Origin of the sequence: Amycolatopsis sp. NBRC 101858, assembly GCF_030269325.1 — a bacterium.
Lineage (GTDB): Bacteria > Actinomycetota > Actinomycetes > Mycobacteriales > Pseudonocardiaceae > Amycolatopsis > Amycolatopsis ponsaeliensis.
In genome coordinates, this window is the sequence record NZ_BSTD01000007.1 from 513,370 (window position 1) to 569,525 (window position 56,156).

A 56,156-nucleotide genomic window follows, 5' to 3' on the forward strand; every position below is an offset into this window, starting at 1 on the left:
TCCCAGCCCAGCACGCGGTGCAGCGCGAGCCAGGTCCACACCTGGGACGCCGCACCGCTGAACGCCCCCGCGGACGGCGTCTCGGTCAGCTCCTCGACGCTCATCAGCACCTTCAGCGCGCCGTCGAAGCACTCCTGCACGCCGTCGACCTCGTCGGCGCGTCCCGCGCGCACCTCGGCCAGGTACTCGGCCAGGGTGAGCACCACGCCGCCCTGGCCGGTGTACAGGTCGGCGGGCAGGACGCGGATCGACCAGCCCGCCGGGGTGAACACCGGACTGACCCAGCTGACCGTGCCGTCCGAGCCGCGCACCGCGCCGTCGCACAGCTGCCGGACCAGCCGCGCGGCCAGCGCCCGGCGCCGGGGCTCGCGGTCCCGGCAATGCGGTTCGTGGGCGGGGTACTGGCGGCGCGAGGGCAGCGTGCGCTCGTTGAGGTAGGCCCCGACGAGCGCGTCCTGGATGATCGCCTCCTCGAACGGCAGGTCCGCCCCTCGCCAGTCGGCCACCGACGCCTCGATCGCCGCGCGGTCCACCTCGAAGCTGAACAACGGGACGTCCCCGGCCAGCAGGTCGGCGATCTCCGCGTCGATCGCCGGGAGCTCCTGCGGCGCGCCGTGCAGGACTTTCGCGTTGCGGAGCAGGATGTCGCGCCCGCGCTCGATCGCGGCCGTTTCGTCGTGCAGGGACGCCGGGTGCCACAGCATCCGGCCGATGTCGACGTAGGCCTGCGTCGGGCGCAGGATCCGGCGGGCTTCGACGCCCTCGAAGTGCCGGAGCAGGTGGTGCCCACCGGGACCGGCGTCGAGGCGGTGCAGGTGCGCGGTCATCTCGCGGAAGCCTTCGAGCACGCGGTCCCAGTGGGCGTGCAGCACCGCGGTCGGGCTGGGGTGGTTGCCCGCGGCCGGCATCTCGACCAGGTCGACCTCCAAGCGCGCGGCGGCCGTGCCCGCACCGGCGATGACCGGTGACGGGATGCGCGGCTGCTGCCCGGGCAGCGCGCCGATCCCGGAGATGTCCACCCCGCCGAGCGCGTAACCCTTGCCGCGCACCGGGAGGAGCCCGGTGCGCAGGACCGTCCGGCGGATCGCGGCGGTCGCGACGTCGACGGCGTCGCCCTGACCGCTGGGCGGGAACTCCGCGGGGGCGTCGAACAGGGTCTCGGCGTCCACGATGACCGGCACCGGGCCCGCCGCGATCATGTTCTCCGCGTGCATGTCGGTGCCGCCGCACAGCCGCAGGACCGCCAGCCAGTGCCCGAGGTTGCGGTAGAAGACGCCCAGCTCGCGTTCGTCCGCGCAGTAGCGGGGTTCGACGAACTCCGCCCACCCGTAGCCGTCGCGCACGAGTACCGGCGGCACCCGGATCCGCTCGGCGGCCGGCGGGGCGCCGGGGAACGTCTCGTAGACGTCCTCGAGCAAGGCCGCGAGCGCGGCGTCGATCGCCGAGTTCCGCGGTTTGTACATGATGGTTCCGTCGCCGACGTCGACCCGGCTGACCGTCAGGCCGCCCCGGTGCGTGTCACCGCGGCCGAAGGTGACCGCCCGCAGTTCCCCGCGCAACGGCGCACCGAACAGCGGGCGGTCCGCCGCCAGCCGCGCGGCGAACCCGGCGACGGCGGCCACGGACAGCCGGGCCACCGACTCGACCCGCCGCGGGAGGACCGGGTAGCGCCCTTCGATGCTCGCCAGGTAGTCCTCGCGCGTCGCGTCCTCGACGTACTCCGCCCAGAGCCCGGTGCCGTCGCCGCCCGCGGTCAGCTGCCGGGCGTGCAGTTCGATCAAGAACACGCGCGAGAGCTTCGCGTGCAACGACTGGACCAGCGCGTCGCTCCCGGCGGCCAGCACCACGGCGCGCTCGTCCGGGGTCAGGCCGGGGATGGCGTCGAGCGCACCCGCCAGCGCGGTCCGCCACGGCCGCGCGAGCCGGTCCACCGGCCCGCCGAACGGGAGGGTTTCACTGTCTGCTGAATCGAGCACCACTGACCTCCGGCTGATCCGACCCGGGCGCGCGCCCGCGCTCCCCCGGCAAGGGAGTCGCGGGCGCGTGCTGGTGAACGACTTTCGTCAGCAGCACCAGCTGCCGTGCGAACCACTCGGGCTTGAACAGAACGCGTACAGCATGTCGGTCGGGTCGACCAGCGAAGCCTCGGCGGCGTTTCCGCCGACGTACAGCGGGCCGGCGGGGTTCGCCAGTCCGTGGGCCGATTCCGAACCCGACAGCCAGCCTTCCAGGACGGCCGTGGAATCAACTGTCTGCATGAAGAACCTCCAGGTAGACGAAGGATCGGGAACATACCCGGCGGAGTGTAACCAGCAAAACTTCGCTGCTTCGACGGCCATTCGGCGGACACCGAAGATCCATTTCCGTCCGCTTTTTCCAGAAACGCGCACAAACCAACAAAAGAAGGTCGTTGACCACACCGAACGGGTGACGACAAAAGTACCGTGCTCCCCGGAAAGATTGTTTCGGGCGGCGCCGGGCCGCCATTTCCGGTCCGGCCGGGGGCGTTCGGCGTGTTACGAGGGCCCCGGCGCAAGCGTTACCCCCGGCCGGTCTGGTAACACGCCGATGTTCCGGATGAAACCATCCGGACATCGTCCGCCGGTGCACTGATCGGCATGAACCTCCAGCTCGACGGCCTGCACCGGCCGGTGATCGTGGTCGGCGGCGGCCAGGCGGGACTGTCGATGTCCCACTGCCTGACCACCGCCGGGGTCGGGCACCTCGTGCTCGAACGCGAGCGCGCGGGGCACGAATGGCGGACCCGCCGCTGGGACAGCTTCTGCCTGGTCACGCCCAACTGGCAGTGCCGGCTGCCCGGTTTCCCCTACGCGGGTGATGATCCGGACGGGTTCATGGTCCGGGACGAGATCGTCGCCTACCTCGAGTCGTACGTGAAGGACTTCGACGTCCCGCTGCACGAGGGGGTCGAGGCGACGCGGCTGCGGCAGCTGCCCGGCGGCGGGTTCCGGCTCACGACGTCGGCCGGCGAGCTGACCGCCGACCACGTCGTGCTGGCCACCGGCCCGTACCAGGTGCCGTTGAAGCCGCGGCTGGCCGAGCGGCTGCCGGAGAGCGTCGTCCAGCTGCACTCGGCCGAATACCGCAACCCGGACCAGCTGCCGCACGGGGACGTCCTGGTCGTCGGCACCGGGCAGTCCGGCTGCCAGATCGCCGAGGACCTGCACCTGGCCGGGCGCCGGGTGCACCTCGCCGTCGGCTCGGCGCCACGCGTGGCGCGGCGCTACCGCGGCCGGGACGTCGTCGCCTGGCTCGACGAAATGGGTTACTACGCCCGGGGAATCGACGAGTTCGCCGACGCGGACGCCGTCCGGTTCCGGGCCAACCACTACGTCACCGGCCGCGACGGTGGCCACGACATCGACCTGCGCGCCTTCGCCGCGCAGGGCATGCAGCTCTACGGCAGGCTCACCAGTGTCCGAAATGGACAGCTGGCGTTCGCCGGCGACCTGCGCCGCAACCTCGACGCGGCGGACGCGGTGTCCGAGGGCATCAAGGACTCGATCGACGGGTTCATCGCCCACCGCGGGATCACCGCACCGCAGGAGGACCGGTACCAGCCCGTCTGGGAGCCATCGGACGGCCACCGCACCCTCGACGCGGAAGCGCTTTCCGCGGTCGTCTGGAGCACCGGCTTCGGCCGTGACCACCGCTGGATCGACGTCCCGGTCTTCGACGGCAAGGGCTACCCGACGCACCACCGCGGCGTCACCAGCTGCCCCGGCCTGTACTTCCTCGGCCTGCCCTGGCAGCACACCTGGGGTTCCGGGCGGTTCTGCGGCGTCGCCGCGGACGCCGAGTACCTGGCCCGGCGGATCACCGGCGGCGGCCGGGGTGACGTCCGCTGGCTCTCCGGCACGCCCGTGAGCACCTACCCGGCCGACGACGACTGGGTCGCGCCGAGGACGGTCGCATGAAGTGGGCGAACGACGCCCACCGGCACCTGGGCGTACTACCCGCGTACCCGTTCTACGGCGGCCCGCCGGTCGCCCCGGCGATCGGCAGCCGCGCGACGATCGGTGAACTACTGTCCGATTTGGACCGTGAGGGCACCGAACGCGCGCTGGTCATCCCGAACTACGGCGTCCCGGACCCGGCGATTGCTTTCTCCTTCAACGAACTCTGCGTCGAGGCGGCGGGCAAGGACGATCGGATCAGCGCCGCGTTGTGGGTGTCGCCGCGAGCCGAAGACGCCGACCGGACCGACGACGCGCTGAAGCTCGCGGGTGAGGATGGCGTCCGCGCGTTGAAGCTCAGCTTTCTGCTGGGCGGCAAGGCATCCGACCCTGCGTGCAAGCCACAGCTTGACAAGATCTTCGCCACGGCAAAGGAACACGACCTCGTCGTGCACGTCCACACCTCGCCGGGCGCGGCGTCGGACATCGACGAGGTCGGCAAGCTCGTCGACGCCTACGCCGGCGACGTCAAGCTGCACCTCGTCCACTTCGGCGGCGGCATGAGCGGGCACATCAAGCTCGTCGGCGGCCGCTTCTTCGACTGGATCGCCGCCGGGAAACAGGTCTACACGGACCTGTCCTGGGCGATCGGTTTCACGCCCCGCTGGCTCGTCGACGAGATCTCGCGCCGTGGTATCGGCCACGACCGCGTGCTGTTCGCCTCCGACGAGCCGTGGGGCGATCACGAGGGCGAACTCGCCAAGCTGGCCGCCGCGGCCGGCGACGGCGAGCTCGCCGACCTGGTTTTCCGCGGCACGTTCGACGTGCTGTACGGACCGAAGAAAGGGAAATAGACCGATGGCAGAGCTGACCGACACCGAAAAGACCAGCCTCGACGAGATCCCGCACCCGTCGCTGCCGCAGGGCTCCAACCTGTACGGCGGGACCAAGGTCTTCCCGGACTACCAGGCCGAACCCGGCCAGAGCTACTTCACGCTCGTGCACGGCATCGCGCACGAGTCGTCGGTGAGCTTCGTGGCGATCCTGCAGGCGACCCGCGCGCTGCGGAAGGGCTTCGAAGCCGCGATCTACTTCTACGGCCCGGGTTCGCTGAACTGCCTGGCCACGCGCGGCTTCCCGACCACCGGCAACGCCGCGTTCCCGGGTGAGCTGAACATCAACGACCAGCTCAAGACGTTCATCAGCGAGGGCGGCAAGGCCTACTGCTGCCGCTTCGGCCTGTCGCTGCACGGCGCGCGTGAAGAGGACCTCATCGAGGGCGTCATCCCGACGCACCCCCTCGACGTGCAGGACGCGCTGATCCACTACGCGCGCAAGGGCGCGATCATCAACTCCACCTACATGTTCTAGGGAGCGGTCTGTGCGCGTTGGCATCGAAGAGGACTTGGAAACCCGCGCCGACATCGCCGTCCGCGGAGTGCGCGTGGACGCACCTGTGCAGCGCAGCAAGGGCGCCGGGCCGAGCGACGACGGCCACCTGGTGGTCGACGGTGCCAACGCCACGCTGCCCCTGAACCCGTCGAGCCCGTACACCGTCCGCGACGGCCGGATCTTCCGCGAGACGATCGACCTGGGCCTGAGCGTCGCCCCGGTCGGCCGGCCGCGGTTCTACGATCTGTCCACAGCGGACGGTGTGCCGTACCGGAAGATCGCGCTGCTGCACGGACAGGACGTCCTCGCGACGACGGTCGTGCAGACGTGCATCCGGTACGCCGAGGACCAGCGGTGCCGGTTCTGCACCATCGAAGAGTCGCTGCGGGCGGGGTCCACAGTGGCCGCGAAGACCCCGCAGCAGCTCGCGGAAGTCGCCGAAGCCGCGGTGCGGCTCGACGGCGTCCGGCAGATGGTGATGACGACCGGCACGACGTCCGGGCCCGACCGCGGCGCCCGGCACCTCGTGCGCTGCGTCCGCGCGGTGCTCGACGCCGTTCCGGGCCTGCCGATCCAGGTGCAGATCGAGCCGCCGGGCGACCTCGGTGTGCTGCAGGACCTGCGCGACGCCGGGGCGACGTCGATCGGCATCCACGTCGAGTCCCTGGACGACGAAGTCCGGCGGCGCTGGATGCCCGGGAAGTCGACCGTGCCGATGGCCGAGTACGAGGCCGCGTGGGCGGAGGCGGTCCGCGTGTTCGGCCGCAACCGCGTCTCGACGTACCTGCTGATCGGCCTCGGCGAGGACCCGGACTCCCTGGTGGACGGTGCCGGACGGCTGATCGACATGGGTGTCTACCCGTTCGCCGTGCCGATGCGGCCGATGGTCGGCACGCTGGCCCGGCAGGACGGCGCCAGCGCGCCTTCGCCCGCGCTGGTCGCCGACGTCACCGGCCGGATCGCCGCGCTGCTGCGGGCCGCCGGGATGACCGGCGCCGAGCAGGGCGCGGGCTGTGCCGCGTGCGGTGCCTGCGGGCTGCTCAGCGCGGCGGGTGGCTGAGATGGACCACGACATCCTCGCGTTGCTGGGTGACGTCCGCAGTGTCGCGGCGCGCCCGGCGTTCACCATCGGCGAAGCCGGCCACAGTGGACTGACGGCGTACCGCGCCCTGCGTCACGAAGCCTTCGTTGCCCGGCAAGGACTTTTCGCCGGACACGACCTCGACGACCACGACACCGACCCGCGCACCCTGGTCCTGGTGGCCCGGGACGCGTCGGGTGAGGTGCTCGGCGGTGTCCGCCTCGGCCCGGCGACCGACGGCCCGGACCTCGGGTGGTGGAAAGGCGGCCGGCTGGTCGTCGCGCCCGGGTCGCCGTCCGGAATCGGTTCGGCCCTGGTGCGCGCGGCGTGCGCACGAGCCGAGTCCGAAGGCGCGCTTCGGTTCGAGGCAACCGTCCAGGCGCGTACTCAAAAGCTGTTCACCCGGCTCGGCTGGCAACCGGTGCGGCCGGTGACCGTCGCCGGGCACGACCACGTGCTGATGCGCTGGCCGATCGGCCGGATCGCGGCGCTGGCCCGGTCGACGAAGGCCGCGCTCGGCCCGCTGCTGCACGGAATGACCGGGGTACCGGGCTTCGTCGGCGACGACGGCGTCCCGCTGCCCGGCACCGACGTCGTGGCGGCCTGCGACGCGATCATCCCGTCCATGGTCGAGCGCGACCCGGAATGGGCCGGCTGGTGCTCGGTGCTGGTCAACCTCAACGACCTGGCCGCGATGGGCGCCACGCCGACCGGGATGCTCGACGCGCTGGGTGCGCGCGACGCGTCCTTCGCCGCCCGGGTCCTCAGTGGACTGCGCAAGGCGAGCCAGGCGTACGGCGTCCCGGTGCTCGGCGGCCACACCCAGTTCGGCGTCCCGGCTTCGCTGTCGGTGACGGCGCTGGGCCGCACCACCGATCCGGTGCCCGGTGGCGGCGGCAAGCCGGGCGAGCGCGTCTGGCTGACGGCGGATGTGAGCGGCGGCTGGCGGCCGGGCTACACCGGACGTCAGTGGGACTCGACGAGCTTCCGCCGCACACCCGAGCTGCGCGCACTGCTCGGCTCGGTCGCCGCAGCGAGACCGAGCGCGGCCAAGGACGTCTCGATGGCCGGCATCGCGGGCACCCTAGGCATGCTCGCCGAGGCGTCCGGCTGCGGCGCGGTCCTGGACGTCGAAAAGGTGCCGCGGCCGCGCGGAGCGTCCACCGGGGACTGGCTGACCTGCTTCCCCGGCTTCGCGATGCTCACCACCGGCACCCCCGCGCCCGCGGGCCCGGCGGTCACCGCGGACTGCGGCGAACTGGTCGCGGGCACCGGCGTCACGCTGCGCTGGCCCGACGGCGAACGGACGCCCGCCATCGAGGGCGGCGTCACCGGATTGGGGAACTCATGACGACACTCAGGATGGCCGCGGTCGCCGCGCCGTTCGACCGCGACCTCGAAGGCGACTTCGCGCGCATCGAGAAGCTGATCGGCGAGGCGAAGGCCGAGGGCGTACGGCTGCTGGCGCTGCCGGAAGCGGCCCTCGGCGGCTACCTCGCCAACCTCGACGGCGGTGCCGAAGGGCCGCCCGCGCTGGCCGTCGACGGCCCGGAGGTGCAGCGGCTGGCGGCGCTGGCCGGCGACCTCGTCGTCACGGCGGGGTACTGCGAGCTCGCCGGCGGCCGCCGCTACAACTCCGCGGTCTGCGTCACCGGCGACGGCGTCCTCGGCAACCACCGCAAGGTGCACCAGCCCCTGGCCGAAAACGCCAGCTACGGCGCCGGCCGCGGGTTCGCCGCCTTCGAGACGCCGGTCGGGCGCCTGGGCATGATGATCTGCTACGACAAGGCTTTCCCCGAGTCCGCGCGGGCGCTCGCCCTGGACGGTGCCGAGATCGTCGTCTGCATGAGCGCCTGGCCCGGCAGCCGGACCAACGCGGCGCCCGATCTGGCGCAGGACCGCTGGAAGCGGCGGTTCGACCTGTTCGACCGGGCCCGCGCGCTGGAGAACCAGATCGTCTGGCTCTCGGCCAACCAGTCCGGCACCTTCGGCGACCTGCGGTTCGTCGCCGGGGCGAAGATCGTCGACCCGGGCGGCGAGATCGTCGCCGACACCGGCGTCGCCGAGGGGATGGCGATCGCCGAGTTCGACGTCCAGGCCGCGCTCGCGACCGCGCGCCGGTCGATGGGGCACCTGGCGGACAGACGCCCCGACGCCTACCCCGTTAGTGTCCCGTGAATGGGGCAGATCCGGCTCGCCGCCGTCGCCGCGCACTTCGGCCGCGACCTCGACTTCGACCTGCAGCGCATCGCGACGCTGATCGACCACGCGCGCTCGTCGGGCGCCGCGCTGCTGGTGCTGCCGGACGCGGCCCTCGGCGGCTACCTCGCCGACCTGCGCCATCCGGACCCGGAGGCGCTCCCGCCGGCCCTCGACCCCGACTGCGCGGAGCTGAAGACCATCCAGTCGCTGGCCGCGGAGATGGTCGTCTGCGTCGGCTACTGCGAGGCCGACGGGCCGCGGCGCTACAACTCCGCGGTGTGCGTCACGGGTGACGGTGTCCTGGGCCGGCACCGCAAGGTGCACCAGCCACCGGGGGAAAGCGTGGCGTACGAACCGGGGGCCGAGTTCGCCGCGTTCGACACGCCGGTCGGGCGGCTGGGCATGCTGATCGACTACGACAAGACGTTCCCCGAGTCGGCGCGTTCGCTGGCGGTCGACGGCGCGGACATCGTCGCCTGCCTGAGCGCGTGGCCGACCAGCATCACCAACCGCGCGCCCCGGATGGCCCAGGACCGGCAGTCACGGCTGTTCGACCTCTACGACCAGGCGCGGGCGGCGGAGAACCAGGTCGTCCTGGTGTCGTCCAACCAGACCGGCGCGATGGGCGGCATGCGGTTCCTCGGGCAGGCGAAGGTGGTCGGGCCGGGCGGCGAAATCCTCGCGCGGACCTGGTCGAAGGCCGGCATCGCGGTCGCCGAGCTGGACGTCGGGCAGGAGATCGCCAACGCCCGGCGCGTGCTGCACCACCTGGGGGAACGGAAACCGTCGGTGTACCGGGAGGCTTGATGCGCATCGCCCTGCTGAGCTACTCGACGAAACCCCGCGGCGGGGTGGTGCACACGCTGGCGCTGGCCGAAGCGCTGGCGGCGCTGGGCGAGGACGTCACGGTGTGGACGCTCGCCCGCGGCGGCGACGCGGGGTTCTTCCGGCCGGTCGACCCGGCGGTGCGGGTGTCGATCGTGCCGTTCCCGGACGTCCCCGGCGAGAGCGTCGGCGAGCGGATCCTGCGCTCGATCGCGGTGCTGCGCGCCGCGTTCACCCCGGGCGAGTACGACGTCGTGCACGCGCAGGACTGCATCAGCGCCAACGCCGTCGACGCTTGCGTCCGGACGATCCACCACCTCGACACGTTCACGACGCCGGAGCTGGCAGCCTGTCACGAGCGGGCCATCGTCCGGCCGTACGCGCACATCTGCGTGTCCGCGGCGGTGGCGGCGGAGGTCCGGGCCGGCTGGGGCATCGAGGCGGCGGTGATCCCCAACGGCGTCGACTACGACCGCTTCGCCACCGCCCGCCCGGACGCCGGCCGGGGACGGTACGTGCTGGCCGTGGGCGGAATCGAGCCCCGCAAGGGCTCCCTGGACCTGCTGGAGGCGTACGCACTGCTGGCCGCACCGGAGGTCCGGCTGCTGATCGCCGGCGGCGAGACGCTCTTCGACTACCGCGACTACCGCGCGCGGTGGGAGAAACGCGCCGCCGAGCTGGGTGTCGAGCCGGAGGTGCTGGGCCCGGTCCCGCACGACGAACTGCCGTCCCTGATGGCGTCGGCGGCCGTGTTCGCCTTCCCGTCGACCAAGGAGGGTTTCGGCCTGGCCGCGATGGAGGCGCTGGCCGCGGGGGTGCCGGTGGTGACCCGCGACCTCCCGGTGCTGCGCGAGGTCTTCGGCGGCGTAGCCCGCTTCGCGACCGACCCACCCGGGTTCGCGCGAGCCCTGCGAGCGGCGCTGGCGGGCGGCGACCCGGAACCCGGAAGGGCCGTCGCCCGCCGCTACAGCTGGCCGGCCGCCGCCCAGGCGCACCGGGCGTTCTACCGGTCGCTGTGATCGTCTTCCGGGTCTTCCGGAGCGGGCATGTGCCGGATGCTTTCGCTGCCCTTGTGATCGTGGGCGCGGGAGTAGTGGGAATCCAGCACCCGCCCCAGCTTGTGCGCGGCCCCGGAGTAGGCGTCGTCCACAGTGGTCGCGTGGTGCGTGACGGCAACGGGCTGCTTGCCCCCGGGCCGAGCTTCGATCACGCACTTCTTGTCATCCGGCTTGCCACCGCCGTCTTCGCTGAGGTGCACCTCCACCCGGGTCAACCATCCCCCGAACCGGGAGAGGCTGCCCTCCAGGTCGGTCGTCACGAAGGTGGCCAGCCGTTCGCCACCGTGGATGTTGTGGTCGGTGTTGACCTGGATCTGCACGAGCACCCTCCAAAGCGGGACAACGATGAACCCGGTCAGTACCACGAAGGCGATCACCTCAAACCCGGCGGCGCGGTAACTGATCGGCTGCCTGGGGCGATGTACCAGGTAATGGCTGACACCGCGTGCTTCGTGCAGTTCCCCCATCCCGGCACCGAGCACCGCTTCGCCGGCGATGAGATGCCGTGGAACGTCGGCCGCCACGGACGAAAGTTCTTGGTCGCGCCCGGACGGTACGTCGCCGACGACGATCGGCCCCACGAGGGCGAGGTGGTGTTCTGGGCAGAGTGGGAGCCGCCTTCCCGGGTCGAACGCCATTGGCCGCGTGAGGGCGATCTACCACGAACGTTGCACCGGCCGTATTGGACACGGCCGAGTCGAGCACGGCCGCGGCAGAACACCGACCCATGGGTGTTCGGCGAGCGGATGGTCTACAGCAACTGCAAGCAGACCGCCGGTACACCGCGACGCCCCACCGCGATGCAATCCTTGCCGCTCGGCTCGGTGATCTGCTTCGGGTCCACCCTCCGCGGCCAATTCTGCATCGACACCGTGTTCGTCGTCGCCGACGCGCAGCCCTGGACGCCCGGCCGGACAGTAGGTCTGAACGTCGACGAGGCCTTCATCGTCTGCACCGCCCAATCCCTGACACCCACGGCCGCCGACGCCGGTCGGGCCGGTTGCAGCCCGGGCTGCCCACCCGACGCCGAGCTGCAGCTGACCCTCTATCGCGGGGCGACGATCGACAAACCGATACACGGCATGTACAGCTTTGTCCCGGCCAGGCCGGCCGACCACCCGCAACCCCGGTTCCAGCGGCCCGCCGTGCATTTGCCAGAACGGATCAATCCTGCCAGCAGGCAAAGCACCCGCGGCGCCCGCCGAGCGCTACCGATCGAGGATGTGCGCAGAGCCTGGATGTCGCTACGCGACCAAGTCCTGGCTCAAGGCCTGGTACTCGCGACTTATTTGGCCACCCCGCCGAGGGCTTCCGCGCACGAGTCGGTCACCGCCAGTCCCGATACTTCGTGCTGATTACGAGACAGCGGTTGAGCGCACGGTAAGGACCGGACCTACGCGTCGTGGAAGGGGGCAGGTTCGGCGGGGATTCGTTGGGACATCAGGCAGAACTCGTTGCCCTCCGGATCCTCCAGCACCACCCACGAGCCGCTGCCGATGATGGTCGACCGCTGAGCGCCGAGATCGAGCAGGCGGGCCAGTTCCGCGTCCTGTCCGCGGTCGGTGGGGCAAACGTCGAAATGCATGCGGTTCTTCGCCGTCTTCGGCTCGGTGACGCGGACGAACAGGATGTCCGGGCTGGTCGTCGCTCCTCGGATGGCCACACCCGTCTCGTCGCGGGCGAAGACCCGGTAGCCCAGTACTTCGCACCAGAAACCGGCGATCCGTTCGGGATCGTTGCTGTCGATGATGATGTCGCCCACGCGGCTCGCCATGGAATGGGAGCCGCTCAGCCGGCGTGCCCGGCCGCGCGGGCCACCCGCTCCAGCTTCTCGCGGTACTCCGCCCACTTGTCCGCGTCCTGGTCGGGCAGGATCGATGCGCCGGCTCCGAAGCCGATGGCGCCGTCGATGAGTTCGCGGACGATGTCGGCGTGGCCGGCGTGGCGGTTGATCTCGGCGGTCACGTGCACCAGCACCCGGTGCAGCGTCGTCTCGCGGCGCTCCGGCGGCCACCACGGGACCTCGCTGACCGCGTCCAGCGGGGTCGACTCGATGGTCTCGTCCGCGAACGCCCAGACACGCCGGTAGAGCCCGACGATGTCGTCGTGCGACTCGTCCTCGGACGCCCAGAAGTCGGCGCTGGGGTCGTCGTCCATGTTTTCGTACCACGGGAGCGACTCCGGGAACTTCCGGCCGAACGGCTCGCCGAAGTACCCGAGCTCGACACCGGCCATGTGCTTGACGAGGCCGAGCAGGTTGGTTCCGGTGGTCGTCATCGGCCGGCGCATGTCGTACTCGGAAAGGCCGTCGAGCTTCCACACCAGTGCGTCGCGCGCCGTCTGCAGGTATCGCCGCAGATCGTCCTTCGGATCGGTCATGCGAGGAAGGTACCCGGCGGGTCACCGAGCCTTGTTCGCGCAGGCGATGCAGATCCGCGTCGCCGGGAGGGCGGTGAGGCGTTCTTCGGCGATCGGGCCGCCGCAGCGTTCGCACGTTTCCCAGACGCCCGCGCGTACCCGCTCGGCGGCGCGGTCGAGGTCGGCGAGGTCGTCCTGGGCCTGCCGCAAAAGGGCCTGGACCTGCGCCCGCTCGAACGCGATCGTCGCGCCTTCCGGGTCGTGCTCGTCGTCGTTGCTGGTGAACTCCGACGCCTCGACGATCCCGTCCCGCTGCCGGGTCAGCGAGGCGGCCAGGCGAGCCGTCTCGGCCCGGGCCCGCTCGATCAGCCCGATCGCGGCACGCTCATCCACGGCGAGCGACCGGCCCGCGAACGGGCACGTCGACCACCCGGCTGCGCAGGTATTCGGCGAGTCCCTTCGCCTGCGGGTCGGGACGGGTCGCCGCGGCGACGCCTTCGCCCAGCAGGCCCACCACGACGAAGTTGAGCGCGCGCAGGTTCGGCAGCTCGAACCGGCGGACGGCCAGCGCGGCCGCTTCGGGCAGCAGCTCCCGGAAGCGGTCTTCGTCGAGATATCCGCGCAGCCACGCGTATTCGTCGTCGGTGCGGGTCCAGAAGCCGACGTTCGCGTTGCCGCCCTTGTCGCCCGAACGGGCACCCGCCACCTCGCCCAGCGGTGCCCGCCGGGTCGGGCCGAAGTCCCGTGGCGGTGCCGCGTCGGGCACCGGCGCCGGGAGGGGCGGGCCGGTGGGCGGATGCGGGACGACGACCTCCGTCCCGTCCGGCAGCGTGACCCGGTGCGTCACCTCGGCGGCCGGGACCAGGGCAGGCCAGTAGACGCCGAACGCGCTTTCGGCCGACGGCGGGGTCGTCGTGTGGAAGCCCGGGTAGCCGCCGAGCGCGAGCTCCATCGCCGTGTTCGAGAAGCGGCGGCCGACCTTGCGGGCGTCCGGGTCCTTGACCGTGATCCGCAGGTGCGCCGTGGCCTCGGCGTTCACCGGCGCGTCCGCGTGGTCGAACCGCAGCAGCGTGACGTCGGCCTCGGCGAACTGGTCCTTGCCGCCCAGCAGCGCGAACAGCTGCTCCTCGGCCCACGCGGCCTTCTCTTCGATGCGGGCGCCGGTGAGGACGAGCGTCATCGTGTTCCGGTAGCCGCCGTCGTGGTTCAGCGCCACCTTGAGGTGCTCACCCGGCGGGCTGCCGCGGGTGCCGCTGATCCGCACCCGGTCCGGTCCGGCCGCCTCGAGCCGCAGGGTGTCGAAGTGCGCGACCGCGTCCGGCCCCGCGTAGGCCGGTTCGGCGATCTCGTACAGCAGCTGCGCGGTGACCGTGCCGGGCGAGACCAGTCCCCCGGTGTCCGCGTGCTTGGTGATGACGGACGAGCCGTCGGCCGCCACCTCGGCGATCGGGAAGCCGGGGTACCGCCGGTCGGTCACCTCTTCGAAGAACGCGTAGTTGCCGCCCGTGGCCTGCGGGCCGCATTCGATGACGTGCCCGGCGGCCATCGCGCCCGCGATCGCGTCGAAGTCCGTGGGTGCCCAGCCGTGCCACCAGGCGGCCGGGCCGACGACCAGCGAGGCGTCGGTGACCCGGCCGGTGACGACGACGTCGGCGCCGGCGGACAGCGCCGCGGCGATGCCCCAGCCGCCGAGATAAGCGTTGGCGGTCAACGGTCCCACGCCGGCTTCCGCGAGCTTCCGGCCGGTGTCGAGGTGCGCAAGGTCGTGCCCGGCTGCCTGCAGCTCGGCCAGCCTGCCGACGATGTCGTCGCCGTCGACGTGGGCGATCTCCGGGTGCAGGCCGAGCCGGCCGGCGAGGGCGGCGATCTCGGCGGCCAGCCCCGGCGGGTTCAACCCGCCGGCGTTCGAGACGATCCGGATGCCGCGGTCGAGGCAGGTACCCAGGACGTGCTCGAGCTGGGTGAGGAACGTCTTCGCGTACCCGAGCGCGGGGTCCTTCCGGCGGGCCTTCCAGAGGATGAGCATGGTCAGCTCGGCGAGGTAGTCCCCGGTGAGCACGTCGATCGGGCCGCCCTCGACCATCTCTCGGGCCGCTTCGAGGCGGTCGCCGTAGAAGCCGGAGCAGTTCGCGATCCGGACCGGGCGGCTCATGCGCGTCCCCGTCCGGGCGCGCCCGCGAACGCCTGGGCGATGCCGATCCACTCCTGCGCCGCCGGCCCGAGCACCACCAGTCCGGTGTCCTCGGCACGCCGCCGTTGCGTGACCGTCAGGCAGAAGTCGAGCGCGGTGCCTTCGACGCGGTCGGCGGCGGCGCCGTCCCCCCACGTCCACCGGTCGCCCGACGGTGCGTGCAGGACGACCCGGATCGGGACGACCGGCGCCGGACGGCCGTGCAGCCCGAAGCTGAACGCCGTCGTCGAGACGCCGAGGTGGGCGATGTGCCGGAGCCGGTCGGTCGCCACCCGCGTCACGCCGAGCGTGTCGGCGATGTCCTGACCGTGCGCCCACGTCTCCATGATCCGCGCGGTCACCGACGACGCCACGCTCATGTCCGGCCCGTACCAGGGCAGCCGGGCCCGCGGGTCGCGGCCGCGGAACGCCGTTACCAACGCCGTGCGCGCGCGGGCGAACCACGCCCGGACTTCCCCGGCGGTCAATCCCGCGTGCTCGGCGGCGACGCGGTCGGGGAAGTCCATCCCGCCGGCCATCAACGCGGCCGCCGCGCGGCGGAACCCGTCCGGGTCGACCAGGGCCTGCGTCGCGGCTTCGTCGAAGAACGCCAGGTGCGTGAGCTGGTCGCGGATGTCCCAGCCCGCCGCGGGAGTCGACCGCGCGATGCCGGTGTCGTCGAGCGGCGCGATCATCCTTTCGACGTCGGCGGTCTCGGCGAGCAGGTCGTCTAGCAGCGCATCCAGGGAGACGGGCATGTCAGCGTCCTTCCCACACCGGCGCACGCTTCTCGCGGAACGCCGCCGGGCCTTCCTGGGCGTCGCGCGAGCGGTACACCGGCGCCCAGATCTCTTCGGCGCGGTCGTAGACGTCGGGACACGAGAGGTAGGCGGTGCGTTTCGCCGCGCGGACCGACAGCGGCGCGTTGCCGCCGATCCGCCGGGCGAGGTCCTGCGCGCGGGAACGCAAGTCCGCCAAGGGAACCACGTCGTTCACCAGCCCCAGTTCCCGGGCCCGCTGCGCGTCGAGGGGGTCGCCGGTCAGCAGGATCTCCAGGGCCACCCGCGGGGGCACGAGCCACGACAGCGGCGCCGCCCACGGCGCCCCGCGGCCCACCTTCACCTCGGTCACCGCGAAGTGTGCGTGCGAAGCCGCCACGACCAGGTCGCACTGCTGCGCCAGCAGGAAGCCACCCGCGTAGGCCACGCCGTTGACCGCGGCGATCGTCGGCTTCGGGACGTCGATGTTCCGGCCGAACACCGGCAGGAAGTCCGGCGGCGGGATCTCCAGCGAGGTTTCGGCCATCTCCTTGAGGTCCCCGCCGGCGCAGAACGCCTTGTCGCCGGCGCCGGTCAGCACGAGCACCGCGGCGGAGTCGTCGGCGACGAACCGGCGCGTGCCCGCCCACAGCCCGTCCCTGACCTCCTTGGACAGTGCGTTGCGTGCTTCGGGACGGTCGATCGTCAGCCAGGCGATCCCGTCGTCGACCTCGTAGGAGACGCTCATGACACGACCGCCAGCACCTGGCCGGTGTCGACCTGGTCGCCCTGGCGCACCCGCAGGTCGGACAGCACCCCGTCGGCCGGCGCGGCCACCGTGTGCTCCATCTTCATCGCCTCCAGGACGAGCAGGGGCTGGCCGGCCGTCACGGCGTCGCCTGCGGCCGCGAGCACCCGCACCACCGCACCGGGCATGGCGGCGAGCAACGACCCGGTGGCCGTGGCGGCGTCCGGGTCGGCGAACCGCGGCACCTCGGCCAGCGCGACGGACCCGTCCGGACTATCCACATAGGACACTCCGGCGTGCGTCCACACGGCGTAGGTGCGGTAGACGCCGTCGATCTCCAGCTCCACCTGCGAAGGCGACGCCGACAGCAACCGCACCGAACTCCCGAGCGGCTCGCCGTTCACGGTGACGCGCAGGCCGGAGCGCCGCAGGGAGTACGCGACCTCCCAGGTGTCCGGACCGGCCGTGTAGGCGACCCGCTGGGACGCGCCCCCGACGTTGCGCCACCCGGACGGCATCTCGGGCACGACCCGCGCGGCACGCCGGTTGCGCGCCTGAGCCGCCAAAGCCGCGGCCGCGGCCTGCCGGGCACCGCCGGCGGACGCGCCGAGCGCGGCCGGGTCGTGCCGGGTCAGGTAGCCGGTGTCGGTCCGCCCGGCCAGGAACTCCGGCTCGGCCAGGATGCCGGCCAGGAGGTTCCGGTTGGTCGTGACGCCGTGCAGCTCGGCGTGCCGCAACGCCCGCGCGAGCGTCCGGGCGGCTTCGCGGCGGGTGCGGCCGTGGGCGATCACCTTGGCCAGCATCGGGTCGTAGTGCGGGCCCACCACGGAACCGTCCTCGACACCGGAGTCGACGCGCACCCCCCGCAGCGACGGGACGTGGAAGCGGTGCAGGGTGCCGGTGGCGGGCAGGAACCCGGCCGGGACGTCCTCGGCGTAGAGCCGGACCTCGATCGCGTGCCCGTCGATCCGGGCGCCGGTGACCTCGGGCGGCAGGGCCTCCCCCTCGGCGACGCGCAGCTGCTGCTCGACCAGGTCGAGCCCGGTGACGAATTCCGTGACCGGGTGCTCCACCTGCAGCCGCGTGTTGACCTCGAGGAAGAAGAACCGGCCGTCGGAGTCCAGCACGAACTCGACCGTGCCCGCACCGGTGTAGCCGATCGCCTTCCCGGCGGCCACGGCCGCGGCGCCGAGTTCGGCCCGAAGAGCGTCGTCGACCGCCGGTGACGGGCACTCCTCGACGATCTTCTGGTACCGCCGCTGGATCGAGCACTCGCGCTCGAACAGATGCACCACCTCGCCGTGCGTGTCCCCGAGGATCTGCACTTCGATGTGCCGCGGGTCGACGACGAACCGCTCGAGGAACACCGTCCCGTCCCCGAACGCCGACGCGGCTTCGCGCCGGGCGCCGTCGACGGCTTCGGCGAGCCCGGCGGCGTCGTGCACCACGCGCATGCCCCGGCCGCCGCCGCCGAACGCGGCTTTGACCAGCACCGGGAAGCCGATCGACGCGGCCACCGCGGCGAGGTCGGTCTCGTCGGTGACGGTCGCGCCGGGCAGCACCGGGACGCCGGCCGCGTCCATCAGCGCCTTGGCCTCGATCTTCGACCCCATCGAGGCGATGGCTTCCGGGGACGGGCCGACGAACGTCAGCCCGGCTTCGGCGCAGGCGCGGGCGAACCCGGCGTTCTCCGACAGGAACCCGTACCCCGGGTGGATCGCGTCCGCCCCGGTCGCCTGAGCGGCCGCGATGACCAGGTCGGCACGCAGGTAGGTGTCGGCAGGCGCCGATCCGGGCAGCCGGACGGCTTCGTCGGCGAGCCGGGCGAAGGGCGCGCCCGCGTCCGGGTCGGAGTAGACCGCGACGGTCGAGATGCCGAGGTCGTGCGCGGTGCGCAGGACCCGGGCCGCGATCTCCCCGCGGTTGGCGACGAGCAGCTTGGTGATCATCGGCTCACATCCGGAAGACGCCGAAGCCGCGCCGGCCCTCGACGCGGTTGGAGTGGACGGCGGACAACGACATCCCCAGCACGTCCCGGGTGTCGCGCGGGTCGACGATGCCGTCGTCGTAGAGCCGGGCGGTGACGGCGAAGGCGTGCGACTCGGTGTCGATCTGGCTTTCGATCGCCGCGGTGCGCGCGCGGTCGGCGTCCTCGTCGAACGGCTTGCCCTGCGACGCGGCCGACGCCCGGCCGACGATCGACATCACCCCGGCGAGCTGAGGCGCGCCCATCACCGCGAGCTTCGCGCCCGGCCAGGCGAACATCAGCCGCGGGTCGTAGGCCCGCCCGGACATGCCGTAGTTGCCCGCGCCGAACGACGACGCCATGTTCACGGTCAGGTGGGGCACGGTGCTGTTGGTGACGGCGTTGATCATCTTGGCGCCGTCCTTGATGATGCCGCCCTGCTCGTAGCGCGTGCCGACCATGTAGCCGGTCGTGTTCTGCAGGAACACCAGCGGGACGTCGGTCTGGTTGGCGAGCAGGATGAACTCGCTCGCTTTCTTGGCTTCCTCGCTGAACAGCACGCCGCGGTGGTTGGCGAGCACCCCGACCGGATAGCCGTGGATGCTCGCCCAGCCCGTCACCAGCGAAGTGCCGTAGAGCGGCTTGTACTCGTCGAAGTCGGAGCCGTCGACGGTGCGGGCGAGGATCTCGCGCGGGTCGAAGGGCACCTTGGTGTCCGGCGGCACGATGCCGAGGATCTCCTCGGGGTCGTACTTCGGCGGCTCCGGCGTCCGGCTGGGAGCCGGGCCGAGCTTGCGCCAGTTGATCCGGGAGAGGACGCGCCGGCCGAGGCGGATCGCGTCCAGTTCGTCGACCGCGAAGTAGTCGGACAGGCCGGAGACGCGGGAATGCATGTCGGCGCCGCCGAGCGACTCGTCGTCGGCCTCCTCGCCGGTGGCCATCTTGACCAGCGGCGGGCCGCCGAGGAACACCTTGGCCTGGCGGTCGACGAGCACCGCGTAGTCGCACATGCCCGGCACGTACGCCCCGCCCGCGGTCGAGTTGCCGAACACGATGGCCAGGGTCGGGATGCCCAGCGAGGACAGCTCGGTCAGCTCGTGGAAGATCCGCCCGGCCGGCACGAACAGGTCGGCCTGCGTCGGGAGGTCCGCCCCGCCCGACTCGACGAGGTTGACCACCGGCAGCCGGTTGACGCGGGCGATCTCCAGCGCCCGCAACGTCTTCCGCAGCGAGTAGGGGTTCATCGCGCCCCCGCGCACGGTCGGGTCGTGCCCGATGACCACGCACTCCACATCGGACACCACGCCGATGCCGGTGACCACCGAGGCGCCCACGGTGAAGTCGGTGCCCCACGCCGCGAGCGCGGACAGTTCGAGGAACGGGCTGTCCGGGTCGAGCAGCAGCTCGAGGCGTTCGCGGACCGGGAGCTTCCCGCGGTCGCGATGGCGCCGGACGTACCGCTCACCGCCGCCCGCGACGGCCAGCTCGAGCTGCTCCTCCAGCTTCGCCAGTGCTTCGAGCTGAGCCTTCCGGTTGGTCGCGTAGCTTTCGGCGGAGACGTCGAGCAGCGACTTGAGGACGGTCATCGGGCTCCCCCGTAGTGCCCGGAGTGCTTCTCCCGGACCACGTTCTTCCGGATCTTCCCGGTGGACGTGCGCGGCAGCTCGTCGGTGACGATCACGGCCTTCGGGACCTTGTACCCGTCCAGGCGGTCCTTCAGCCGCAGCCGCAGGTCGTCGGCGTCGATCCGCTCCCCCGGCTTGGGCACGACGACCGCGGTGATGGCCTCGCTCCACCGCTCGTGCGGGAGGCCGACGACCACGACCTCGGCGACGTTCGGCTCGGTGTCGTAGATCGCGCGCTCCACTTCGATCGAGGCGACGTTCTCGCCGCCGGTCTTGATCACGTCCTTGAAGCGGTCGGCGAACCACAGCACGCCGTCCTCGCCGAACCGGCCGACGTCACCGGAGTGGAACCAGCCGTGCCGGAACGCCTCCGCCGTCGCCTCGGGGTTGTGCAGGTACTCCTGCATGGCCGACGGCGCCCGGTAGACGATCTCGCCCTGCTCGCCGCGCGGCAGCAGGTTCCCGTCGGGGTCCATGATCCCGACCTGGACGCCGGTGAGCGGCGTCCCGACCGCGCCGACGTGCGACAGCTGGTGCTCCGGCCGGAAGAGCGTCGTGATCGGGCTCATCTCCGTCTGGCCGAACAGCAGCGCGAAGTCGCAGCCGAAGCCGTCGAGGCACGCCTTGATCTGCGCCTCGGGCATCGGGGCCATCGCGTAGACCGCGCGCCGCAGCGACGACAGGTCGCGCCCGGCGAACGACGGGTGCTCCAGCGCCGCGCGGTACATCATCGGCAGGCCGAAGACCTGCGTGATCTGCTCGCGTTCGATCGTGTCGAGGAAGCGGTCCGGGTCGAAGCCGCGGTGCACGAAGATCGTGGCGCCGACGACGATCGCGGGCGTGCAGAAGGCGTTGAGCTGCGCGGTGTGGAACATCGGCATCATCGCGACGAACCGGTCGTCGGCGCGCCAGCCGGAGTCGAGCGCGGCCGACATGGACTCCAGGTGGATCGCCAGGTGCGTGCCGACCACGCCCTTCGGGAACGACGTCGTGCCCGAGGTGTACAAATAGGACAGTGGGGCCCGGTCTTCGACGACCACCTCCGGCGAGGTCGGGTCGTCCGCGAGCACGTCGTCGAGGGTCGTCCCGGTGGCTTCGCCGGTACCGGGCGCGACGATCACGTCGGTGACGCCGGGTGCCTCGGCCACGGCGGGAGCGATCGCGCCGAGCAGCTGGCTCTCCACGACGATGCCGCGGGCCTGCGAATGCTTCAGGACGTACGCGACTTCGTCGCCGCGCCAGCCGAGGTTGACCGGGACGCAGACGAGCCCGAGCTTCGCGCAGGCGTAGTAGACGGCGAGGAACTCGGCGCTGTTGGCCGACGCCAGCGCGAGGACGTCCCCGGTGGTGTAGCCGCGTCCTGCCAGGCCGTGCGCGAGGCGGTTGACCCACGTGTCGAACTCGCCGTAGGTCCAGCGGCGGTCGCCGTCGACCACGGCGAGGGCGTCCGGGCGGGCGAACGCGACGCGGGTCAGTGCGTCGCCGACGTTGACCCGGTGGACGAGGTTGTGGTCCGTCATCAGTCCTCCTAATAGGACCGGGGCAGCCCGAGGCTGTGCTGCGCGACGAAGTTGAGGATCATTTCGCGGTTCACCGGGGCGATCCGCAGCAACCGGGCCAGCCCCCAGTACGGCAGCAGCCCGAAGTCCGCCGAGACGCCGTTGCCTCCGTGGGTCTGGATCGCGGCGTCGACGGCGGCCAGCGCGGCCTCCGCGGCGGCGTACTTGGCCATGTTCGACGCCTCCCCCGCCGGCTGCCCCGCGTCGTGCAGGGCGGCCGCCCGGTGCGTCATCAGGGCGGCCAGCTCGGTCTCGATCTTGGCCTTGGCCAGCGGGTGCGAGACGCCCTGGTGGACGCCGATCGGCCGGTCCCACACGGTCCGCTCGCGGGCGTACTTCGCGGCGACGTCGAGGGCGTAGCGCGCGATGCCGACGCAGAGGGCGGCGCCGGTGATGCGTTCGGGGTTGAGGCCGTGGAAGACCTGCCGGAACCCGGCGCCCTCGTCGCCGACGAGCGCCGTGGCGGGCAGCCGGACGTCGTCGAAGTGCAGGGTGAACTGCTTCTCCGGGAGCATGACGTCCACCGGCAGCGGCGTGACGGTGAGGCCGGGCGCGTCCACCGGGACGAGGAACAACGAGAGCTGGGCGGTGCCGTCGGGGTCGCGGCCGGTGCGGGCGACGAGCAGCAGCGCGTCGGCGGTGTCGACGCCGGAGATGTAGTACTTCTCGCCGTCGACGATCCAGTCGTCGCCGTCGCGGCGGGCGGTGGTGCTCAGCTTGTGGGTGTTGGAGCCGGCATCGGGCTCGGTGATCGCGAAGACGACCTTCGTCCGGCCGCCCGCGATGCCGGGCAGCCATTCCTTGCGCTGCTCCGGCGTGCCGAACTCGGTGATCACCTCGGCGGAGATGGCTTCGGTGACGAGCAGCAGCAGGATCGGCGCGCCCTTCGCGGCGCTCTCCTCGATCACGATGGTCAGCTCGGCCAGCCCGCGGCCGCCCCCGCCGTACTCCTCGGGGATGTTGACGCCGATGAAGCCGGCGTCGCCGAGGGCGTGCCACAGCTCGGTGCACTCCCGGCCTTCGCGGGCGTGCTCGACGTAGTACCGGCCGCCGAACGGAGCGGCGATGGCGCCCACCGCGGCCCGGAGATCGCGGGCCTCGTCGCTCTCGAACACGTCCACGCAGACGCTCCTTAGTGATTCAAAATTCACTTATAGCGCACCGTAGCGCCCGGCTGCGATGATGACAAGATGACGACCAGCTCCCCTGCCTCCGCGGCCACCCGGCGCCGGCGCGACCCCGAGCGGCGGGAGCGGATCCTGACCGCCGCCGCCGAGCTGACCGCCCGGCGCGGGTTCCACGCGATCGGCATGGCCGACATCGGCGCGGAGGCGGGCATCGTCGGCTCCGGCGTCTACCGGCACTTCGAGAACAAGGACGCGATCCTGGTCGCGCTGCTCGACCGCGTGATGGCGCGCCTGCAGGACGGCGCCGCCGGGATCCTTGCCGCCGCGACCGACGACCACACCGCGTTGTCGGGCCTGATCAGGGACCACGTGCTGGTCGCCATCGAGGACCGCACCGTGCTCGCGGTCTACCACCGCGAGGTCCACAACCTGCCCGAGGACGACCGGCGCCGCCTGCGCCGGCTGCAGCGGCACTACCTCGAGGACTGGGTCGACGTGCTCGCCCCGCTGCGCCCCGACCTCGCCGACGGCGAGCTCCGGCTGGCCGTGCACGCCGCGATCGGCGCGGTGCAGTCCACGCTGTTCTTCCGCAGCGGGCTCGCGCCGGAGCGGCTGGCCGAGCTGCTCGGCGGGATGGCCCACGCCTGTCTCGGCGTCACGCCGACACCTTCCGCGTCAGTGAATGGCGAATAACTTTCTCTTGATTTGGTGACCTGGCTCACGGCATGCTGATCGACGTCGGCGACGGCGAAGGAGCCCGGCATGACCACCACCAGCGAGCAGATCGACGTCGAAACCCTCCGTGGCCGCCGGGCGGTGCACCGCTGGGAACGCACGTCGATCGGGGACGTCTTCGAGCGGCTCACCTGGAGCCGCCCGGACCAGGTCGCGATCAGCGCGGCCGAGGGCGCGTGCGGGGAAGCGCAGTTCGCGTCCGTGACGTACCGGGAAGCCGACCAGGCCGCCAACCGGCTCGCCCACGCCCTCGCCGCCGTCGGACTCGTGCCCGGTGACCGCGTGCTGCTGTTCTGCGAGAACACCGTCGAGGCGTTCCTCGCCAAGATCGGGATCGCCAAGGCGGGCATGGTCGCCGTCCCGCTGAACCCCGGCCTCGCGCCGGACGTCCTCGACCACCTGGTGCGCCTGACCGAACCGCGGCTGGCGATCGTCGACGCCGAACTGTGGCCCCGGCTGGCCGGCGTCGCGGGCGTGCGGGTCGGCGCGACGATCACGGTCGGCGGCGGGCCGGTCGCGGGGACGCCGTCGTTCGGCGAGTTCCTCGACGGGCGGCCGGACACCGAGCCCGACGTCGAGATCCACGGCGACGACATCTTCCAGCTGCTGTTCACCTCCGGCACCACCGCGCTGCCGAAGGGCGTGATGCTGTCGCACAGCTACGCCCACCTCGCCGGGCTGAACTTCGCGCTGTCGCTCACGCGCGGCCTGCGCCACGAGACCGACCTGCGGGTCTGCACGTTCCTGCCGATGATCTACCACGTCGGTGACGCACTGTTCACGTACTCGACGTTCCTCGCCGGCGGCACGCTCGTCCTCGGCCGCCGTCCCGTGCCGGGCCCGGTCGCGGCCACCCTCGCGGAGTCGCGGGCGACCGCCGTCTGGGCCGGGTCACCGCAGTTCGTCGCCGCGCTGGCCGACGCGGCCGACGCCGACCCGGCGCTCGACCTGACTTCGCTGACCACGCTCGTCTACGGCTGGGGCGCGCTCGCCCCGGCGCTGCTGCGGCGACTGGAAGCCCGGACCGCACCCGGGTTCGTCACGGTCGGCATCTTCGGGCAGACGGAAGCCATCGCCTGCCACCGGTTCTGGCCGAGCGCGTGGCCGGAGGTGCACGCGCGCACCGCGCCCGCGATGAACTACGTCGGCGTGCCGAGCGGGCTGCTCGCCTCCGACGTCGTGGACGAACTGGGCGAGCCGGTCCGCGGCACGCCCGGGGAAGCCGTCTACCGGTCGCCGGTGATGACCGCAGGCTACTACCGCGACCCGGAGGCGACGCGCACGGCGTTCCGCGGCGGCTGGTTCCACTCCGGCGACTCGGCCGTCGTCGACGAGGACGGGCTGCGCGTCATGGTCGACCGGTACAAGGACATCGTGAAGTCGGGCGGGGAGAACGTCTCCAGCATGCGCGTGGAGGCGGTGCTCCACCAGCACCCCGATGTCCTGCGCGCGGCGGTGATCGGGCTGCCGCACGAACACTGGGGCGAGGCGGTCACCGCCGTCGTCGTCCCCCGCCCCGGCGCCGAACCGGCCGCGGCGGAGCTGATCGCGTTCTGCCGCGAGCACCTGGCCGGCTACGAAACCCCGAAGGCGGTCGTGTTCTCCGGCGAGCTCCCCGAGACCGTCGGCGGCAAGATCCTGAAGTACAAGCTCCGCGAGCGGCACGCGGGCCTGTACGGCTAGATCCTCTTTTCGGCCCACGCCAGGAGGTCCGCGACCACCTCGGCGCGGTTCGTCTCGTTGAGGATCTCGTGCCGGGCACCCGGGTACACCCGGACGGTCAGGTCCTTGATGCCCGCGTCGCGGTACCGCTGCACGAGGACGTCGAACAACGCGAGGTTGCCGTTGACCGGGTCCTGGTCCCCCACCGCGAGGTGGAGCGGCAGCTCGGGCCGCATCCGCGCGACGGCGCCCGCATCCGCCAGGCGGCGCGCGCCCGCGAACATCGCCTTGGTGTTCACCGGGTCGAGCCCGAACCCGCACAACGGGTCCGCGACATAAGCGTCCACTTCGGACTCGTCTCGGCTGAGCCAGTCGTAGTCCGTCCGCGGCGGCTGGAAGGCCGCGTTGAACATCGACAGGTCGAGCGGCTGGTCGAGATCCAGCGCGGGCTCCAGGATGTCGAGCGCGGCGGTGCCGGTGAGGATCACCGCGTCGACGTCCGCGGAGTGGTCGAGCAGGTACTGCTGGGCGGCGAACGAGCCCATGCTGTGCGCCAGCAGGACGACCGGCAGGCCCGGGTGCTCTTCGCGGGCTCGCGCGGTCAGGACGCCGATGTCGGCCACCAGCGCCGTCCAGCCGTCCGGGCCGAGGTCGCCGGGTTCCGCCGTGACGGACGCGCCGTGCCCGCGGTGGTCCTGTCCGTAGACGGCGAACCCCCGCTCGGCGAAGGCCCGCGCGACCCGCTCGTAGCGCAGGACGTGCTCCCCCATGCCGTGGGTCAGCTGCAGGACCCCGACCGGCGCGCCGACCGGGTCCCACCGGTAAGCGGTCACGGCCGTGGGCAGGGTGAACGTCGCGTCGGGCATCGTCGCCTCCTCAGTCGCCCCCACCCTGCCGCACCGGCGGCCGGATTTCGACCCCGTTCGCGAGGTTCATCGCGGCGATCGGTCAGCACGCCACCTTGCCCAGGTCCGCCCAGCCGCCGCGGCCGTCGCGACTGAGGAACGCACCGTCGCCGGATCCGCCAGCACGTAGTCCGCGGTGCCGCCACCCGTGAAGTCCGCGAACGCGACGCGGTCGGTCGCGTCGTCGAAGTCCGCGAACCGGACCCGCGCCGGGTCAGTGGCGCAGGTCGCCTCATGCCCCGCGCCGAGCCAGCTGCCGTGGCCGTCGCCGCCGCGGTTGTGGAACGCCGCCACCGCGCCGGTGCTCGCGACCGTGAGGTGGTCGGCCCGAGGGCACCCTTCTGACCGGAAGAGGATCACGCTCCTGTCGATAGATCACCTCATTGACGTCTTGGTCGGCGGAAACTTACGATGCGTCCACAGTCGCATACACAGGGGGAACCGATGACGGTCAAGCGCGGGGTGACGGCTGCAGTGGTCCTGAGTGCCGTGGTGGTGCTCGGCGGTGGTGCGGCCGCCGCCGCGATGCCCGGCCGCACGACGGCGGCCGCCTGCGCCTACCCGGCCGACGTCCTGGACCTGCACAACTGGTACGAGGGCCTGCCGATCGGCGACGCCGAGAACCCGAAGAACGTGAAGCAGCCCGAACTGGCGACCTACCGCGCCGACCCCTGGTTCACCGCGACGCCCGACTGCTCCGGCGTGCAGTTTCGCGCCGCGGTGAACGGCGTCACCACCAGCGGATCGAGCTACCCGCGTTCGGAACTGCGGGAGACCGACGGATCGGAAAACGCCAGCTGGTCGTCCACGAGCGGCACCCACACCATGGTCGTCAAGGAAGCGATCACGCACCTGCCCGAGGGCAAGAACCAGGTGGTCGCGGGCCAGATCCACGGCTCGGACGACGACCTGACCGTGTTCCGCCTCGAGGGCAGCAAGCTCTACGTCACCAAGGGCGACGACTCCCACTACAAGCTCATCACCGGCGACTACCGGCTCGGCACGGTGTTCGAGGCGAAGTACGTCGTCTCGGGCGGGAAAGTCCAGGCCTATTACAACGGTGTCCTGCAGGCCAGCTTCAGCCAGAAGTTCAGCGGCGCCTACTTCAAGGCCGGCGCCTACACCCAGGCCAACTGCGACAAGTCGTCGCCGTGCTCGGCCGGCAACTACGGCGAAGTGGTCGTCCACGGCCTGACCGTCACCCACGCGGCGGCCGCTCGGGGAGAGGCGGCCACCGCGTGGCCGGGCAGCGCGTCCGTGCGGACCGCCGACGACGCGAACGCGTTCGGCGAGAACCTCAGCGGACTGTCGTTCGGGAGCCCGGACGTGCTCTGGGCGGTGAAGAACGGCCCCGGCACCCTCTACCGGCTCGTCCCCGACGGTCCGAAGTGGACACCGGCAGCCGACTGGGCCCTGCACTACGGCGACGGCAGCGGCGACGCCGACGCGGAGGGCGTCGTCGCCACGCCGGACGGGATCTTCGCGGCCACCGAACGCGACAACGACGACAAGGACAAGAGCAAGCAGGAGATCCTGCGCTTCGACCCGGGCGCGGGCAGCGGCGCCCTCGACGCGACCGGGCAGTGGGACCTCACCCCGGACCTGCCGAAGTCGGACCCGAACACCGGGATCGAGGCGATCTCCTGGGTCCCGGACTCCTTCCTGACCGCACACGGCTTCACCGACCAGAAGACCGGCAAGGCCTACGACCCGGCGAGCTACCCGGGACACGGCAGCGGCCTGTACTTCGCGGGCCTGGAATCCAACGGGACCGTCTACGCCTACGCACTCGACCTGAACGGCCGGGGCTACACCCGGGTCGCGTCGTTCAAGACCGGCTTCCCGGCCGTGATGGACCTGGAGTTCGAGCCGGAAACCGGGCACCTGTGGGCCGCGTGCGACGACACCTGCAAGGGCCAGACCGCGACGCTCGACATCCGGCAAGGCGCCTTCGCGGTCTCCGCCGTCTACAACCGCCCGAACGGGATGGCGAACTACAACAACGAAGGCTTCGCGATCGCGCCGCAGTGCGCCGGCGGCCGCAAAGCCGTGCTGTGGTCGGATGACGGCAACGACGACGATCACGCGCTGCGCAGCGGTGATCTCCCCTGCACAGCGCCCTAGTCGAGGTCCGCGTAGAAGGAGCGAAGGGCCGACGCGAGCCGGCCGGGGGCTTCCATCGCCACGTAGTGGCCGATCCCCTCGATGCCGACCGTGGTCACGTTCGTGGCGACCTGCCGCAACGTCGTGGGCGTCCGGTCCGAGAAGCCCGCCACCGCGAGGACGGGCATGGCGAGCTTCCGGGCCGCGAGCTCGCGGAGTTCGTCGCCCTCCGAGAGCAGCGACCGGTACAGCCCGGCGGCGCCGGCGAACGCGCCGGGCCGCGCGTAGGAGCGGGCGAGCTCGTCGACGTCGCCTTCGGTGAACGCGCCGGGGCTCGCGGTGAGGGACGGGATCGCGTAGTCGGCGAGGAACGCGCGCTCGCGTCCGGCGAGGAGCATCTCCGGGATGCCGGGGGCGGCGAGGACGCCGATGTGCCAGGCGCCGCCGTGGGTGACGTCGGCGAGCGTCTCGGCGCCGAATCCCGGGAGCGCGGTCTCGATCCCGGTGTAGCTGCGGACGAGTTCGGGGTGGGCCGCGGCGACGCGGAACGTCGTGGGGCCGCTGATGTCCTGGCCGGTGAGGTGCACGGGCCCGACGTCCAGGAAGGCGATCAGGTCGCTCAGGTCCTTCGCCGCCGTCGCGCTGTCGTGCTCCGGGCCGGCGGTGGCCGAGTCGCCGAAGCCGCGCAGGTCGACGGCGAAGACGCGATGGTGCTCGCTCAGCAGGGGAATCAGCTTGCGGAAGACCCACCAGGTCTCCGGGAAGCCGTGCACCAGCAGGACGGGCGAGCCGGTGGTGCCGGCGGCCACGTAGTGCAGTTCGGTGCCGTTGAGGCGGACGTGGTGGTGGTCGACACCGGGGATGGTGGCGGCGAGGCGAGGCACGGGGTTCCTCCGGATTGATAGACAAGTTACTTGTCGAACCCTAGATGATGGACAAGTAACTTGTCCACCTTGGCGGGCGTCGTATGATCGGCCGCATGGCGCAGTCCCGCGGCGCCGAGCTCGCGCTCCTGCTGCTCGGCGGGTTCCATTCGATGGTCGACGAAGTGAACGTGGAGCTCGCGAAGCGCGGCCACGAAGGTGTCCGCCCGGTGCACGAGTTCGCGTTGCGCGCGGTGGACGCGGGCGCGGACACCGCTTCCGAGCTCGGCCGCCGGCTGTCGGTCACCAAGCAGGCCGCCGCGCAGACGATCGCCGCGCTGGAGGAGTTCGGCTACGTCGACCGCGAGCCCGACCCGGGCGACGCCCGCCGCAAGCGCGTGCGGGTCACCCCCCGGGGCCACGAGCTGATGGCCGTCGGCGGCGCCCTGTTCGACGACGTCCGCGGCCGCTGGGCGGCCCGGATCGGGGACGAGCAGCTCAGGACCCTCGAGACGCACCTGGCGCAGCTCACCGAGCGCCGTTCGTTCACCGCCGAGGACCTGCGGGACTGATCCGCCGACCACGCGACCAGGAAGACGACCGCGATCGGCGACGAGCGGATCGCGTCGGACGGCGTACCCAGCGGGCTGGCGTTGAACCCCGCCGGCACTGCCACGTACGCGACCACCACCCCGAGCACAGGACGGCGGCCCGCCGCGCGGAAAGCCAGCGCTCCCAAGGGGATCATCACGAGGATGACCGCAAGCGGCGGGAACTTCGCGAGGTTGTCCAATGCGGACTTCGCGGCGAAGCCGATCCCGTCGAGGGAAAGCAGGTTCTTGACCTCGACGACCTCGCCGGTCTTCGGCAGAGGGACTTATTGCTCACCCAGCCGGGTGGCGTGCTGGTCCGCGGCGAAGTCCGTGCGCGGCCCGCCGGCGAACCGGGCCGGGCGGAACGCGTCGAGCAGGTCCTGGCCCCGGCCGGTCACGAGCTCGGTCGCGGCCAGGCGGCCCAGGAGCGGGCCCAAGGTGACGCCGCTGTGCGAGACGAGGCAGTAGACGCGGGGCGAGCCGAACCCGGCGATCGTGTGGCCGTCCGCGGGCAGGGACCGAAACCCGACGCGCAGGTCGATGTCCGGAGCCGGGGCGGGTTCGGGCAGCACGGCCGAGAGCCGCCGGGCGATCTCGCGCGCGATCGGCCCGTCCGGGGACGGCGGGTCGGCCGGGTCCACGCCGGCGTTCAGGTCGAGGGCCTGCACGACGGTGTGCCCGCCGGCCGCGGGGCGCAGGTTGAGCCCCGGCGAGTGGACCACGCAGCGCAGGGCGATCCCGGGCGCCCGCACGTAGCCGAGCAGCCCGACCGCGGGCGATCCCCGCTCGACGCCCGCCAGCATGGGCAGGGCGATCCCGGCGTCCGCCGCGAGCCGCTCGCTCCAGCGGCCGGTCGCCAGGACGACCCGGTCGGCCGTGCGGACCTCGCCGCCGGCCAGCGTGACGGACACCCCGCCGGGGCCGTCGTCGACGCCGGTGACCTCGCCGGTCGCGAAGGTCGCGCCGTGCCGCTCGGCATCCGCGAGCAGGTTCCCCAGCAGCCGGTCCGGCAGGACGTACCCCTCGCTCGGGAAGTGCGCGAACGACAGCGCGTCCAAGGGAATCCGGAGTGCGCCGGCGATCCGCGTCGCTTCGTCGCGCTCGACCCACCGCACCGGATACCCGAGGGCCCGCAACCGGTCGACGTTGTCCGTGAGCCAGGGCGCGCTCGCGGAGTTCGCCCAGTGCAGGGCACCGCTGGGGAAGTACGCCGCCGCACCGGGCAGCTGCCGGGCGAGGTCGGAGTGCTCGGCCATCCCCGCGACGTTCAGCCGGTGGTAGGCCGGGTCGAGCTTGCGGTTCGCGTTGGTCCACGCGAACGTCGTCGAGGTGGTCCCGGCGCCCGGGCGCCCCCGGTCCAGCAGGAGCACGTCCTGGCCGGCGACGGCGAGCGCGCGGGCGACCGCGGTCCCCAGCACCCCGGCCCCGGCGACGATGACCTTCATCCCGAACCTCCCTTTCCGAAGTGGACAGTGGTGCTCACACGGCCGAGGCGGGCAGCTCCACGAAGAACTCGGCGGTGCCCGGGCGGACGAGCGCGGTGACGACTTCGACGACGCTCCCGTCGGTGACGCGCAGCTCGCGCCGCCGCCGCATGGTCGCCGTGCCCGGTTCGCTGTCGAGCAGGGCCGCGTCGGCCTCGTCGAGGCTCACCGGGTCGAGGTAGAGCCGGATCGTGTCGACCGGCACCTCCCGGCGCCGCAGGTACGCCAGGCTGACGAGGTGTTCGAGGTCCTCGTCGAGCAGGTCGGGAGCCACCGAGAAGAGCACGACGTGCCGCTCGATCGACTGCGGCCGTTCGCGCAAGTCCAGCTTGCGGCGCACCAGTTCCACGACGGCGGCGTCGGGTGCCGCGCCGGGCAGCGCGAGCACCGCGTCGCCGGCCGTGGTGATCCGCGCGGACACGACCTCGTGGCGGCCGGGGGCCCCCTTCTCGGCGGTCCCGGGCACGACGAAGTTGAGCAGGTTGACCTGCCGCACGCCGTCCGCGACGAACGTGCCGTGCCGCCGCCGGCGAACGGCCAGGCCGGCTTTCGCCAGGTCGTTGAGCACGCGCTGCGCGGTGGCGCGGCTGACGCCGTACTGGTCGCACAGGTCTTTTTCGGTCGGCAGCCGCGCTCCGGCGGGCAGCGCCCCGGAGTGGATCCGCTCTTCGATCGCCCGCTTGATCCGCAGGTGCAACGCCTCGGGCATGATTTGACCGTACAATTGAGCAAATGTCCGGTCAAGTGCTGTTTCGCAGGCCGACCGGGGTCAGCAGTCGTCCTTCGCGGTGTCGCGGACGACGAGCAGGCTGGTGAGCCCGGTGCCGTGGACCTCGGACGGCACGTTGCCCGGCGCGTGCTCCAGCCGGTTCGCCTCGTCCGCGGTGACCTGGTACGCCTCCAGGTAGAACGGGCCGGTGTCGCCCGGCAGCCCGATGACGAGGCTCAGCGCCGACCACCGGCCGGAACCGTCGAACTCCACGACCCGCTCGAAGTACCGGTTCTTCGGGTCCTGCGCCTGCCGCACCAGGAGCACGACCCTGTCCGCACCCGGCTGCGTCCCGTCGCCGAAGTAGTTGTAGCAGTGCGGCACGGTCTTCACGGCGTCGAACTTGAACGCGACCGGTGCCTGGGTGGGCGGCGTGGGCGGCAGGACCTTCGTGGGCGTGGGCGTGCTCGGGGCCGAGGTGCTCGTGGACGTCATGGTCGCGGCACCGTTCGGCGTGCTGGTCCCGGCCGGCGGAACAGCAGACGGCGTCGATGTCGACGGCGTCGACGTGGGGGCGGCCGAGCTGGTCGTCGCGGGCGGCGCCGCGGCCTCCCGCCCGCCGATGCCGAGCAGGGCCGCCGTGGCGACCCCGGCACCGGCGGCGCAGACCATCAGGATCACGGCCAGCACCAGCGAGATCGCGCGCGCGGGCCGGCGCTGCCGCAGGAGCTTCACCAGCCGCGGCACGAGGAACCACGCGGCGACGGCCAGCACCAGCACCGCGAGGGTGAGCACCCACGTCGCCGGGCCCTGTCCGGTGAAGGGCTGGAACTGGTCCTGCAGGGCCGAAAAGAACCCGACCCCGGGCCCGAGCACGGCCACCATGGCACCGAAGGCGGTCCGTTCGAGCACGGTGCGCTTGTGGTCCTCGCCGGGCAAGGCCGGCGGCAGCTCCTCGGTCACGCAACCCCGCTTCCGACGTCGGATGATGCCCACGAGGTCGCCGGAAGCCGTTGTCCTGTAACCACGTTCGGAGGCGAACACCCGAACGGACGCAGTTGGCCAATCCCCTACGGATGCCGAAGGAGTGCGCCGGCCCTCGCCCATCCGCCCCGGTGCACGCGCGACAAAAAGGCCGCATGATGGAAACACACCGACCACGACCGTTGCGCGGTACCGTGATACGTCCCACGACAAAGGAGTCGCATGGACAAGGTGTTCAGTCGTCGCATCGCCTTGGTCACCGGGGCGGGCGTTGCCGCCGGCCTGGCTTTGCCGGGCGTCGCCCGCGCCCACGGGATGGACAGCGTGAAGTTCGCCCTCGGCGCGGAAACCCTCGACGGCGGGGAACAGGTCACCTCCCTCACCCTCGACACCGGCCGGTTCGGGCCGATCGATCCGGCGAGCCTCACCACCACCACGTTCACCGTGCACGCGAAGGCCACCAGCCCGATCGGCACCGGCGGCCAGGACGTCGGCTACGACCTCGACCGGCCCGTGACCGCCGCGCGGCTCGACCGCGGCGGGAACATCGTGCTCGAGCTGAGCCACGGCGAGGGCCAGACCGGCGGCGGCACCCTCGGCTACCTCAACAGCAAGAGCCGCAACGTCCGGCTCGACCTGGTCTACACCATCACGCAGAACACCCCCGTCCGCCAACGGCACGGACGGCCGGTCACCTTCACCCGTTTCACGCAAGGCCGGCTGGCCAACCCCGAAGTGGACGCTTTCAGTTACCACGCCTCACGTTCGGGAATGAAGTACCGGCTGTACTCCCCCGCGGCACGCCGTGGCCGGCACCCCCTGATCGTCTGGCTGCACGGCGGCGGTGAAGGCGCTTCCCTGCCCGACGGCTACTACGACAACGAGACCACCTTGCGCGCCAACCGCGGCGCACTGGGTTTCGCCACCCCGGAAGCACAAGCGATCTTCGGCGGCGCCTACGTCGTCGCCCCGCAGAGCACGTCCGCCTGGATGGACGACGGCCCCCGCTTCGCCCCGCTCATCCAGGAAATCGTCCGGGACGTCGTGCGCACGCGGCCGGTCGACCCCGCGCGCGTCCACGTCGTCGGCTGCAGCAACGGCGGCTACATGAGCCTGAAGATGACCACCGTCTACCCGCGCACGTTCGCCGCGTCGGTGCCGATCTGCGGAGTCGTCACCGCTCGTACAGAAGGCAACCCGCCGCTGATCCCCGACGCCGAACTGACCGCGATCAGCACCCCGACCTGGCTGGTCGCCTCCCGCGACGACGACACGGTGGATCCGCAGGCCAACTCCGTGCACGCGCACGAGCTCATCCCCCGCTCCGAGCTGATGCTCTACGACCACGTGGTCCGCGACGGCCACCAGTTCCCCGGCCACTGGTCCTGGATCTACGTGGCCCGCAACGACCCGAGCATCGGCGGCACCCACGTCTGGCAGTGGATGGCGCGCAAGGAGCTGCACCGCTAGTCCGCGCGGCGGGCAGGGGCCGGCACCGGCAGGAGGGCCAGCTCCTGCCAGCCGTCCCCGGGCATCGTCGTCATCAGCACCTGGGGCGTCTCGACCAACGCCGCCGGCCATTCGCGTTGGATCTTCGGGATCAGCGGGGACTTCAGGTGCTGCTCGACGCCCTCCTCGCGGTGGCCCTCCAGCAGGAAGAAGACACCCGGCTCGTCGACGCTGCGCGCCCACCAGAACCAGAGGTTGCTGTCCTCGGCCCGCGTCGCGCGGGTGAACTCGCCGACGAGATCGAGCCACCGGCCGGCCCAGTCTTCGCGCACGGTGAACCGGATGACGACGACCTGCATCAGCGGCCACTCCGTTCGCGTTGCGGCGCGGTCCACCGGTCCAGGACCGCGGCCCACTCCCCCGTCGCGACGTCGCCGGCCCAGGCGACGTAGCCGTCCGGGCGCACCAGCAGCCCCGGCCCGTCGTCCGTGCGGTGCACCACCGGCACCGGCGCGGTCACCGGCCCCGCGCCCCGGCCCGCCACGAGCACGAAACCGCCGTGGCGCAAGGATTCCGGCAACCGCCCGTCCCGCAGCGGCAGCTCGCCCACGGGCGTTCCGACCAGCCGGTGCTCGGCCGGCGCGGCCCGGTAGCGGATCCCCGTCCCGGTGAACATCCCGGCGGCCTTGCGGGAGAACCGGCCGCTGCGCAGGAGCGCGCCGATCACGTGGTTGCGCAGCATCCGCGCCGGCCACGCCCGCACCGTCATCAGCCGGATCGTGGCGCCGCTCGTGCGCAGCACCAGCCGGCCGACCGGGTGCCGTTCCGCCTGGTAGGTGTCGAGGATCGCGGGGTCGGCGCCGTCGAGGACGGCGGCCAGCTTCCAGCCGAGGTTGGCCGCGTCCTGGATGCCGGTGTTCATGCCCTGCCCGCCCGCGGGTGAATGGACGTGCGCGGCGTCGCCGGCGAAGAACACGCGACCCGAGCGGTACGCGCCGATCTGGCGCTCGTCACTGCGGAACTGGGAGATCCAGCGGGTCTCGCCCATGCCGAAGTCCGTACCCATCGTCCGCTGGAGGATGTCGCGCACCAGCGCGGGTTCCGCCCGGAAGGCCGCGTCGTCTTCGTGCCGCCGGTCCCAGGCGATGACGCGGAACCACCCGTCGCCGAACGGGGCGAGGAACGCGAAGCTGTCCTTGACCGCGTCCACGGTGATGACCGTGGCCGGCGGGTCGGCGAGCCGCACGTCCGCGAGCATGATCGACTTCAGCAGCACCTTGCCCGGGAACTCCGTGCCGGTCAGCCGCCGGACGGTGCTGTGCGCACCGTCGGCCGCGACCGCGTAGGACGCTTTCCACGCGAGCCCGCCGGCGCGGACGACGACGCCGTCGTCCCGCCGCTCGAGGTCGGTGACGGCGGCGCCGCGCACGATCCGCGCGCCCTGGTCCCGCGCGTACTTCTCCAGCAGCGCATCGACGTTGCGCTGCGGCGTCACGAGCAGGAACGGGAACCGCGACGGCAACCGGGTCAGGTCGAGCCCCGCGCTCTTCCACAAGCTCAGGCTGCCCGCGCGTGTCCCCGTGGCAACCAGGTCGTCGGCGAGGCCGCGGGTGTCCAGGACCTCCAGCGTCCGGGCGTGGGTCCCGAACGCCCGGCTGAGCGGCGACGCCTCCGCGTGCTTCTCGACGACCACGACCGACCGGCCGGCCAAGGCCAGCTCCCCGGCCAGCAGGCAGCCGGTCGGGCCGGCTCCGACCACGACGACATCCACGGTGTCCACGCGGAACCTCCTAAGTCAACAGCGGGTGACTTAGACGGTACGAGTGTCCGCGCGCCAAGTCAACCGCCGGTGACTTATCCTGGGGACGTGACCGAGACCCGCCGCCGCTCCGCCCCCGCCACCCGCGCCGCGATCCTGAAAGCGGCCCGGACCCGCTTCGGCGCCCAGGGATTCGACCGGGTGCGGCTGCGCGACGTCGCCGCGGACGTCGGCGTCGACCCGGCGATGGTCATCCGCTACTTCGGCACCAAGGAAGGCCTCTTCGCGGCGGCCGCGGAGTTCGAGCTGGACCTGCCCGAGCTCACCGGGGTGAGCGCGGACGACCTCGCGCACGTGCTGATGCCCCGCTTCTTCGGCGTCTGGGAAGACGACGCCGGATTCCTGTCCCTGCTGCGCGCGGCCACGACCAGCGAGGCGGCCGCGGCGAAGATGCTGGAGCTGTTCACCGGCCAGGTCGCCCCGGCGGTCGCGGCCGTCGTCGTCGACCGGGCCCCCGAACGCGCCGCACTCCTCGGCTCGCAGATCCTGGGCCTGGCGATGTCGCGCTATGTGCTGAAGGTGCCGCCTCTGGCGGACATGGGGCGGGCCGAGCTCGAAGCCTGGGTCGCCCCGGTCATCCGCCACTACCTGACCGGGTCCGCCGCGCCGGAGTAGCCGGGGCGCGGGTCAGCTCGCGGAGAGCAGCTGGTCGAGAACCCGGTCGAGGCCGAGGCCGAACAGTTCGTCGTCGCTCCACTCGCCGTCGGCGAAGCCGGACGTGCTGAGCGTGGGGTAGCGCTCGCCGAGGCCGAGGATGTGCGCCCGCGCCCTGGCGAACACGGCGGGATCGTCGAACTGCCGCCAGGTGGCGTCCGCCATCGCCGCGCCGAGGACGAAGTTGGCCAGCAGGCGGGTGGCGGCCGCGAGGTCCACTCCGGACAGCCCGGAGCGGACGAGCATCGCCTGGATGAACTCGGTCCGCGCCAGCACGTTCGGCCCCAGCAGCGGCCGGCCGAGCAGGCCGGGCAGCCACGGGTGCGCGAGCATCGCGGCCCGCCAGCCGAGCAGCACCGCCCGGAGCCCGGAGCGCGGGTCGAGGTCCGGCGCGGGCAGCGGCGCCTCGCCGACGGCGTGGTCGAGCGCGAGGTCGAGCAGATCCCGTTTGGTCGAGACGTGCCAGTAGAGCGCCGTCGAGGTCACTTCGAGCCGCTCGGCGAGCTTGCGCATCGTCAGCCGCTCCGCGCCGTGCGCGTCGAGTTCGGCGATGGCCGCGTCGATGATGCGCTCCAGGGTGAGCGGAGTGCTCCGGCGCGGCGGCCGTGGCGGCTCTTCGCGCAGCCACAGGACGTCCCCGCTGCCGGTCGCCGGCTCTCCAGTGTTCACGATCACCGACCTTACCCGCCGTCCAGTGATTTACCGTTGATAAGTTAATATACCGATGTTAAGTTAGCGCGGCCGACGACCAGTCCACCCGGTGTCCACCGGAGATCGAGGGGCCGAAATGCACCGCACCGCCGATCGCTGGATCGCGCTCGTCGTCCTGAGCCTGGCCCAGCTGATGGTCATCCTGGACTCCACGATCGTGAACATCGCGCTGCCGACCGCGCAGCACGAGCTCGCGTTCTCCGACGGCAACCGCCAGTGGGTGGTGACCGGCTACGCGCTCGCCTTCGGCAGTCTCCTGCTCCTCGGCGGCCGGCTCGCCGACCTGTACGGGCGAAAACGGCTCTTCATCGCCGGGATGGCCGGGTTCGCGATCGCGTCGGCCGCCGGTGGCGCCGCGGACGGGTTCGGCGTCCTGCTGATCGCGCGGATCGCGCAGGGTGCGTTCGCCGCGATGCTCGCGCCGGCGGCACTGTCGATGCTGTCGGTGACGTTCGCCGACGACGCGCGCGAACGCGGCCGCGCCTTCGGGGTCTTCGGCGCGATCTCGGGCGCCGGTGGCGCGGTGGGCCTGCTGCTCGGCGGCGTGCTCACGCAGAACCTGTCGTGGCGGTGGTGCCTGTACGTGAACGTCGTCATCGCGGCGGTCGCGATCGCGGGCGCCCTGGCGTTCCTCGCCGACCGCGACCGGCCGGCGCGCACCCGGCTGGACGTGCCGGGAACGGTCCTCGCGCTGCTCGGCCTGTTCGGCATCGTCGACGGCCTGGGCAACGCCACCTCCGACGGCTGGACCGGCTTCCGGACGCTGGCCCCGACGGCGGCCGGCGTGGTGCTGATCGTCGTGTTCGTGCTCGTCGAACGCCGTGTCCGCGCCCCGCTGCTCCCGCCGCCGGTCGTCCTGGACCGGAACCGGGGAGCCGCCTACCTGGCAATCGGGATCTCGGGTGCCGGCGGGTTCGCGGTCTTCCTGTTCGTCACCTACTACCTCGCGGAGACGCTGGAGTTCACGCCGCTGGAAAGCGGCCTGGCGTTCCTGCCGATGGTCGGCCTGGTGATGGTGGGCGCGATGGTGTCGGGCGCGGTGCTGCTGCCGCGCGTCGGGCCACGCCCGATCGTCCCGGCCGGCAGCCTCCTCACCGCGGCAGGCATGGCGCTGCTCACCGGCCTCGACGCGGATTCGACGTACGCCACGGGTGTGCTGCCCGCGCTGCTCGTCATCGGGCTCGGCCTGGGCCTGATCTTCGGGCCGGGTCAGAACGCGGCGACCAGTGGCGTGCGCTCGCACGAAGCCGGCGTGGCGTCGGCGATGGTGAACATCGCCCAGCAGGTCGGCGGCTCCCTCGGCCTGGCCGTGTTCAGCTCCCTGGGCACGACGGCGACGGCGGGCTACCTCACCACGCACGCTTCGACGGCGGCCGACCCGGCCACGATCGCCGAGGCGACCCTCACCGGCTACCACTTCGTGTTCTGGATCGCGGCCGGGTTGTTCTTCGGAGGCGCGGTGCTGTCCGCCGGCCTCTTCCGCGGCGGCCCCCTGGCGGCCGGTCCCGGCGCGGAGCAGTTCGTCACCCAGCAGAGCGGAAAGGCCTGAGTGTCATGAAAGCAGTGCAGTTCAAGCAGTACGGCGGCCCCGAGGTCCTCGAGCTCGTGGACCTGCCCGACCCCCACCCGGGCCCCGGCCAGGTCCGGATCGCGGTGCGGGCGACCGGAATCAGCGCCACGGATTCCAAAGTGCGCCGCGGTGACCTGAGTTTCGGTGCGCAGCTGCCGCAGACGACGGGCGCCGACGTGGCGGGCGTCGTCGACGAGCTCGGCGAAGGCGTCACGGACGTCGCGCTCGGCGACCGGGTGTTCGGCATCTCCGACGACCAGGCGGGCGCCGCCGAATTCGCCCTGCTGACCTTCCGGGCGGTCATCCCCCCGTCACTCGGGTTCGTCGACGCGGCCGGCATCCCCGTCGCGCTCGAAACGGCCACGCGCAGCCTCGACCAGCTCCACGTCACCGCCGGAACCACGCTGTTCGTCAACGGCGCCTCCGGCGGGATCGGGAGCACCGCCGTCCAGCTCGCCGTCGCGCGCGGCGCGCGGGTGATCGGCGCCGCCAGCGCCCGCAACAGCGGCTACCTGAGCCTGCTGGGCGCGGAACCGGTGACCTACGGGGAAGGCATGGCCGACCGGGTGCGCGCCCTGTCCCCCGACGGCGTCGACGCCGCGCTCGACGTCGCCGGCAGCGGCGTCCTCCCCGAGCTCATCGCCCTCGCCGGCGACGCGAAGAACGTGGTGACGCTCGCCGACTTCGCCGGTGCCGAGCAGCACGGCGTCCACTTCAGCAACGGGTTCGTCGACGGCACCGGGTTCCACGCGCTCGCGACGGTGGGCGAGCTCATCGAAGCCGGGAAGTTCTGGCTGCCGGTGGACCGGACCTTCCCGCTCGCCGGGATCGCCGACGCGCACCGCACCAGCGAAAGCGGTCACGTCCGGGGGAGGCTGGTCCTGGTCGTCAGCTGAACGCGGCGCAGCGCACGACCTCGAAGCCCCGGCCGGGAAAGACCTTCTCCACGAAGAACTCGTGGACGCCCCCGTCGCCGTCGGCGCACCCGTCGGCGAGCACGGTGACCCGGTAGCCGCGGTCGGCCGCGTCGTAGGCCGTCGCGGCGACCATCGCGCTCGTGGCCACGCCGGCGAGGACCACCGTGTCCACGCCGCGTGCCCGGAGCACGAGGTCCAGGTCCGTGCCCGCGAACGCGCTCGTCCGGCGTTTGCGCACGACGACGTCCTCGCCGTGTACCGGCAGGTCGAGCTCGATGCCGGGCGAGCCCTCGTGGAACGTGTCCCCCGCGTCGTAGAAGGAGGCGAACAGGGCGTTGCCGGGCGGCAGGTCGGCGCGGTTGACGCGGAACGCGGTGTGGATGTGCACCACCAGCGTCCCGGCGGCGCGCACGCGCGGCAGTAACTCTTCCAGGGGTGGCAAGACCTCGCGCGCGAACCCGTAGTTCCCGGTGATGCCTCGCTGCAGGTCGCCCACGATGAGTGCGGTGGTCATGAGCCCAGCTTCCCATCGAGGCGCTCCACGCGGCGCCCGATCGTCAGCAGGACGGCGAGCCCGGCCACCATGATCACCGCGATCGCCAGGAGCGCGTAGGTGAAACTGCCGGTGGCGGTCTTGATCGCGCCGGTGAAGTACGGGCCGACGAACCCGCTGAGGTTGCTGACGGAGTTGATCAGCGCGATGCCGGACGCCGCCGCGGTGCCGGTCAGCCCGATCGCCGGGATCCGCCAGAACTGCGGCATCGCGGTGTAGATCCCGGCCACGCTCAGGCAGACCGCCAGGATGAACACCGGCCCGTTGCCGGCGAAGGTGGCCAGCAGCAGCCCGGCGGCGCCGACCGCCATCGGGACGCCGGTGGCGAACACGGCCGTCCGGCGGCCGGCGACGCGGACCCAGGCGAGCATGGCCAGCGCGGCGACGAGGTACGGGATCCCGGACAGCAGCACACTGCTGATGTCGGCGGCGCCGCCGACGCCGTGCGTGATCGCGGTGATCATCGTGGGCAGGAAGAACGCGAGCGGGTAGAGCCCGAACACGATGGCGAAGAACGTCACCGCGAGCGCCCACACCCGGCCGCTGATCAGCGCCTGGCGAAGCCCGGTCAGCGCGCCGTGGCCGCGCTGCTCCTCGGCCTCCGCGGCGAGCGTCCGCTCCAATGAGGACTTCTCCGTTTCGTCGAGCCAGCGCGCGTCGGCGGGCCGGTCGGGCAGGAAGACGAAGATCAGGATCCCGATGAGAATCGTCAGCGCGCCTTCGACGAGGAACAGCGAGCGCCAGCCGGCGATCCCGAACAGGTTCTGGCCCCAGGTCAGCAGCGCGGCGGCCAGCGGGGAGCCGACGATCGAGGACACCGGGATCATCAGGAAGAACCCGGTCAGCGCCCAGGACCGCTGGCGGCGCGGGAACCAGTAGGTCAGGTACAGCAGGATCCCGGCGGCCAGGCCCGCTTCGGCGAACCCGAGCGCGAGCCGCGCGACGTAGAGCGCCGCGGCGGAGTCGACGGTCGCCGTCAAGCCGGTGACCAGCCCCCAGGTGAGCATGATCCGGGTGATCCACTTCCGGGCCCCGAACCGCCGCAGCGCGAGGTTGCTCGGCACTTCGACGATGATGTAGCCGATGAAGAACAGGCCCGCGGCCAGGCCGACCTGCCCGCTGTCGAGGTGCAGGTCGCGCGACATCGGCGCGGCGATGTAGCCCAGGTTGGCGCGGTCGACGTAGCTCATCACGTAGGCCACGCCGATCAGCGGGATGATCCGGGCGCCGACCTTGCGCCAGGTCCGGGTGGTCACCGTCGCCGATGTGGCACCGAGTGCGGAATCCATGCGGTGTCCTTTCTGGACGAAGAAACGATGCGTCAGCCGGCTGTTCCGCGCAAGGCGGCCGTGGCGGGGTGGTCGAGCGTGCCGTCGGCGGTGACGACGACGCCGTAGTCGCGGGCCGCGCCCTCGCGGGTCACCTTGCCTTCGGCGACGTCGTCGAGGACCCGCCGCGGCTCGCGGGTGAAGGGGTCGCCGTGGCCGCCGCCCCCGGCCGTGACGTGGCGGTGCCGGCTGCCTGCCGTCAGTACGAGGTGGGGCTTCGAATCGAGGACGCGCTCGCCGGGATCACCGGGGTCGAGCAGGTTCAGCGACGGCGTGCCGGGCGCGCCGCCGTCGAGGCCGTAGGGCAGGAACTCGCGGCGGTCGGACCGGATCTGCACGCTCGCTTCGGGCGCGAGAATCGTCATGTCCCGGAACGTGCTCAGGCCGCCGCGGAACCGGCCGGCGCCGCCGGTGTCGGGGAGGTAGCCGTACCCGTCGATGCGGACGTGCCCGGACCGTTCCAGTTCCTCGACCGGGGTGTTGGCGAGGTTGGCGCCCAGCGGGCTGATCCCGTCGACCCCGTCGCGGTCGGGCCGGGCACCCCACGCTCCACAAAGGATGTCCCACAGCACCACCGAACCGCCGTCGGCACCGGTGACGCCGATCGCGACGGAGTCGGGACCGCCGTCGCCCGCGGCCGGTACCCGGGTGGGGAACACCGGGGCGAGGGCGCCGAGGACGGCGTCGATGATGCGGTAGGCCACGAGTCCCCGGGCACCCCGAGCGGCGGGGCGGCGGCCGTCGAGGATCGAGGCTTCGGGGATGACGAACGTGAACGGCCGGTAGAACCCGCTGTTGGCCGGGATGTCGCGGGCGAGCGCGCCCTGGACCGCCGCGTAGGACGCCGACCGCGTGAACGACGCGGTGGCGTTGAGCGCGGAGGCTACCTGCGGCGAGGATCCGGTGAAGTCCAGTTCGATCCCGGTGCCGGACAGCGTCACCTTGACCTGGAACGGGATCGGGCCCGAGCCGAGGCCGTCGTCGTCGATGTGGTCGGTGAACGCGTAGCTCCCGGGAACCGCGTCGGCGAGCGCGGCGCGCAACAGCGTCTCCGAGTAGTCGAGCAGCTCGTCGTTGAGCTCCGCCAGGCCGGCGGCGCCGTACCGCGTGGCGAGCGCACGCAGGCCTTCTCCCCCGGCGTGGCACGCGGCGAGCTGGGATTCGAGGTCGCCGCGCAGCAGCTCCGGCTCGCGGACGTTGCGCAGCACCAGGTTCAGGAAGGGTTCGTTCAGCTTGCCCGCGTCGACCAGCCGGGACGGCGGGATCTGGACGCCCTCGGCGAAGATGCTCGTCGCCTGGACGGCCATCGATCCGGCGACCCCGCCGCCGACGTCGGCGTGGTTGACCACCGTGACGGCGAATCCCAGCAGGTCCGGCCCGGCGAACACCGGGGCGGCCGCGAAGATGTCCGGCAGGTGCATGCCACCGCGGGAAGGATCGTTGAGCAGGTAGACGTCCCCGTCGGCGATCCCGGCGCCGAACTCGGCGAGGAACGCCGCCATGGCGTCCGGAATGGACCCGAGGTGCACCGGGCAGGTGTTGGCCTGGGCGATGACCCGGCCGCGGGCGTCGCACAGCGCCGCGGAGAAGTCCATACTGGACGCGACGATCTGCGAGTGCGCGGTGCGCAGGATCGTGATCGCCATTTCGTCGGCGACGCCGGTGACGGCGTTGCGGAAGACCTCGAAGGTGACGGCGTCGCGGATCATGCGGCACTCCAGGTGATGACGAGGGTGTGGAAGCGGTCGCGGTGCACGCGGGCACCCGGCGGCACGAGCGTGGTGGCGTCCATGTCCTCGATGACCAGCGGCCCGTCGACGGGCTCGGCCCCGATGTCCGCCCGCGTGACGACCGGGGTGGGAACCGGTGCGCCGAACCGGCATTCGCGGGTCACCGGTGCCCGGCCGGAGGCCGGTGGCAGGCGCAGGACGTCCTCGAGGGCCACCGGGCTGGGCAGCGTGCCGCGCACCCGGAGGTTGACGATCTCGACGAGGGAGTCGTCGCCGGCGCGGCCGTAGGTGCGCTCGTGCTCGGCGTGGAACCGCGCTCGTGCGGCGGCGAACAGCTCTTCGGTGAGTTCCCCGTCGTCCAGCCGGATCCGCAGCTCGAAGCGCTGGCCGCGGTAGCGCATGTCCAGCAGCCGTTCGACGACGGCGTCTTCGCCCAGCTCCGCGGTCACCTTCGCGGTCAGCCGCTCGAACTCCGCGGCCGGCTCCGGGTGGTAGGGCGCGACCTCGTTCAGCTCGGTGTCGGCGACGAGGAGGCCGAGGCTGCTGAACAGGCCGGGGTGGGCGGGCACCAGCACCGTCGAGATGCCGAGCTCCCGGGCGAGCGCCGCGGCGTAGAGCGGGCCAGCGCCGCCGAAGGCGACCATGGTGGCCTCGCGCGGGTCGCGGCCCCGCTCGCTGGTGACGGCCTTGACGGCGGTCGTCATGCTCGACACCGCGACTTCGTAAGCGCCGCGCGCGGTGCCGGGGACGTCGCGCCCGAGCCGGTCGGCCACCGGGGCCAGGGCTTTGGCGGCCAGGTCGGGGTGGATCGCCACGCGGCCGCCGGCGAGCGCGTCGGGGCTGAGGTAGCCGAGCGTCACGTTGGCGTCGGTCAGGGTCGGCAGCTCGCCGCCCTGGCCGTAGCACGCGGGGCCGGGGCGGGACCCGGCGCTGGCCGGGCCGACGTGCAGCGCACCGGCCTGGTCGACGGCGATGACGCTGCCGCCACCGGAGCCGACCTCGGCGATGTCGATCGACGGCGTCCGCACCGGGTAACCGGCACCGGAACCCAGTCCCCGCGCGGCGTTCATCCCGCCGCCGACTTCGTAGTCCGCCGAAACGAACGGCTCGCCGTGCTCGATCAGCGACGCCTTCGCAGTGGTCCCGCCCATGTCGAAGGCGACCACCGAGGGCAGCTCCAGCAGGCGGGCGAGCTGGCGGACGGCGGTGACCCCGGCGGCCGGGCCGGACTCGATGATCTGCACCGGCCGCCGTGCCACGGAATCCGCGTCGAGCAGCCCGCCGCTCGACTGCATGACCAGCAGCGGCGCGTGCACCCCCGCGGTCCGCAGCCCGGCTTCGAGACGGGTGAGGTAACCGTGGACGACGGGACCGACGTAGGCGTTGACCGTCGCGGTGCTGGTGCGCTCGAACTCCTGTGGCTGCGGGGAAATGTCCACTGACGCGGTGACGTACACGCCGGGCAGCTCGGCCCGGAGCAGCTCGGCGACGCGCCGCTCCTCGTCCGGGCGGACGTAGGAGTTGAGCAGGCAGACCGCGACGGCGTCGATCCCGTCGGCCCGCAACCGCGCGGCCAGGGCCCGGACGTCGGCCTCGTCGGCGGGCGGGGTCAGCCGGCCGTCCGCGGTGATGCGCTGGGCCAGCTCGTGGCGGTCCCGACGCGCGGCGAGCGGCACCGGCTTGGTCCAGGACAGGTCGTAGAGCACCGGCCGGCGCAACCGGCCCAGCTCCAGCACGTCCCGGAAGCCCTGCGTGGTGACCACCGCGGTGCGGGCGCCGGCCATCTCGAGGATCGTGTTGGTCGCCACCGTGGTGCCGTGGAGCATCGCGGCCACGGCGGCCGGGGCGGCCCCGGCGGCGTCGAGCACGGCGGTCGTGGCGGTGACGACGCCGGTCCCGTAGTCGGGCGGGGTCGACAGCACCTTCATCGGCACCACTTCGCCGGCCGGGCCGAGGGCGATCACGTCGGTGAACGTGCCGCCGATGTCGGCGCCGACGCGCCAACCGGAACTGGGAATCACCGAGGTCTCCTTCACCGTGTCCACCATCTGGATGCACAGTAGGAACCCGTTAAGATATTAGCAAGACGTACTTGAGATATTTTTGGCGTCCATCATGTACGACCAGGGCAGCGCGCCAGGTGTATCGTTCCAGGACCAGACCGTCCTCGAGGGAGCCAGCCGTTGCGTTACGAGCCCGACCTGATCCGCGAGCACCCGCCGGTGAGCAGCCTGATGGAGAGCGCCTACCGGCGGCTGAAGCGCGAGATCATCGAGCTGGTCCGGCCGCCCGGCGCGAGCTTCACCGAGCTGGAGGTCGCGAAGGTCTACGAGCTGAGCAAGACGCCCGTGCGCGAGGCGCTCGCCCGGCTGCACCGCGACGGCCTGGTCCGCCCGCTCCCCCGGGCCGGCTACGTGGTCTCGACGGTGACCCTCGGCGACGCGACCGACCTGTGCGACATGCGTTCCCTGCTGCAGTCGCAGGCGGCGGCGTTGTGCGCCGAGCGCGGACTGCCCGAATCGGACGGTGCACGGCTGGCCGAGCTGGCCGTCGACACCGACGAGGACCAGCTCGGCGGACCGCGGTTCGAGGAGCGGTTCCGGGCCAACTACGAGTTCGAGTCGATCATCGCCAACGGCGGCGGCAACCACCGCCTGGCCGCGGCCTCGGTCGGGGTGCTCGACGAGATCGAGCGGATCATCCGGCTGAGCATCAAGCTGGATCCGGCGATGCCGCCGGAGCGGATCCGCGAGCGGCAGGCGATCGTGGACGCCATCACCGCGCGCGACCCGGACGCCGCCCGCGAAGCCATGCAGCGTCGGACGGCATCCGCCCGGCGGGAGATCGTCGGCGCGCTGGCGGCGAGCCGCTCGATCATCCACGCCGAGATCGGGATGCCTTAACCGCCCAGCTCCTTGACCAGGGCGGCAAGCCGATTCCCCACCTCCGTGAGATCGGCCTCGGTGCCGCCGTAGAGCAGGCGGGCATGCCCGGCCGGGCCGTGGAAGGCGTCGCCCGCGATCCCCGGGATCCCGTGCCGCAGCAACGCGTCCTCGAGCGCCCGGCCCCGCAGGCCGAGGGCGGCGAAATCGGGGAAGAGGAAGATCCCGGAGTCCGGCCGCACGACGGGCAGTCCCGCGGCCTCGACCGCGGCGGCGAGCAGGTCGCGGCGGCGCCGGAAGGTCGAGTAGACGACGTCGAGCCAGTCCTGCGGCCCGGTGATGACGGCGCAGGCTGCCGCCTGAGGCACGTCACCGACGGCGATCGCGTCCCATTCGAACGCCCGGTGCACCCGGTCGAGGAGCTTCCGCGGCGCGTGGACGTACCCGATCCGCCACGGGGTGAAGGCGTAGTTCTTGCTCAGGCTGGTCACCGTCACGAGCTCGGGCCAGCCGTCCCGCAGGGACTGCTGCGGCGCGTACCCGGGTCCACTGTGGACGTACCGGGCGTACGACTCGTCGGACAGCACCAGCAGTCCGTGTTCGGCGGCCAGTGCCAGGATCTCCGCCAGCTCCTGCCGCGCCGGGGTGTGCCCGGTGGGGTTGGCGGGGTTGCACAGCAGGATCGCGCGGGTCGCGGGCGTCACCGCCGCCCGGAGCGCGTCGAGGTCGGTGGCCCACCCGAGCTCCGGCCGGCTCGGGACGTACACCGGGCGGGCGCCGGCCATCCGCACCATGCCGTCGAAGAAGTAGGTCGGAGCGGGCACGACGACCTCATCGCCCGGCGAGAGCAGCGCCCGCAGGACGACGCTCATCCCGTGTTGCGCGCCGTGGGTCACCAGCAGCTCGTGCTCCGGGTCGACGTCCAGGCCGAACTGCTGCCCCAGGTGGTCCGCCACGACGCGGCGCAGCTCGGGCCGGCCACGCGTCTCCCGAGGCAGGACCCGCGTGGCAGCCTCGGCGGCCGCGTCCAGGACGTGCTTCGGCATGGGCAGGGCGGGCACCCCGGGCATCGGCAGGACAGACCACTCTCGCGCGCGCTCGGTCAGGGCCAGCGCCGGAAGCCGCTCCATTTCGCCTCCATAGTATCTCAGTTTGTAGAGTTGAGATACTAGCAGTCTGCGGGACGACTGGGCGCCGGTGGCCCGCGAGCGCATTCGGCAGAAGCTTGCGCCACGCCATCGAGCGGAAGTCGCCAGCTCCACCGCGCAGAGGCTGTGGGACAACGCCTTGGACACCGCGCGGCCCGACTGGGTGTCCGGCACCGTCAAGCGGGCCTCGGCGCGCAGCCAAGCAGAGCCGTCGCCCTGGGCCTGCGCCGGAAACCACACGACGCTGGACAGCACCTGGCCTCGCGGGCGCGTTCCGCAGAAGCTTGCGCCACGCCGGGCAGCTTGATCAGTCCGGGCCGAGGTCCGGCGGCGCCTGCAGGTCGTGGGCGCGGAACAGGACTGCGTGCTCGACGCCCATGGCCTTGCCGCTCATCGCGGCGAACTGCGGGATGAAGTCCGCGGGCGCGGGGTGGTCCGGGAGCGCGGCCAAGTACGCGGCGTGCGCCTCGAGCGAGGCGACGCCGCGGCGCAGCGGCTCACCCGTGACCTCGACGCCGTGGGTCGCGCCCGCGCCGGGTGGCCCGGGGATGAGGAACCAGCGCGCGGAGTGCGGTTCGAGGTGCTCGTCGTCGATCTGCTCCGGGAACACCCACCGGTTGCCCGCGTCGCGGATCGCGTCGAGCGTCGCCAGCCCGGCCGCGCGGTGGTCGGCCTGGTCGAAGCCGTACGGCGTCTCGACGTCCCAGCCGGTGCCGAGCACGACGTCCGGCTTGAAGCGGCGGATCTCCCGGCAGATGTCGCGGCGCAGGTCGAGGCTGTACACGAGGATGCCGTCGGGGTGCTCGAGGACGGTCAGGTGCTCGACGCCGACGGCGGCACAGGCGGCCCGCTGCTCGGCGACGCGCAGGCGCGCCGTCTCCTCCGGTGGGTTCGGCATGCCCGCCTCGCCGCGGGTGAGCAGGAGGTAGCCGACCTCGATGCCGCGCGCGGTCCAGCGGGCGACGGCCGCGGACGGGCCGTACTCCATGTCGTCCGGGTGCGCGACGACGCAGAGCACCCGCTGGAAGGACTCCTCGGGCAGGGCAGGCAACGTCATGCGGGCCATCCTCCCCCGGTTCGGGGCTGATCGCCCGCCACCACCGTCACGGCGCCCGGTCCGGGCAGGACCGAGCGCCGCGACGAGGTTGCTCAGCCGTCCGACTCCGCCGACGGGAGGTAGGCGCCCGGGACCTGCTCCGGGGCGAACACCTGGCTCTCACCCGGGTACGGCAGCTGCCAGCCGTGCGTCTGGTACCACGTGAAGTGGTTCATCTGCGCCGGGTTGGCGTAGTCGGCGACCGCGTTCGGGCCGGTCAGCCGCTGGTGCGTCGTCCACTCCTGCCACTGCGCCGCCACCCGCGCCTTGTCCGCCGGCACCGCCGACGACGGCACCGGGGCCGCCACGGGATCCGGCGGGGCCGGGGTGTCCGCGCCGCAGGACGGCTGGGTGGCCAGGCCGCCCGTCAGCGAGGTGCGGTTGGGCAGCGCGGTGAACGGCGTGTAGTCCGGCTTCTGCGTGAACGCCGCGCTCATCGGCGTCGCCGCGCTGTCCTTCTGGTTCATCGGCTTGACCCCGAGGATCTGCTCGATGGTCCGGATCATCGTGATCTGCGAGTAGTAGTGGCTGTCGACGACGCCGTGCCGGGCGTACGGGCTGATGATCTGCACCGGTGCCCGGTGGCCGTCGACGTGGTCGAGACCGGCCTGGGAGTCGTCCTCGACGACGAAGATCGCCGAGTCCTTCCAGTACTTGCTGTGCGAGATCGTGTCGACGATCTTGCCGACCGCGAGGTCGTTGTCGGCGACCTGGGCGGCCGCGTTCGGCGGACCGCCGGTGTGGTCGCTCGACAGCCAGAACATGTTCAGGTTCGCCGGCCCGTGCTTCTCGAAGTCGTCCTTCCAGATCTGGTACCGGTAGACGTCCGGCACCGCGGTGTCGAACTTCGGGAACCCGGGCACCGAAACGTCGTTCAGCGACGGGATCGGCGACGACGACACCAGCGGGTAGGCGCTGGGCTCGCCGGTCGCCGCCATGTTCTTGCTGTCGCAGTAGAGGTTCTGCCAGCTCGCGTCGGCCGGCTTGGTCAGGAACTGCTGGAACTCGCCGAAGTCCCGGACCGACTTCCCGGCCGCCTGCGCACCGGTCCAGAGGAACCCGGAGCTCTGGTGGCCCAGCGCGTCGTCCTCGGTGTCGTAGCTGCGCAGGTACTCCCCCGCCGACGACTCGGTGTACTCCGGGTTGTCGGCCTGCATCAGCCAGTTGTGGCCCTCGGCGGAGTTCGTGCCGATGTCGTAGGTGTTGTCGTACAACCCGAACTGCCGCTCCAGCGCGTGCTGGTTGGGCGTCACGTTCTCGCCGAACTGCGTGACCGACGGGTCGCCGTTGCCGCGCGCGTCGTCGCCGAAGAGCTGGTCGTAGGTCCGGTTTTCCTTGACCAGCAGGAAGACGTGCTTGATCGTCGACGGGTCGCCGAGCCGCGCCGGGACGGGCACCGGCTTGCGGTGGCCGTCGTCGTGGGCCACCTGGACCGAGTTGTCCGTCCAGCCGTTCTGCTTGAAGACCTGGCCGGTGTACCCGCGGATCGCGCGGTCGTCCGGCAGCCGGAACCGCTGCACGCTCGACGTCGTGTCGTGGGTGCCGTGCCCGGCGGCCGTGGTGGGCCGGCGGGCGTCGATGCCACGGGTGTTGGAGACGACGACGTCCGCGCCGACCGTGGTGATCGCCGTCGGGAAGTAGTCCGTCGGCAGCAGGCCGACGTAGCCCACCGGCTCCTGGGGCCGCTGGTAGCGGTAGACGGCGACAGCGTCGGCACGGCCGAGCGTCACCAGCAGGTGCCCGTCGCCGGTGAGGGTCACCCCGTCCGGCTCGTACCCGACCGAAGCCTGCGGCCACGGCTGGGTCGCGATGGTCTGGACGACCTTGTCGCGGCCGGTGTCGATGACGGAGACGGTGTTGCTCGCGGTGTTCGTGACGAACACCGCACCCTTGGCGGAGTACACCGCGGTCGGGTGCAGGCCGACGTCGATGCTCTTCGGCGCGGCGGCCGCGTTCGCCAGGTCGATGACGCTGACCGTGCCACTGGTGGTGGCGCCGGTGAACCCGCTGGCCGGCACCTGGGTGTTGTACGAGTTCAGCGTCGGCTCGCCGGGCTTGGCCGCGCGGCCGCCTTCGTTGCTCACGTACAGCTTGGTCCCGACGCGGACCAGGTCGCGCGGCGCGTTGCCGGTGGCCCAGCTCTGCTTGATCGCGCCGGTCGCCGCATCGAGGGCGACGACGCGGTTCTGGCCGTTGACCGCGGAGTACACAGTGGACCCGTCGGGCGAGAACACCGCCTGGGCCACCAGCGCGTGCTTGGCGCCGTCGGCCGGGATCTTGACCGACGCCGGGGCGGCGACCGTGCCGTCCGGGTTCACCGTGAACTTCGTGTAGCCGTCGGTTTGCGCCAGCCACAGCGCTTTGCCGTCCGGGGAGTACGACGGCCCTTCCTGGCCGACGTCGTTGCCGGGGATGCGCAGGTTCGCCGTCGCGGAGTTGCCGACGAGCTGCTGCACCTGCCAGCTCTTCAGGTCGACGATGGTGAGCGCGATCCCGCCGTCGGTGGTCAGCGCGGCGAGGTGGGCGCCGTCGGGGCTGACCGAGGACGCCATGATCTTGCCGTTGTTCACGACCAGCCGGTCGCCGATCGGCTTGAGGTACTGGTCGGCGGAGACGACCTGGCCGTTCTCGGTGACCTGGCCGACCTGGTCCTCGCCGAACTGCTGCGTCGACGCGACACCGACGCCGGTGCCCGTGGCGACGAGCACGAGCGTGGCGGAACCGGCGGTCGCGTACCGGAACCGGTGACCACTGAGGTGACCGAGAAGGCGAGCCTTCCCGACACGCCGTCTGCGGCGTGTTACCTGCATCGGGTTATCCCTTCGTGGAGGAGAGCAGCTCGACGTTCCCGTCGAACTGCCAGAGGGGGTTGGGCTGGTCCCCCGCGGGGGTCCGCACCTGGAAGTAGCCGTTCACTTCCTTCGGTCCGTCGCCGTCGGCGACGTACCGCCCGTCCGAGGTGATGTCGAGCTGGTAGATCGCCGACCCCGTCGCCGCGATGCCCGGCAGGTGCCAGGAGACGACGCACCGCCAGTCGTTGCCGGGCCCCTCGGGCTCGACCAGGCCGTCGCCCTTGGTGCACGCGGCCGTGGCGGCCAGCTGCGCCTCGGTGACGTCGGGCCGGTTGAGCTGGCCGGCCTGCAGCCGGTAGAGGTGGGCGAACGCGGTGGCGACCGAGCGCTGGACCTGGTCCAGGCCGATCCCGGAGCCGGTGGCCGGCGTGGCGACCGCGACGATCCCGGCCGTGACGGCGAGCAGCCCGGCCAGCGGCACGACACCGAGGACGAGCGCGCGACGGCCCGAGCCGTCGTGGGCCGGGTTGGTGAAGTCGCGGCGCACGAAGAGGAGGTAGGCCAGCGCGGTCGCGACCACGGCCCACGCCAGGCTGACGCCGACCGCGATCAGCAGCGGCCCCAGCTGCGCCGGGTCGGTGAACAGGCCGTTCCACGCGATGAAGGCGTAGCTGGGCAGGGCGAGGCGGACGGCGACCGGCAGCGGCAGCAGCTGGGCGAGCGCCAGCACGAGCGCGACGACCGCGGGCAGCAGCAGGCCCATCGGCGAGCGGCCCCAGACGATCGAGCCGAGCAGCCCGATCGCACCCAGGGCGAGCGTCGGGGCGAGCACGCAGACCCAGGCGAGCAGGACCCGCACCGCGGCGTCGCCGGGCGTCAGCAGGTGACCGTCGAGGCCGGCCAGCGGCCGGTCGCCGGCGGCGAGGAGCCCGCCCGCCGCACCGGAAACGGCCATCCCGGCCACCAGCACGAAGATCACGGTGAGGCTGGCAAGCGCTTTCGCTGCGAAGATCCGCCTGGTGGAGCGGACGGCGACCAGCAGGTGGCGCCACGTGCCGAGCCGGTCTTCGGAGGCGAAGACGTCCCCGGCGACGACCGACGTCAGCAGCGGAAGCGCGTACGTGCCCGCGAAACCGAGCATCACCAGCGGCCCGGCCCAGCCGGTGGCGTTCATCCACCGGCCGAAGAGCGTGTCGACGGGCAGCGAACTCTGCTCGCTCACCACGGCGACGAACACCGCCGGAGCGAGCCAGCAGGCCAGCACCAGCAAGCGGATCCGCCAGGCGGCGAACAGCTTGACGAGTTCGAAGCGGTAGCCACGCGTCACCGGGACGGGCCGGGCGGCTTCCAGCGCGGTCGTGGTCATCGGCCGGCCTCCGGCTGCTCGGTGAGGGCGAGGAAAGCGGCTTCGAGCGGCGACACGACCGGCGCGAGCTCGCGCACCGCGATGCCGTCCTTCGCCAGCCGCAGCACCAGTTCGTCGAGGGCGGGCACCGGTGCGCGGACCACGAACGCGTCGGTGTCCGCGTCGGCGAGGCGGATCCCCGGCGCGCCGGCGACCAGGGGCCGCGCGGCCGCCGGGTCGGACGTGCGCAGCCGGTAGTCGAGCTCGCCGTTCTCGGCGGAGAGCTTGCCCAGCGGGCCGGTGAAGACGACGCGGCCGGTGGACAGGATGGTGACCTCGGAGCACAGCGCTTCGAGGTCGTCCATCCGGTGGCTGGAGAGCACCACGGTGGTGCCGCCGCCGGCGAGCCGGTCGAGGACGCCGTGCACGTGCTTCTTGCCGGCCGGGTCGAGCCCGTTGGCCGGCTCGTCGAGCACCAGGAGGCGAGGTTCGGTGAGCAGGGCGGCGGCGAGGCCGAGCCGCTGCCGCATGCCGAGGGAGAAGCCGCGCACGCGGTCGTCGGCGACGTCGGTGAGCCCGACCTCGCCGAGGACGTCGTCGATCTTCGCGGTCCGCCGGTCGCCGCCGCGGAGGGCGGCCAGCGCGGCGAGGTTCTGCCGGGCGGTGAGCGAGGGGTAGAGCCCGGGGCCGTCGACGAACCCGGCGACGCCACCGGGCGCGCTGAGGGTCTTCCCGACCGGCGTCCCGAGGATCTCGAGCCGGCCCTCGTCGGCGACGGCCAGGCTCAGCAGCAGGCCGAGCAACGTCGTCTTGCCCGCGCCGTTCGGGCCGACCAGCCCGTGGATCCGTCCCGGTGCCACGTCCAGATCGACGCCGTCCAGCGCGACGACGTCCCCGAAGCACTTGGTGATTCCGCGCGCTCGCACCGCGACGGGCGTGTCCATGGCTCCCCTTGCTCATTTTCCTGAGTCGCGAAAGAAACTTAGGCAGGACAAGTGACTTCGGCGGGCGCGTCGGGTGAACGCGAATCGAACGAGAACCGACCGGCGGGCACCACGCCGGTGAAATGTCCGAGTTAAGGCCGGACCTTGCGCGGAGTTAACCGGCGTCTTGCCTTCGAGCGGCCCGGAAACCGTTGGGGGTCAAGAAGTGCGCGGGACCACCAAGCCGGATTCGTAGGCGAGGACCACGAGCTGCGCCCGGTCGCGGGCGTGCAGCTTGGTCATCGCCCGGTTGATGTGGGTCTTCGCGGTCAGCGGGCTGATCACCATGCGGGCGGCGATCTGGTCGTTGGCCAGTCCCTGCGCGACCAGGGTGACGGCTTCGCGCTCGCGGTTGGTCAGGTGGGCCAGCCCGGCCGCGGCGCCGGTCCGGAGGGGCTGGGTGACGTACCGGTCGATCAGCTTGCGGGTGATCGACGGTGCGAGCAGGGCGTCACCGCGGGCGGCGACCCGCACGGCGTGCAGGAAGTCCTCCGGCCGGATGTCCTTGACGAGGAACCCCGCCGCGCCGGCGCGCAACGCCGTGAAGACGTACTCGTCGAGGCCGTAGTTGGTCAGGATGACCACATGCACCCCGGCCAGCACCGGATCGGCGGCGATGCGCCGGGTCGCCTCGATGCCGTCCACGACCGGCATCTGGACGTCGATGAGCGCGATGTCGGGCAGGTGCTGCCCGGCCAGTGCCACGGCCTCGCCACCGTCGGCGGCCTCGGCCACCACCTCGATGTCGTCCTCGATGTCGAGGAGCGCGCGGAACCCGCTGCGGATGAGCGGCTGGTCGTCGGCCAGCAGGACCCTGATCACGACGCCGGGCCCACGGGAAGCTCGGCGTGGACGGTGAAGCCGCCTTCGCTGCGCGGCGCCGCCCGCAGCCGGCCGCCGAGCGCGGCGACGCGTTCGCGCATCCCGAGCAGCCCCACACCGGGGACCGGCGCGGTGTCCGGGGTGGCCGTGCCGTCGTCGTCGACGCGGATGACGAGCGTGCCCGGGCGGTAGCCGATCCGGACCGACGCGGTCTCGGCGGCGGCGTGGCGGGCGATGTTGGTCAGCGACTCCTGGACGATCCGGTAGCCGGTCCGGTCCGCCGCGACGGGAACCTCGTCGCGCTCGCCCTCGATCGTCAGCGTCGCGTCCAGGCCGGCCGCCCGGGCTCGCCGCACCAGGTCCGGGACGTCGTCGAGGCCGTGCGGGGGATTCCCGTCGTCGCGCAATGCCTCCAGGGTCGCGCGCAGCTCACGGGCCGCCTCACGGCCGGCGTCCCGGATCACCAGCAGCGCGTCCGGCACCGGCTCCCCTCGCTTGCCTGCCAGGTGGACGGCGACCTCGGCCTGCACCTTGATGACCGAGATCTGGTGGGTGAGCGAGTCGTGCAGTTCGCGGGCGATGTGCAGCCGCTCCTCGTCGGCACGCCGCCGCGCGGTCTCTTCGCGGGTGCGCTCGGCCTCCTCCGCCCGCCGCTCGGCCTGGCGCAATGCTTCGCCGGCGGCACCGGCGGCGATCAGCCACGCGATCTGGAGGACGTCGCGGGTGTGCGTGATCGCCTCGCCCACGGCCAGGTCGCCGGGCGCGGCGAGGATCGCGAACGGAAGAGCGCACACCATGAGCACCGCGCTCACCACCGCGAGGACGCGGTGTCCCGCCCGGACCGCGGCGTACACCGCGAGCAGGTACGCGACGGCGGGGACGTCGACCCCGGCGGCCTGGGATCCCAGCGCGCACAGGCCGGTCACCGCCAGCACGGTGACCGGCGCCCGGCGGTACGCGGCCAACGCGAGGCCGCCGATCACCAGCAGCACGCAGCCCAGCGGGACGAGGCTCGTGGCGGGGTGGTGCGCGTACAACCCGGCGACGAGCAGGGCGGTCGCCACCCCGACGGCGACCAGCCCGTCCCCGAGCCGGATCCGTGCCGTGCTCATGCCTGCACGGTAATCGGGTGCGGGCCGGGGCGACTCCTGCGCACGGACGATCCTCGGACTACCGCAGCCGCAGTACTTCCCCGGCTCCTGCGGCGACCGCGGCAGCGCGAAGTGCCTGCGCCCGGGCGACGACCGGCGGCCGGTCCGGCGGACAGGATCGAGCGACACCCAGCAGAGGAGAACCTCATGTCCGGCACCCACGCCTTCCTGGAACTCGCCACGCCGATTCCGGCGGCCGCCGCCGTGTACACCGTGACCGCCGCCCGGGTCTGGGCCACGGCGGCCGCGCTGCTGGGGCTGGCCGGCGCGATCATCGGCGGCCGGGTGTTCGCCCGCGGCCGCCGCCGTCCCGGAGCCGGCGGGCGGACGGGAGCCGTGGTGGCGCTGGCGTCGGGACTGGTCGCCGTCACCGGCGGGGTGG

The 56,156-nt window shown here is 72.2% G+C and carries 52 protein-coding genes (2 of these 52 only partly in view); 19 read left to right on the forward strand and 33 right to left on the reverse strand.

What is annotated here, in order from left to right:
• Window positions 1–1,976: the 5' portion of a type 2 lanthipeptide synthetase LanM family protein gene (locus QSK39_RS45750; protein WP_285484082.1), read on the reverse strand. The gene continues 835 nt to the left of window position 1, outside the view; 1,976 of the gene's 2,811 nt are visible here — the first part of the coding sequence; the start codon lies at window positions 1,974–1,976; the stop codon falls past the left edge of the window.
• Between the two features lie 87 nt (window positions 1,977–2,063).
• The gene (locus tag QSK39_RS45755; RefSeq protein WP_285484083.1) at window positions 2,064–2,258 is read right to left on the reverse strand and encodes a DUF6229 family protein; all 195 of its coding nucleotides are present in this window, start codon (window positions 2,256–2,258) and stop codon (window positions 2,064–2,066) included.
• Between the two features lie 360 nt (window positions 2,259–2,618).
• On the opposite strand from QSK39_RS45755, the gene QSK39_RS45760 reads away from it, so the two are divergent.
• From QSK39_RS45760 to QSK39_RS45795, 8 genes are read left to right on the forward strand one after another with little or no spacing between them, the layout of a single operon-like run.
• On the forward strand, window positions 2,619–3,938 hold the full coding sequence (locus QSK39_RS45760; RefSeq protein WP_285484084.1) for an MSMEG_0569 family flavin-dependent oxidoreductase: 1,320 nt from the start codon (window positions 2,619–2,621) through the stop codon (window positions 3,936–3,938).
• Window positions 3,935–4,771, forward strand: coding sequence for an amidohydrolase family protein (locus tag QSK39_RS45765; RefSeq protein WP_285484085.1), 837 nt, complete (start codon window positions 3,935–3,937; stop codon window positions 4,769–4,771). Before QSK39_RS45760 ends, QSK39_RS45765 begins: the two co-directional genes overlap by 4 nt.
• Before the next feature lie 4 nt (window positions 4,772–4,775).
• Complete coding sequence (locus QSK39_RS45770; protein ID WP_285484086.1) at window positions 4,776–5,288, forward strand: MSMEG_0572/Sll0783 family nitrogen starvation response protein; 513 nt, start codon at window positions 4,776–4,778, stop codon at window positions 5,286–5,288.
• A 10-nt stretch (window positions 5,289–5,298) separates the two neighbouring features.
• The gene (locus QSK39_RS45775; protein WP_285484087.1) at window positions 5,299–6,369 is read left to right on the forward strand and encodes an MSMEG_0568 family radical SAM protein; all 1,071 of its coding nucleotides are present in this window, start codon (window positions 5,299–5,301) and stop codon (window positions 6,367–6,369) included.
• A 1-nt stretch (window position 6,370) separates the two neighbouring features.
• Window positions 6,371–7,741 carry an MSMEG_0567/sll0787 family protein gene (locus tag QSK39_RS45780; RefSeq protein ID WP_285484088.1) on the forward strand — a complete coding sequence of 457 codons (1,371 nt, stop codon included), beginning with the start codon at window positions 6,371–6,373 and terminating at the stop codon, window positions 7,739–7,741.
• On the forward strand, window positions 7,738–8,568 hold the full coding sequence (locus QSK39_RS45785) for a carbon-nitrogen hydrolase family protein (RefSeq protein ID WP_285484089.1): 831 nt from the start codon (window positions 7,738–7,740) through the stop codon (window positions 8,566–8,568). Before QSK39_RS45780 ends, QSK39_RS45785 begins: the two co-directional genes overlap by 4 nt.
• Complete coding sequence (locus tag QSK39_RS45790) at window positions 8,569–9,399, forward strand: carbon-nitrogen hydrolase family protein (protein ID WP_285484090.1); 831 nt, start codon at window positions 8,569–8,571, stop codon at window positions 9,397–9,399.
• Window positions 9,399–10,436: an MSMEG_0565 family glycosyltransferase gene (locus QSK39_RS45795; protein WP_285484091.1), complete on the forward strand. Its 1,038-nt coding sequence runs from the start codon at window positions 9,399–9,401 to the stop codon at window positions 10,434–10,436. Before QSK39_RS45790 ends, QSK39_RS45795 begins: the two co-directional genes overlap by 1 nt.
• Here the strand turns inward: QSK39_RS45795 and QSK39_RS45800 are convergent.
• Window positions 10,421–11,056 (reverse strand): HPF/RaiA family ribosome-associated protein, encoded by a 636-nt coding sequence (locus tag QSK39_RS45800; protein WP_285484092.1) that lies wholly within the window; start codon window positions 11,054–11,056, stop codon window positions 10,421–10,423. The genes QSK39_RS45795 and QSK39_RS45800 overlap by 16 nt on opposite strands.
• A gap of 150 nt (window positions 11,057–11,206) precedes the next feature.
• Between QSK39_RS45800 and QSK39_RS45805 the strand changes: the two genes are divergently transcribed.
• Window positions 11,207–11,830 carry a hypothetical protein gene (locus QSK39_RS45805; RefSeq protein ID WP_285484093.1) on the forward strand — a complete coding sequence of 208 codons (624 nt, stop codon included), beginning with the start codon at window positions 11,207–11,209 and terminating at the stop codon, window positions 11,828–11,830.
• Between the two features lie 38 nt (window positions 11,831–11,868).
• Here QSK39_RS45805 and QSK39_RS45810 read toward each other — a convergent pair whose 3' ends face one another.
• The 10 genes from QSK39_RS45810 to QSK39_RS45855 are packed head-to-tail and all read right to left on the reverse strand — an operon-like array spanning window position 11,869 to window position 22,780.
• Complete coding sequence (locus QSK39_RS45810; RefSeq protein WP_353051120.1) at window positions 11,869–12,237, reverse strand: VOC family protein; 369 nt, start codon at window positions 12,235–12,237, stop codon at window positions 11,869–11,871.
• Between the two features lie 26 nt (window positions 12,238–12,263).
• Window positions 12,264–12,854, reverse strand: a complete 591-nt coding sequence (locus QSK39_RS45815) for a DinB family protein (protein ID WP_285484095.1) — start codon at window positions 12,852–12,854, stop codon at window positions 12,264–12,266.
• Between the two features lie 21 nt (window positions 12,855–12,875).
• Window positions 12,876–13,226 carry a TraR/DksA family transcriptional regulator gene (locus tag QSK39_RS45820; RefSeq protein WP_285484096.1) on the reverse strand — a complete coding sequence of 117 codons (351 nt, stop codon included), beginning with the start codon at window positions 13,224–13,226 and terminating at the stop codon, window positions 12,876–12,878.
• A complete protein-coding gene (locus QSK39_RS45825) occupies window positions 13,219–14,985 on the reverse strand; it encodes an acyclic terpene utilization AtuA family protein (protein ID WP_285484097.1) in 1,767 nt (588 codons plus the stop codon). Before QSK39_RS45825 ends, QSK39_RS45820 begins: the two co-directional genes overlap by 8 nt.
• On the reverse strand, window positions 14,982–15,761 hold the full coding sequence (locus tag QSK39_RS45830; protein WP_285484098.1) for a TIGR03084 family metal-binding protein: 780 nt from the start codon (window positions 15,759–15,761) through the stop codon (window positions 14,982–14,984). Before QSK39_RS45830 ends, QSK39_RS45825 begins: the two co-directional genes overlap by 4 nt.
• A 1-nt stretch (window position 15,762) precedes the next feature.
• Window positions 15,763–16,509: an enoyl-CoA hydratase/isomerase family protein gene (locus QSK39_RS45835; RefSeq protein WP_285484099.1), complete on the reverse strand. Its 747-nt coding sequence runs from the start codon at window positions 16,507–16,509 to the stop codon at window positions 15,763–15,765.
• A complete protein-coding gene (locus QSK39_RS45840) occupies window positions 16,506–18,458 on the reverse strand; it encodes an ATP-binding protein (RefSeq protein WP_285484100.1) in 1,953 nt (650 codons plus the stop codon). The genes QSK39_RS45835 and QSK39_RS45840 overlap by 4 nt, the downstream gene beginning before the upstream one ends.
• A gap of 4 nt (window positions 18,459–18,462) precedes the next feature.
• Window positions 18,463–20,061, reverse strand: coding sequence for an acyl-CoA carboxylase subunit beta (locus QSK39_RS45845; RefSeq protein ID WP_285484101.1), 1,599 nt, complete (start codon window positions 20,059–20,061; stop codon window positions 18,463–18,465).
• A complete protein-coding gene (locus tag QSK39_RS45850) occupies window positions 20,058–21,620 on the reverse strand; it encodes an AMP-binding protein (RefSeq protein ID WP_285484102.1) in 1,563 nt (520 codons plus the stop codon). Before QSK39_RS45850 ends, QSK39_RS45845 begins: the two co-directional genes overlap by 4 nt.
• Window positions 21,621–21,628: 8 nt before the next feature.
• Window positions 21,629–22,780, reverse strand: coding sequence for an acyl-CoA dehydrogenase family protein (locus QSK39_RS45855; protein ID WP_285484103.1), 1,152 nt, complete (start codon window positions 22,778–22,780; stop codon window positions 21,629–21,631).
• 69 nt (window positions 22,781–22,849) lie between these two features.
• On the opposite strand from QSK39_RS45855, the gene QSK39_RS45860 reads away from it, so the two are divergent.
• Both QSK39_RS45860 and QSK39_RS45865 read left to right on the forward strand, forming a co-directional pair.
• Window positions 22,850–23,479 (forward strand): TetR/AcrR family transcriptional regulator, encoded by a 630-nt coding sequence (locus QSK39_RS45860; protein WP_285484104.1) that lies wholly within the window; start codon window positions 22,850–22,852, stop codon window positions 23,477–23,479.
• A gap of 69 nt (window positions 23,480–23,548) precedes the next feature.
• Window positions 23,549–25,204 (forward strand): AMP-binding protein, encoded by a 1,656-nt coding sequence (locus QSK39_RS45865; protein WP_285484105.1) that lies wholly within the window; start codon window positions 23,549–23,551, stop codon window positions 25,202–25,204.
• Here QSK39_RS45865 and QSK39_RS45870 read toward each other — a convergent pair.
• Window positions 25,201–26,049, reverse strand: coding sequence for an alpha/beta fold hydrolase (locus tag QSK39_RS45870; protein WP_285484106.1), 849 nt, complete (start codon window positions 26,047–26,049; stop codon window positions 25,201–25,203). The genes QSK39_RS45865 and QSK39_RS45870 overlap by 4 nt on opposite strands.
• A 66-nt stretch (window positions 26,050–26,115) precedes the next feature.
• Entirely contained in the window at window positions 26,116–26,448 is a 333-nt protein-coding gene (locus QSK39_RS45875; RefSeq protein WP_285484107.1) for a hypothetical protein, read from the reverse strand.
• Window positions 26,449–26,532: 84 nt separating this feature from the next.
• Between QSK39_RS45875 and QSK39_RS45880 the strand changes: the two genes are divergently transcribed.
• Window positions 26,533–28,212, forward strand: a complete 1,680-nt coding sequence (locus tag QSK39_RS45880) for a polysaccharide lyase family 7 protein (RefSeq protein WP_285484108.1) — start codon at window positions 26,533–26,535, stop codon at window positions 28,210–28,212.
• Here the strand turns inward: QSK39_RS45880 and QSK39_RS45885 are convergent.
• Window positions 28,209–29,075 carry an alpha/beta fold hydrolase gene (locus QSK39_RS45885; RefSeq protein WP_285484109.1) on the reverse strand — a complete coding sequence of 289 codons (867 nt, stop codon included), beginning with the start codon at window positions 29,073–29,075 and terminating at the stop codon, window positions 28,209–28,211. The two genes, QSK39_RS45880 and QSK39_RS45885, sit on opposite strands and share 4 nt — an antisense overlap.
• A 95-nt stretch (window positions 29,076–29,170) precedes the next feature.
• On the opposite strand from QSK39_RS45885, the gene QSK39_RS45890 reads away from it, so the two are divergent.
• Window positions 29,171–29,626, forward strand: a complete 456-nt coding sequence (locus QSK39_RS45890; protein WP_285484110.1) for a MarR family winged helix-turn-helix transcriptional regulator — start codon at window positions 29,171–29,173, stop codon at window positions 29,624–29,626.
• 305 nt (window positions 29,627–29,931) lie between these two features.
• On the opposite strand, the gene QSK39_RS45900 is transcribed toward QSK39_RS45890, so the two are convergent.
• The 3 genes from QSK39_RS45900 to QSK39_RS45910 are packed head-to-tail and all read right to left on the reverse strand — an operon-like array spanning window position 29,932 to window position 32,803.
• A complete protein-coding gene (locus tag QSK39_RS45900) occupies window positions 29,932–31,092 on the reverse strand; it encodes an NAD(P)/FAD-dependent oxidoreductase (RefSeq protein WP_285484111.1) in 1,161 nt (386 codons plus the stop codon).
• Window positions 31,093–31,126: 34 nt separating this feature from the next.
• Window positions 31,127–31,840 (reverse strand): GntR family transcriptional regulator, encoded by a 714-nt coding sequence (locus QSK39_RS45905; RefSeq protein WP_285484112.1) that lies wholly within the window; start codon window positions 31,838–31,840, stop codon window positions 31,127–31,129.
• A 60-nt stretch (window positions 31,841–31,900) separates the two neighbouring features.
• Window positions 31,901–32,803: a hypothetical protein gene (locus QSK39_RS45910; protein ID WP_285484113.1), complete on the reverse strand. Its 903-nt coding sequence runs from the start codon at window positions 32,801–32,803 to the stop codon at window positions 31,901–31,903.
• A 243-nt stretch (window positions 32,804–33,046) separates the two neighbouring features.
• On the opposite strand from QSK39_RS45910, the gene QSK39_RS45915 reads away from it, so the two are divergent.
• Window positions 33,047–34,294, forward strand: a complete 1,248-nt coding sequence (locus QSK39_RS45915) for a prolyl oligopeptidase family serine peptidase (RefSeq protein ID WP_285484114.1) — start codon at window positions 33,047–33,049, stop codon at window positions 34,292–34,294.
• On the opposite strand, the gene QSK39_RS45920 is transcribed toward QSK39_RS45915, so the two are convergent.
• Together QSK39_RS45920 and QSK39_RS45925 are read right to left on the reverse strand one after the other, a co-directional pair.
• Complete coding sequence (locus QSK39_RS45920; RefSeq protein ID WP_285484115.1) at window positions 34,291–34,632, reverse strand: putative quinol monooxygenase; 342 nt, start codon at window positions 34,630–34,632, stop codon at window positions 34,291–34,293. The genes QSK39_RS45915 and QSK39_RS45920 overlap by 4 nt on opposite strands.
• Window positions 34,632–36,053 (reverse strand): FAD-dependent monooxygenase, encoded by a 1,422-nt coding sequence (locus tag QSK39_RS45925; RefSeq protein WP_285484116.1) that lies wholly within the window; start codon window positions 36,051–36,053, stop codon window positions 34,632–34,634. The genes QSK39_RS45920 and QSK39_RS45925 overlap by 1 nt, the downstream gene beginning before the upstream one ends.
• Window positions 36,054–36,140: 87 nt before the next feature.
• Here QSK39_RS45925 and QSK39_RS45930 point away from each other — a divergent pair, with 87 nt between their 5' ends.
• Entirely contained in the window at window positions 36,141–36,707 is a 567-nt protein-coding gene (locus tag QSK39_RS45930) for a TetR/AcrR family transcriptional regulator (protein ID WP_285484117.1), read from the forward strand.
• 12 nt (window positions 36,708–36,719) lie between these two features.
• Here the strand turns inward: QSK39_RS45930 and QSK39_RS45935 are convergent, their stop codons facing one another.
• Window positions 36,720–37,415: a TetR/AcrR family transcriptional regulator gene (locus QSK39_RS45935; RefSeq protein WP_285484118.1), complete on the reverse strand. Its 696-nt coding sequence runs from the start codon at window positions 37,413–37,415 to the stop codon at window positions 36,720–36,722.
• 118 nt (window positions 37,416–37,533) lie between these two features.
• On the opposite strand from QSK39_RS45935, the gene QSK39_RS45940 reads away from it, so the two are divergent.
• Entirely contained in the window at window positions 37,534–39,006 is a 1,473-nt protein-coding gene (locus QSK39_RS45940; RefSeq protein WP_285484119.1) for an MFS transporter, read from the forward strand.
• A 5-nt stretch (window positions 39,007–39,011) separates the two neighbouring features.
• On the forward strand, window positions 39,012–39,923 hold the full coding sequence (locus QSK39_RS45945; RefSeq protein WP_285484120.1) for an NADP-dependent oxidoreductase: 912 nt from the start codon (window positions 39,012–39,014) through the stop codon (window positions 39,921–39,923).
• Here the strand turns inward: QSK39_RS45945 and QSK39_RS45950 are convergent.
• From QSK39_RS45950 to QSK39_RS45965, 4 genes are read right to left on the reverse strand one after another with little or no spacing between them, the layout of a single operon-like run.
• Entirely contained in the window at window positions 39,916–40,458 is a 543-nt protein-coding gene (locus tag QSK39_RS45950; RefSeq protein WP_285484121.1) for a cysteine hydrolase family protein, read from the reverse strand. The genes QSK39_RS45945 and QSK39_RS45950 overlap by 8 nt on opposite strands.
• Window positions 40,455–41,786, reverse strand: coding sequence for an MFS transporter (locus QSK39_RS45955; protein ID WP_285484122.1), 1,332 nt, complete (start codon window positions 41,784–41,786; stop codon window positions 40,455–40,457). Before QSK39_RS45955 ends, QSK39_RS45950 begins: the two co-directional genes overlap by 4 nt.
• Window positions 41,787–41,818: 32 nt before the next feature.
• Window positions 41,819–43,534 carry a hydantoinase B/oxoprolinase family protein gene (locus QSK39_RS45960; RefSeq protein ID WP_285484123.1) on the reverse strand — a complete coding sequence of 572 codons (1,716 nt, stop codon included), beginning with the start codon at window positions 43,532–43,534 and terminating at the stop codon, window positions 41,819–41,821.
• The gene (locus tag QSK39_RS45965) at window positions 43,531–45,576 is read right to left on the reverse strand and encodes a hydantoinase/oxoprolinase family protein (RefSeq protein ID WP_285484124.1); all 2,046 of its coding nucleotides are present in this window, start codon (window positions 45,574–45,576) and stop codon (window positions 43,531–43,533) included. The genes QSK39_RS45960 and QSK39_RS45965 overlap by 4 nt, the downstream gene beginning before the upstream one ends.
• Before the next feature lie 162 nt (window positions 45,577–45,738).
• Here QSK39_RS45965 and QSK39_RS45970 point away from each other — a divergent pair, with 162 nt between their 5' ends.
• Window positions 45,739–46,458, forward strand: a complete 720-nt coding sequence (locus tag QSK39_RS45970; protein WP_285484125.1) for a GntR family transcriptional regulator — start codon at window positions 45,739–45,741, stop codon at window positions 46,456–46,458.
• Here QSK39_RS45970 and QSK39_RS45975 read toward each other — a convergent pair.
• From QSK39_RS45975 to QSK39_RS46005, 7 genes are all read right to left on the reverse strand, one after another.
• Window positions 46,455–47,567: a pyridoxal phosphate-dependent aminotransferase gene (locus tag QSK39_RS45975; RefSeq protein WP_285484126.1), complete on the reverse strand. Its 1,113-nt coding sequence runs from the start codon at window positions 47,565–47,567 to the stop codon at window positions 46,455–46,457. The two genes, QSK39_RS45970 and QSK39_RS45975, sit on opposite strands and share 4 nt — an antisense overlap.
• A gap of 325 nt (window positions 47,568–47,892) precedes the next feature.
• The gene (locus QSK39_RS45980) at window positions 47,893–48,651 is read right to left on the reverse strand and encodes a PIG-L deacetylase family protein (protein ID WP_353051121.1); all 759 of its coding nucleotides are present in this window, start codon (window positions 48,649–48,651) and stop codon (window positions 47,893–47,895) included.
• A gap of 83 nt (window positions 48,652–48,734) precedes the next feature.
• A complete protein-coding gene (locus QSK39_RS45985) occupies window positions 48,735–51,491 on the reverse strand; it encodes a bifunctional YncE family protein/alkaline phosphatase family protein (RefSeq protein WP_285484128.1) in 2,757 nt (918 codons plus the stop codon).
• 4 nt (window positions 51,492–51,495) lie between these two features.
• Window positions 51,496–52,839, reverse strand: coding sequence for an ABC-2 transporter permease family protein (locus QSK39_RS45990; protein ID WP_285484129.1), 1,344 nt, complete (start codon window positions 52,837–52,839; stop codon window positions 51,496–51,498).
• A complete protein-coding gene (locus QSK39_RS45995; RefSeq protein ID WP_285484130.1) occupies window positions 52,836–53,762 on the reverse strand; it encodes an ABC transporter ATP-binding protein in 927 nt (308 codons plus the stop codon). Before QSK39_RS45995 ends, QSK39_RS45990 begins: the two co-directional genes overlap by 4 nt.
• A gap of 198 nt (window positions 53,763–53,960) precedes the next feature.
• A complete protein-coding gene (locus tag QSK39_RS46000; protein ID WP_285484131.1) occupies window positions 53,961–54,623 on the reverse strand; it encodes a response regulator in 663 nt (220 codons plus the stop codon).
• On the reverse strand, window positions 54,620–55,735 hold the full coding sequence (locus QSK39_RS46005) for a sensor histidine kinase (RefSeq protein WP_285484132.1): 1,116 nt from the start codon (window positions 55,733–55,735) through the stop codon (window positions 54,620–54,622). The genes QSK39_RS46000 and QSK39_RS46005 overlap by 4 nt, the downstream gene beginning before the upstream one ends.
• A gap of 186 nt (window positions 55,736–55,921) precedes the next feature.
• Here QSK39_RS46005 and QSK39_RS46010 point away from each other — a divergent pair, with 186 nt between their 5' ends.
• A protein-coding gene (locus QSK39_RS46010) for a DUF6223 family protein (protein ID WP_285484133.1) crosses the window boundary here: on the forward strand, window positions 55,922–56,156 show its 5' portion. Its footprint extends 137 nt past the window's final position; 235 of the gene's 372 nt are visible here — the first part of the coding sequence; the start codon lies at window positions 55,922–55,924; its stop codon lies beyond the right edge, outside the window.

Excerpts from the sequence above, each read along its gene's own strand:
- QSK39_RS45755 (WP_285484083.1), bottom strand. The coding sequence starts at position 2,258 with ATGCAGACAGTTGATTCCACGGCCGTCCTGGAAGGCTGGCTGTCGGGT.
- QSK39_RS45760 (WP_285484084.1), top strand. The coding sequence starts at position 2,619 with ATGAACCTCCAGCTCGACGGCCTGCACCGGCCGGTGATCGTGGTCGGC.
- QSK39_RS45765 (WP_285484085.1), top strand. The coding sequence starts at position 3,935 with ATGAAGTGGGCGAACGACGCCCACCGGCACCTGGGCGTACTACCCGCG.
- QSK39_RS45770 (WP_285484086.1), top strand. The coding sequence starts at position 4,776 with ATGGCAGAGCTGACCGACACCGAAAAGACCAGCCTCGACGAGATCCCG.
- QSK39_RS45780 (WP_285484088.1), top strand. The coding sequence starts at position 6,371 with ATGGACCACGACATCCTCGCGTTGCTGGGTGACGTCCGCAGTGTCGCG.
- QSK39_RS45785 (WP_285484089.1), top strand. The coding sequence starts at position 7,738 with ATGACGACACTCAGGATGGCCGCGGTCGCCGCGCCGTTCGACCGCGAC.
- QSK39_RS45790 (WP_285484090.1), top strand. The coding sequence starts at position 8,569 with ATGGGGCAGATCCGGCTCGCCGCCGTCGCCGCGCACTTCGGCCGCGAC.
- QSK39_RS45795 (WP_285484091.1), top strand. The coding sequence starts at position 9,399 with ATGCGCATCGCCCTGCTGAGCTACTCGACGAAACCCCGCGGCGGGGTG.
- QSK39_RS45815 (WP_285484095.1), bottom strand. The coding sequence starts at position 12,854 with ATGACCGATCCGAAGGACGATCTGCGGCGATACCTGCAGACGGCGCGC.
- QSK39_RS45825 (WP_285484097.1), bottom strand. The coding sequence starts at position 14,985 with ATGAGCCGCCCGGTCCGGATCGCGAACTGCTCCGGCTTCTACGGCGAC.
- QSK39_RS45830 (WP_285484098.1), bottom strand. The coding sequence starts at position 15,761 with ATGCCCGTCTCCCTGGATGCGCTGCTAGACGACCTGCTCGCCGAGACC.
- QSK39_RS45835 (WP_285484099.1), bottom strand. The coding sequence starts at position 16,509 with ATGAGCGTCTCCTACGAGGTCGACGACGGGATCGCCTGGCTGACGATC.
- QSK39_RS45840 (WP_285484100.1), bottom strand. The coding sequence starts at position 18,458 with ATGATCACCAAGCTGCTCGTCGCCAACCGCGGGGAGATCGCGGCCCGG.
- QSK39_RS45845 (WP_285484101.1), bottom strand. The coding sequence starts at position 20,061 with ATGACCGTCCTCAAGTCGCTGCTCGACGTCTCCGCCGAAAGCTACGCG.
- QSK39_RS45850 (WP_285484102.1), bottom strand. The coding sequence starts at position 21,620 with ATGACGGACCACAACCTCGTCCACCGGGTCAACGTCGGCGACGCACTG.
- QSK39_RS45860 (WP_285484104.1), top strand. The coding sequence starts at position 22,850 with ATGACGACCAGCTCCCCTGCCTCCGCGGCCACCCGGCGCCGGCGCGAC.
- QSK39_RS45865 (WP_285484105.1), top strand. The coding sequence starts at position 23,549 with ATGACCACCACCAGCGAGCAGATCGACGTCGAAACCCTCCGTGGCCGC.
- QSK39_RS45870 (WP_285484106.1), bottom strand. The coding sequence starts at position 26,049 with ATGCCCGACGCGACGTTCACCCTGCCCACGGCCGTGACCGCTTACCGG.
- QSK39_RS45880 (WP_285484108.1), top strand. The coding sequence starts at position 26,533 with ATGACGGTCAAGCGCGGGGTGACGGCTGCAGTGGTCCTGAGTGCCGTG.
- QSK39_RS45890 (WP_285484110.1), top strand. The coding sequence starts at position 29,171 with ATGGCGCAGTCCCGCGGCGCCGAGCTCGCGCTCCTGCTGCTCGGCGGG.
- QSK39_RS45900 (WP_285484111.1), bottom strand. The coding sequence starts at position 31,092 with ATGAAGGTCATCGTCGCCGGGGCCGGGGTGCTGGGGACCGCGGTCGCC.
- QSK39_RS45905 (WP_285484112.1), bottom strand. The coding sequence starts at position 31,840 with ATGCCCGAGGCGTTGCACCTGCGGATCAAGCGGGCGATCGAAGAGCGG.
- QSK39_RS45915 (WP_285484114.1), top strand. The coding sequence starts at position 33,047 with ATGGACAAGGTGTTCAGTCGTCGCATCGCCTTGGTCACCGGGGCGGGC.
- QSK39_RS45920 (WP_285484115.1), bottom strand. The coding sequence starts at position 34,632 with ATGCAGGTCGTCGTCATCCGGTTCACCGTGCGCGAAGACTGGGCCGGC.
- QSK39_RS45940 (WP_285484119.1), top strand. The coding sequence starts at position 37,534 with ATGCACCGCACCGCCGATCGCTGGATCGCGCTCGTCGTCCTGAGCCTG.
- QSK39_RS45945 (WP_285484120.1), top strand. The coding sequence starts at position 39,012 with ATGAAAGCAGTGCAGTTCAAGCAGTACGGCGGCCCCGAGGTCCTCGAG.
- QSK39_RS45950 (WP_285484121.1), bottom strand. The coding sequence starts at position 40,458 with ATGACCACCGCACTCATCGTGGGCGACCTGCAGCGAGGCATCACCGGG.
- QSK39_RS45955 (WP_285484122.1), bottom strand. The coding sequence starts at position 41,786 with ATGGATTCCGCACTCGGTGCCACATCGGCGACGGTGACCACCCGGACC.
- QSK39_RS45960 (WP_285484123.1), bottom strand. The coding sequence starts at position 43,534 with ATGATCCGCGACGCCGTCACCTTCGAGGTCTTCCGCAACGCCGTCACC.
- QSK39_RS45975 (WP_285484126.1), bottom strand. The coding sequence starts at position 47,567 with ATGGAGCGGCTTCCGGCGCTGGCCCTGACCGAGCGCGCGCGAGAGTGG.
- QSK39_RS45980 (WP_353051121.1), bottom strand. The coding sequence starts at position 48,651 with ATGGCCCGCATGACGTTGCCTGCCCTGCCCGAGGAGTCCTTCCAGCGG.
- QSK39_RS45985 (WP_285484128.1), bottom strand. The coding sequence starts at position 51,491 with ATGCAGGTAACACGCCGCAGACGGCGTGTCGGGAAGGCTCGCCTTCTC.
- QSK39_RS45990 (WP_285484129.1), bottom strand. The coding sequence starts at position 52,839 with ATGACCACGACCGCGCTGGAAGCCGCCCGGCCCGTCCCGGTGACGCGT.
- QSK39_RS45995 (WP_285484130.1), bottom strand. The coding sequence starts at position 53,762 with ATGGACACGCCCGTCGCGGTGCGAGCGCGCGGAATCACCAAGTGCTTC.
- QSK39_RS46005 (WP_285484132.1), bottom strand. The coding sequence starts at position 55,735 with ATGAGCACGGCACGGATCCGGCTCGGGGACGGGCTGGTCGCCGTCGGG.